Source organism: Streptomyces echinatus (assembly GCF_014203595.1).
Classification (GTDB): domain Bacteria; phylum Actinomycetota; class Actinomycetes; order Streptomycetales; family Streptomycetaceae; genus Streptomyces; species Streptomyces echinatus.
This window is the reverse complement of record NZ_JACHJK010000011.1, coordinates 230,687-288,226: the sequence shown is the minus strand read 5'-3', so window position 1 is coordinate 288,226 and position 57,540 is coordinate 230,687. Positions and strand designations below refer to the sequence as shown.

At 72.4% G+C, this 57,540-nt stretch carries 50 protein-coding genes (2 of these 50 only partly in view); 39 read left to right on the top strand and 11 right to left on the bottom strand.

Going from position 1 to position 57,540, the window contains the following annotated elements; all coding sequences use genetic code 11:
• The 5 genes from FHS34_RS28575 to FHS34_RS28555 form a co-directional block, all read left to right on the top strand.
• A protein-coding gene (locus FHS34_RS28575) for an LOG family protein (RefSeq protein ID WP_184970582.1) crosses the window boundary here: on the top strand, positions 1-420 show its 3' portion. 120 nt of this gene lie to the left of the window's left edge; 420 of the gene's 540 nt are visible here — the last part of the coding sequence; its start codon lies beyond the left edge, outside the window; the stop codon is at positions 418-420.
• Positions 421-427: 7 nt separating this feature from the next.
• On the top strand, positions 428-1,126 hold the full coding sequence (locus FHS34_RS28570) for an SDR family oxidoreductase (RefSeq protein WP_184970580.1): 699 nt from the start codon (positions 428-430) through the stop codon (positions 1,124-1,126).
• A 30-nt stretch (positions 1,127-1,156) separates the two neighbouring features.
• Positions 1,157-2,164, top strand: coding sequence for a methionine synthase (locus FHS34_RS28565; protein WP_184970578.1), 1,008 nt, complete (start codon positions 1,157-1,159; stop codon positions 2,162-2,164).
• 15 nt (positions 2,165-2,179) lie between these two features.
• Positions 2,180-4,378: an NAD-dependent DNA ligase LigA gene (ligA, locus tag FHS34_RS28560; RefSeq protein WP_184970575.1), complete on the top strand. Its 2,199-nt coding sequence runs from the start codon at positions 2,180-2,182 to the stop codon at positions 4,376-4,378.
• Positions 4,379-4,637: 259 nt separating this feature from the next.
• On the top strand, positions 4,638-6,878 hold the full coding sequence (locus FHS34_RS28555; protein ID WP_184970573.1) for a putative bifunctional diguanylate cyclase/phosphodiesterase: 2,241 nt from the start codon (positions 4,638-4,640) through the stop codon (positions 6,876-6,878).
• 132 nt (positions 6,879-7,010) lie between these two features.
• Here the strand turns inward: FHS34_RS28555 and FHS34_RS28550 are convergent, their stop codons facing one another.
• On the bottom strand, positions 7,011-7,589 hold the full coding sequence (locus tag FHS34_RS28550) for a TetR/AcrR family transcriptional regulator (RefSeq protein WP_184970571.1): 579 nt from the start codon (positions 7,587-7,589) through the stop codon (positions 7,011-7,013).
• 86 nt (positions 7,590-7,675) lie between these two features.
• On the opposite strand from FHS34_RS28550, the gene FHS34_RS28545 reads away from it, so the two are divergent.
• The 12 genes from FHS34_RS28545 to FHS34_RS28490 all read left to right on the top strand — a co-directional run bounded on the left by FHS34_RS28545 (position 7,676) and on the right by FHS34_RS28490 (position 18,185).
• Positions 7,676-8,047 (top strand): DUF4267 domain-containing protein, encoded by a 372-nt coding sequence (locus FHS34_RS28545; RefSeq protein WP_184970569.1) that lies wholly within the window; start codon positions 7,676-7,678, stop codon positions 8,045-8,047.
• Between the two features lie 25 nt (positions 8,048-8,072).
• Complete coding sequence (locus FHS34_RS28540; protein ID WP_184970567.1) at positions 8,073-8,567, top strand: cupin domain-containing protein; 495 nt, start codon at positions 8,073-8,075, stop codon at positions 8,565-8,567.
• A 115-nt stretch (positions 8,568-8,682) separates the two neighbouring features.
• Entirely contained in the window at positions 8,683-8,979 is a 297-nt protein-coding gene (gene gatC / locus FHS34_RS28535) for an Asp-tRNA(Asn)/Glu-tRNA(Gln) amidotransferase subunit GatC (protein WP_184970566.1), read from the top strand.
• A 5-nt stretch (positions 8,980-8,984) separates the two neighbouring features.
• Positions 8,985-10,484, top strand: a complete 1,500-nt coding sequence (gatA, locus tag FHS34_RS28530) for an Asp-tRNA(Asn)/Glu-tRNA(Gln) amidotransferase subunit GatA (protein ID WP_184970564.1) — start codon at positions 8,985-8,987, stop codon at positions 10,482-10,484.
• Positions 10,481-10,720: a hypothetical protein gene (locus tag FHS34_RS28525; RefSeq protein WP_184970562.1), complete on the top strand. Its 240-nt coding sequence runs from the start codon at positions 10,481-10,483 to the stop codon at positions 10,718-10,720. Before gatA ends, FHS34_RS28525 begins: the two co-directional genes overlap by 4 nt.
• Before the next feature lie 15 nt (positions 10,721-10,735).
• Positions 10,736-12,250, top strand: a complete 1,515-nt coding sequence (gene gatB / locus FHS34_RS28520; protein ID WP_184970560.1) for an Asp-tRNA(Asn)/Glu-tRNA(Gln) amidotransferase subunit GatB — start codon at positions 10,736-10,738, stop codon at positions 12,248-12,250.
• 119 nt (positions 12,251-12,369) lie between these two features.
• Positions 12,370-12,741 (top strand): hypothetical protein, encoded by a 372-nt coding sequence (locus tag FHS34_RS28515; protein WP_184970558.1) that lies wholly within the window; start codon positions 12,370-12,372, stop codon positions 12,739-12,741.
• Positions 12,742-12,895: 154 nt separating this feature from the next.
• On the top strand, positions 12,896-13,471 hold the full coding sequence (locus FHS34_RS28510) for a GNAT family N-acetyltransferase (RefSeq protein WP_184970557.1): 576 nt from the start codon (positions 12,896-12,898) through the stop codon (positions 13,469-13,471).
• 35 nt (positions 13,472-13,506) lie between these two features.
• Complete coding sequence (locus FHS34_RS28505) at positions 13,507-14,217, top strand: hypothetical protein (RefSeq protein WP_184970555.1); 711 nt, start codon at positions 13,507-13,509, stop codon at positions 14,215-14,217.
• A gap of 196 nt (positions 14,218-14,413) precedes the next feature.
• Positions 14,414-14,605: a hypothetical protein gene (locus tag FHS34_RS28500; protein ID WP_184970553.1), complete on the top strand. Its 192-nt coding sequence runs from the start codon at positions 14,414-14,416 to the stop codon at positions 14,603-14,605.
• 245 nt (positions 14,606-14,850) lie between these two features.
• Entirely contained in the window at positions 14,851-17,895 is a 3,045-nt protein-coding gene (locus FHS34_RS28495; protein ID WP_184970705.1) for a helix-turn-helix transcriptional regulator, read from the top strand.
• Positions 17,896-17,990: 95 nt separating this feature from the next.
• Positions 17,991-18,185 carry a DUF6191 domain-containing protein gene (locus FHS34_RS28490; protein WP_184970551.1) on the top strand — a complete coding sequence of 65 codons (195 nt, stop codon included), beginning with the start codon at positions 17,991-17,993 and terminating at the stop codon, positions 18,183-18,185.
• A 207-nt stretch (positions 18,186-18,392) separates the two neighbouring features.
• Here FHS34_RS28490 and FHS34_RS28485 read toward each other — a convergent pair whose 3' ends face one another.
• Together FHS34_RS28485 and FHS34_RS28480 are read right to left on the bottom strand one after the other, a co-directional pair.
• Positions 18,393-19,550 carry a PQQ-dependent sugar dehydrogenase gene (locus FHS34_RS28485; RefSeq protein WP_184970549.1) on the bottom strand — a complete coding sequence of 386 codons (1,158 nt, stop codon included), beginning with the start codon at positions 19,548-19,550 and terminating at the stop codon, positions 18,393-18,395.
• A 98-nt stretch (positions 19,551-19,648) separates the two neighbouring features.
• Positions 19,649-20,647 (bottom strand): aldo/keto reductase, encoded by a 999-nt coding sequence (locus FHS34_RS28480; RefSeq protein WP_184970548.1) that lies wholly within the window; start codon positions 20,645-20,647, stop codon positions 19,649-19,651.
• 75 nt (positions 20,648-20,722) lie between these two features.
• Between FHS34_RS28480 and FHS34_RS28475 the strand changes: the two genes are divergently transcribed.
• The 6 genes from FHS34_RS28475 (at position 20,723) to serA (ending at position 30,718) form a co-directional block, all read left to right on the top strand.
• Positions 20,723-21,700, top strand: a complete 978-nt coding sequence (locus FHS34_RS28475) for a 2-hydroxyacid dehydrogenase (protein WP_184970546.1) — start codon at positions 20,723-20,725, stop codon at positions 21,698-21,700.
• A gap of 418 nt (positions 21,701-22,118) precedes the next feature.
• Positions 22,119-25,139, top strand: a complete 3,021-nt coding sequence (locus tag FHS34_RS28470; protein ID WP_184970544.1) for an EAL domain-containing protein — start codon at positions 22,119-22,121, stop codon at positions 25,137-25,139.
• A gap of 243 nt (positions 25,140-25,382) precedes the next feature.
• The gene (locus FHS34_RS28465; RefSeq protein WP_184970541.1) at positions 25,383-27,236 is read left to right on the top strand and encodes an acetolactate synthase large subunit; all 1,854 of its coding nucleotides are present in this window, start codon (positions 25,383-25,385) and stop codon (positions 27,234-27,236) included.
• 20 nt (positions 27,237-27,256) lie between these two features.
• The gene (gene ilvN / locus FHS34_RS28460; protein WP_184970539.1) at positions 27,257-27,781 is read left to right on the top strand and encodes an acetolactate synthase small subunit; all 525 of its coding nucleotides are present in this window, start codon (positions 27,257-27,259) and stop codon (positions 27,779-27,781) included.
• Positions 27,782-27,901: 120 nt separating this feature from the next.
• Positions 27,902-28,900, top strand: coding sequence for a ketol-acid reductoisomerase (gene ilvC / locus FHS34_RS28455; protein WP_184970531.1), 999 nt, complete (start codon positions 27,902-27,904; stop codon positions 28,898-28,900).
• 228 nt (positions 28,901-29,128) lie between these two features.
• On the top strand, positions 29,129-30,718 hold the full coding sequence (serA, locus tag FHS34_RS28450) for a phosphoglycerate dehydrogenase (protein ID WP_184970529.1): 1,590 nt from the start codon (positions 29,129-29,131) through the stop codon (positions 30,716-30,718).
• A 156-nt stretch (positions 30,719-30,874) separates the two neighbouring features.
• Here serA and FHS34_RS28445 read toward each other — a convergent pair whose 3' ends face one another.
• The gene (locus FHS34_RS28445) at positions 30,875-32,416 is read right to left on the bottom strand and encodes an MFS transporter (RefSeq protein WP_184970527.1); all 1,542 of its coding nucleotides are present in this window, start codon (positions 32,414-32,416) and stop codon (positions 30,875-30,877) included.
• 96 nt (positions 32,417-32,512) lie between these two features.
• Here FHS34_RS28445 and FHS34_RS28440 point away from each other — a divergent pair, with 96 nt between their 5' ends.
• Both FHS34_RS28440 and FHS34_RS28435 read left to right on the top strand, forming a co-directional pair.
• Entirely contained in the window at positions 32,513-33,097 is a 585-nt protein-coding gene (locus FHS34_RS28440; protein ID WP_184970525.1) for a TetR/AcrR family transcriptional regulator, read from the top strand.
• A 104-nt stretch (positions 33,098-33,201) separates the two neighbouring features.
• Positions 33,202-34,959 carry an FAD-dependent monooxygenase gene (locus tag FHS34_RS28435; RefSeq protein ID WP_225817637.1) on the top strand — a complete coding sequence of 586 codons (1,758 nt, stop codon included), beginning with the start codon at positions 33,202-33,204 and terminating at the stop codon, positions 34,957-34,959.
• A 12-nt stretch (positions 34,960-34,971) separates the two neighbouring features.
• Here the strand turns inward: FHS34_RS28435 and FHS34_RS28430 are convergent, their stop codons facing one another.
• Positions 34,972-36,234 carry a PucR family transcriptional regulator gene (locus FHS34_RS28430; protein ID WP_184970523.1) on the bottom strand — a complete coding sequence of 421 codons (1,263 nt, stop codon included), beginning with the start codon at positions 36,232-36,234 and terminating at the stop codon, positions 34,972-34,974.
• Between the two features lie 182 nt (positions 36,235-36,416).
• Here FHS34_RS28430 and FHS34_RS28425 point away from each other — a divergent pair, with 182 nt between their 5' ends.
• A complete protein-coding gene (locus FHS34_RS28425) occupies positions 36,417-37,343 on the top strand; it encodes a proline dehydrogenase family protein (protein WP_184970521.1) in 927 nt (308 codons plus the stop codon).
• A 38-nt stretch (positions 37,344-37,381) separates the two neighbouring features.
• Positions 37,382-39,013, top strand: coding sequence for an L-glutamate gamma-semialdehyde dehydrogenase (gene pruA, locus FHS34_RS28420; RefSeq protein WP_184970519.1), 1,632 nt, complete (start codon positions 37,382-37,384; stop codon positions 39,011-39,013).
• A gap of 90 nt (positions 39,014-39,103) precedes the next feature.
• Here pruA and FHS34_RS28415 read toward each other — a convergent pair whose 3' ends face one another.
• Positions 39,104-39,973, bottom strand: a complete 870-nt coding sequence (locus FHS34_RS28415; RefSeq protein ID WP_184970518.1) for an alpha/beta fold hydrolase — start codon at positions 39,971-39,973, stop codon at positions 39,104-39,106.
• An 84-nt stretch (positions 39,974-40,057) separates the two neighbouring features.
• Between FHS34_RS28415 and FHS34_RS28410 the strand changes: the two genes are divergently transcribed.
• Positions 40,058-40,597: a GNAT family N-acetyltransferase gene (locus FHS34_RS28410; protein ID WP_184970516.1), complete on the top strand. Its 540-nt coding sequence runs from the start codon at positions 40,058-40,060 to the stop codon at positions 40,595-40,597.
• 7 nt (positions 40,598-40,604) lie between these two features.
• Here the strand turns inward: FHS34_RS28410 and FHS34_RS28405 are convergent, their stop codons facing one another.
• On the bottom strand, positions 40,605-41,600 hold the full coding sequence (locus FHS34_RS28405; RefSeq protein WP_184970514.1) for an NADP-dependent oxidoreductase: 996 nt from the start codon (positions 41,598-41,600) through the stop codon (positions 40,605-40,607).
• Between the two features lie 102 nt (positions 41,601-41,702).
• On the opposite strand from FHS34_RS28405, the gene FHS34_RS28400 reads away from it, so the two are divergent.
• The 4 genes from FHS34_RS28400 to FHS34_RS28390 all read left to right on the top strand — a co-directional run bounded on the left by FHS34_RS28400 (position 41,703) and on the right by FHS34_RS28390 (position 45,545).
• Positions 41,703-42,617: a LysR family transcriptional regulator gene (locus tag FHS34_RS28400; protein WP_225817638.1), complete on the top strand. Its 915-nt coding sequence runs from the start codon at positions 41,703-41,705 to the stop codon at positions 42,615-42,617.
• Positions 42,618-42,843: 226 nt separating this feature from the next.
• Complete coding sequence (locus tag FHS34_RS43530; protein ID WP_263978439.1) at positions 42,844-42,975, top strand: hypothetical protein; 132 nt, start codon at positions 42,844-42,846, stop codon at positions 42,973-42,975.
• A gap of 197 nt (positions 42,976-43,172) precedes the next feature.
• Complete coding sequence (locus tag FHS34_RS28395) at positions 43,173-44,216, top strand: 3-isopropylmalate dehydrogenase (RefSeq protein ID WP_184970510.1); 1,044 nt, start codon at positions 43,173-43,175, stop codon at positions 44,214-44,216.
• A gap of 240 nt (positions 44,217-44,456) precedes the next feature.
• Positions 44,457-45,545: a branched-chain amino acid aminotransferase gene (locus tag FHS34_RS28390; RefSeq protein ID WP_184970508.1), complete on the top strand. Its 1,089-nt coding sequence runs from the start codon at positions 44,457-44,459 to the stop codon at positions 45,543-45,545.
• Here the strand turns inward: FHS34_RS28390 and FHS34_RS28385 are convergent.
• Positions 45,542-47,014, bottom strand: a complete 1,473-nt coding sequence (locus FHS34_RS28385; protein WP_184970506.1) for a cytosine permease — start codon at positions 47,012-47,014, stop codon at positions 45,542-45,544. The genes FHS34_RS28390 and FHS34_RS28385 overlap by 4 nt on opposite strands.
• A gap of 144 nt (positions 47,015-47,158) precedes the next feature.
• Between FHS34_RS28385 and ureA the strand changes: the two genes are divergently transcribed.
• From ureA to FHS34_RS28350, 7 genes are all read left to right on the top strand, one after another.
• Positions 47,159-47,851: an urease subunit gamma gene (gene ureA / locus FHS34_RS28380; protein WP_184970505.1), complete on the top strand. Its 693-nt coding sequence runs from the start codon at positions 47,159-47,161 to the stop codon at positions 47,849-47,851.
• Positions 47,851-49,575, top strand: a complete 1,725-nt coding sequence (locus tag FHS34_RS28375) for an urease subunit alpha (protein ID WP_184970503.1) — start codon at positions 47,851-47,853, stop codon at positions 49,573-49,575. Before ureA ends, FHS34_RS28375 begins: the two co-directional genes overlap by 1 nt.
• A gap of 16 nt (positions 49,576-49,591) precedes the next feature.
• Positions 49,592-50,635, top strand: coding sequence for an agmatine deiminase family protein (locus FHS34_RS28370; protein WP_184970501.1), 1,044 nt, complete (start codon positions 49,592-49,594; stop codon positions 50,633-50,635).
• 256 nt (positions 50,636-50,891) lie between these two features.
• Positions 50,892-51,506 (top strand): TetR/AcrR family transcriptional regulator, encoded by a 615-nt coding sequence (locus FHS34_RS28365; protein ID WP_184970499.1) that lies wholly within the window; start codon positions 50,892-50,894, stop codon positions 51,504-51,506.
• A 136-nt stretch (positions 51,507-51,642) separates the two neighbouring features.
• The gene (locus FHS34_RS28360; protein WP_184970497.1) at positions 51,643-52,965 is read left to right on the top strand and encodes an MFS transporter; all 1,323 of its coding nucleotides are present in this window, start codon (positions 51,643-51,645) and stop codon (positions 52,963-52,965) included.
• A gap of 287 nt (positions 52,966-53,252) precedes the next feature.
• Entirely contained in the window at positions 53,253-54,863 is a 1,611-nt protein-coding gene (cimA, locus tag FHS34_RS28355) for a citramalate synthase (protein WP_184970495.1), read from the top strand.
• A gap of 13 nt (positions 54,864-54,876) precedes the next feature.
• Entirely contained in the window at positions 54,877-55,302 is a 426-nt protein-coding gene (locus FHS34_RS28350; RefSeq protein WP_184970493.1) for a VOC family protein, read from the top strand.
• 3 nt (positions 55,303-55,305) lie between these two features.
• Here FHS34_RS28350 and FHS34_RS28345 read toward each other — a convergent pair whose 3' ends face one another.
• From FHS34_RS28345 to FHS34_RS28335, 3 genes are all read right to left on the bottom strand, one after another.
• Positions 55,306-55,908 (bottom strand): GOLPH3/VPS74 family protein, encoded by a 603-nt coding sequence (locus FHS34_RS28345; protein ID WP_184970491.1) that lies wholly within the window; start codon positions 55,906-55,908, stop codon positions 55,306-55,308.
• A 75-nt stretch (positions 55,909-55,983) separates the two neighbouring features.
• The gene (locus FHS34_RS28340; protein ID WP_225817639.1) at positions 55,984-56,337 is read right to left on the bottom strand and encodes a hypothetical protein; all 354 of its coding nucleotides are present in this window, start codon (positions 56,335-56,337) and stop codon (positions 55,984-55,986) included.
• A gap of 150 nt (positions 56,338-56,487) precedes the next feature.
• Positions 56,488-57,540 carry the 3' portion of a ricin-type beta-trefoil lectin domain protein gene (locus FHS34_RS28335; RefSeq protein WP_184970489.1) on the bottom strand. Its footprint extends 813 nt past the window's final position, so the window shows 1,053 of its 1,866 coding nt (coding positions 814-1,866); its start codon lies beyond the right edge, outside the window; it ends in the stop codon at positions 56,488-56,490.

Sequence of the window (57,540 nt, the reverse complement as noted above, 5' to 3'; positions counted from 1 at the left end):
AGCGGTCTGATGAAGGTGGTCGCCGACGGTGTGCAGGAGGCGGGCGGCAGGCTGCTGGGCGTCTCCGTGGAGTTCCTCGCGAACAAGGCGCGGCCCGGCGCCGACGAGATGGTCATCGCGGCCGACCTCGCCGAACGCAAGAAGCTGCTGCTGGAGAAGGCGGACGCCGTGGTGATCATGGTCGGCGGCACCGGCACGCTGGACGAGGCCACCGAGATCCTGGAGCTGAAGAAGCACGGCCGCACCGAGAAGCCGGTCGTGCTGCTGAACACGGCGGGCTTCTACGACGGCCTGCGCGAGCAGTTCCGCCGCATGGAGGCCGAGGGCTTCCTGCCCCGCCCGCTGGCCGAGCTGGTCTTCTTCGCGGACGAGCCGGCCGGGGCGCTGGCCCACCTCGAGGAGCAGACCGCCGCGCATTGATGCGAGCATGGCGGTCATGGCTACTCATGTGATCACCGGGGCCGGTTCCGGCATCGGCGCGGCCGTGGCCCGCCGGCTGCACGCGCGCGGGGACGAACTCGTGCTGCACGCGCGCGACGCGGGCCGCGCGAAGGAGCTGGCCGCCGGGTTCCCCGGCGCGCGCACCCTGGTCGGCGACCTCGCCGACCCGGACAAGCTGTCCTGGGCGTTCTCCCACCAGAGCCTCCCGGACCGGGTGGACTCCCTGCTGCACATCGCCGGGGTCGTGGACCTCGGCGACGTCGGCGACCTGACCCCGAAGTCCTGGCGCCACCAGCTGAACGTCAACCTGATCGCCCCCGCCGAGCTGACCCGGCACTTCCTGCCGCAGCTCCGGGCGGCCCGTGGCCATGTGGTCTTCGTCAACTCCGGCTCCGGCCTCAACGCCCACGCCGGCTGGTCCGCGTACGCCGCCTCCAAGCACGGCCTGAAGGCCCTCGCCGACTCCCTGCGCCAGGAGGAGCACGCGGCCGGCATCCGCGTCACCTCGGTCTACCCCGGCCGCACCGCCAGCCCCATGCAGGCCAAGGTGCACCAGCAGGAGGGCAAGGAGTACGACGCGTCGAAGTGGATCGACCCCGAGTCGGTCGCCACGACGATCCTGATGGCCCTGGACCTGCCGGCGGACGCGGAGGTCAACGACCTGACGGTACGGCCGGGGCGCTGACCCGGCCGAGAGGTTCCGTAGGCTTCCCCGGTGAGCGAAAACAGCCAGTTCAGGTTCGCCGGGGCCACCGGGGTCGGGTCGCTGCCCGGCGGTGACGCCCGTGAGGCCGCCAAGACCGCCACCGGGTCCTTCGAGGACTTCCCCTTCCTCCCGGAGCTGCCCGCGCGCGGACCCGGCGCCGACATGATCGGCCGCACCGCCGGGATGCTGGTCGAGCTGTACGCGCGCGTGGAGCCCAGCGGATGGCGCATCGGGGACCGGCCGGGCCGGGACACCAAGCGGGCGCGGTCCTGGCTGGGCGAGGACCTGGACGCCCTGGAGGAGTTCACCCAGGGCTACGAGGGCGACCTGAAGGTGCAGGCCGTCGGGCCCTGGACGCTGGCCTCCGCCCTGGAGCTGCGCAACGGCGAGGCCGCCCTGTCGGACCCCGGCGCGTGCCGGGACCTCGCCGCCTCGCTCGTCGAGGGACTGCGGCTGCACCTGGCCGAGGTGCGGCGCCGCGTCCCGGGCGCCCGGCTCGTCCTGCAGCTCGACGAGCCCTCCCTCACCGCCGTCCTGCGCGGCCAGGTCCGCACCGCCAGCGGCTACCGCACACACCGCGCCGTGGACCGGCAGCTCGTGGAGTCGACGCTGCGGGACGTCGTCGCGGCCCACGGCGACGGACCCGTCGTCGTCCACTCCTGCGCCCCCGACGTGCCGTTCGCCCTGCTGCGGCGGGCCGGAGCGGCAGCCGTCTCCTTCGACTTCACGCTGCTCACCGAGCGTGACGACGACGCGATCGGCGAGGCCGTCGAGGCCGGCACGCGGCTGTTCACCGGTGTCGTGCCGGGCACGGACGGCCCATTGTCGGACCCTGCCGGTAGCGTCAGGGGTGTCAGGACGCTGTGGCGCAGGCTGGGGCTGCATCCGGGGCTGCTCGCGGACGCGGTCACGGTGACCCCGGCGTGCGGTCTGGCGGGCGCTTCCCCCGGCTACACACGCCAGGCGCTCGCCCACTGCGCCCGGGCGGCGAGATCTCTCGCGGACAACCCTGAGTAACGGGAGGACAACACGGTGGCCGGCGACAAGCAGCAGGCGGAGACGGCAGTGCCCGCCGAGGCACGTGACAGGCACGCGCAGCTCGCTGAGCAGATCGAGGAGCACCGCTTCCGGTACTACGTGAAGGACGCTCCGGTCATCAGCGACGCCGAGTTCGACAAGCTCCTGAAGACTCTGGAGGCCCTGGAGGAGGAGCATCCGGAGCTGCGCACCCCGGACTCGCCCACCCAGAAGGTCGCGGGGTCGTACGCGACGGAGTTCACGGCGGTCGAGCACCGCCAGCGCATGCTGTCGCTCGACAACACCTTCAACGACGACGACCTGGCCGCCTGGGCCGACCGCATCGCCAGGGAACTGGGCGACCAGAAGTACCACTTCCTGTGCGAGCTGAAGGTGGACGGCCTGGCGGTCAACCTCACCTACGAGCACGGCCGCCTCACCCGCGCGGCCACCCGCGGCGACGGCCGCACCGGCGAGGACATCACGCCGAACGTCCGCACGATCGCGGAGATCCCGGACCGCCTCCAGGGCGACGAGGTCCCGGACCTGGTGGAGATCCGCGGCGAGGTCTACTTCCCGATGGAGAGGTTCCTCGAACTGAACGAACGCCTGGTCGCGGCCGGCGACAAGCCCTTCGCCAACCCGCGCAACGCCGCCGCCGGTTCGCTGCGCCAGAAGGACCCGAGGGTCACCGCCACCCGTCCGCTGCACATGGTCGTCCACGGCATCGGCGCCCTGGAGGGCTACACGGGGATGACCCGCCTCTCCCAGGCGTACGACCTGCTCAAGACCTGGGGCCTGCCCACCTCCCGGCACAACCGCGTGGTCGACGACCTCGACGGCGTACGGAAGTTCATCGCGTACTACGGCGAGAACCGGCACTCGGTCGAGCACGAGATCGACGGTGTCGTGGTCAAGCTGGACGAGATCCGCCTCCAGGGGCGGCTCGGCTCCACCGCGCGGGCTCCCCGCTGGGCGATCGCCTACAAGTACGCGCCGGAGGAGGTCAACACCAAGCTCGTCGACATCAAGGTGGGCGTCGGCCGCACGGGCCGCGTCACTCCGTACGCCCAGGTCGAACCGGTCACGGTCGCGGGCAGCGAGGTGGAGTTCGCCACCCTGCACAACCAGGAGGTCGTCAAGGCCAAGGGCGTGCTCATCGGCGACACGGTGGTCATCCGCAAGGCCGGTGACGTCATCCCGGAGATCCTCGGCCCGGTGGTCGACCTGCGGGACGACGACGCCGTGCGGGAGTTCGTGATGCCGGGCGAGTGCCCCGAGTGCGGCACGGCGCTGCGGCCCATGAAGGAGGGCGACATCGACCTCCGCTGCCCCAACGCCCGCACGTGCCCGGCCCAGTTGCGGGAGCGTGTCTCGTACCTGGCGGGCCGCGAGTGCCTGGACATCGAGCACTTCGGCGCCGTGGCCGCCGCCGCGCTCACCCGTCCGCTGGAGCCGGCCGAGCCGCCGCTGGTGGACGAGGGCGACCTGTTCGACCTGACGGTGGAGAAGCTGCTGCCGATCAAGGCGTATGTCCTCGACCCCGACAGCGGCCTGCCCAAGCGCGACCCCAAGACCGGTGAGGAGAAGGTCGTCACGGTCTTCGCCAACCAGAAGGGTGAGCCGAAGAAGAACACCCTCGCCCTGCTGGCGAACATCGAGGAGGCCAAGACCCGTCCGCTCGCCCGCTTCCTGAACGGGCTGTCCATCCGCCACGTGGGACCGGTGGCCGCGCAGGCCCTCGCCCGCGAGTTCCGCTCCGTCGACCGCATCGAACAGGCCACCGAGGAGGAGCTGGCGGCCACCGGCGGCGTCGGCCCGATCATCGCCGCCGCGCTCAAGGAGTGGTTCGCCGAGGACTGGCACCGCGAGATCATCCGCAAGTGGAAGGCCGCGGGAGTCCCGCTGGAGGAGGAGGCGACCGGCGCGGACGAGGGGCCGCGTCCGCTGGAGGGGCTGACCGTCGTCGTCACCGGCACGCTGGAGAACTTCACCCGGGACGGCGCCAAGGAGGCACTGGAGGGACAGGGCGCGAAGGTGACCGGTTCGGTGTCGAAGAAGACCTCGTTCGTCGTCGTGGGTGACAACCCGGGATCGAAGTACGACAAGGCCATGCAGCTGAAGGTGCCCGTTCTGAACGAGGACGGTTTCGGCGTCCTTTTGGAGCAGGGCCCCGAAGCGGCGGCCGAAGTCGCGCTTCCGACCGGGGAGTAGCGGTTGAAGGCCACCCGATCGGCGCATATCAGTTGCATACGGGTGGCCCGGGCGCATTCGGGCAACCGTCGGAGACCGCTGCCCGTGGAAGCCTTCCGCGGCCTACTGTTGAGGTGTGCGCCTGCCGTGCCCAGCTGCGGCTGGGGCATCTCCGTGCCCTCCAGTGGCCCGGGGAGGGTTTCTTCGACGCGGAGCCACTGATGGTTGTCGGGCATCGGGCCGCGTGGCGTGGGCACCGCCGGCTGTGAGAGGGACGGGAATGGAACCGACCGAGAGCGTCGCCCCGGACTCACGGCTGCGCCTGCGCCGCCGCGCGGGCGCGTGGCGCGGGTACCGGTGGACCGGGCGGGCCGACGGGCGCCGGGGCGGGCAGACGCGCTCCGCCGGTCCGGGCGCCGCCGCCGAGACCCCGACCGCCCTGCCACCGGCCGTCGCGACCGGCCCCGGACTCACCGACGGCACCGACACCGACCGGCACCTGTCCTGGCCGGCGCCGCCCGCGGTCGTCGTCGCCGCGGCGGGATTCGTCCTGGGCGCCGGCTTCTACCGCGCCTACGCCGGCCACCACGCCCTCTTCCCCGGTGGCACGGTCGGCTGGGCGCTGGCCATGCTCACCGGCGTCATCGTCGGCCACCTCGTGATGCTGGGCCGCGCCCGCTGGTGGGGCGGCACCGGATCGGGCGCCGCCCTCACCCTCGCCGCCCTGCTGCTGTACGGCTGGGTGCCGGCCGGCCTGGTCAGCCTCACCGTCGTCGTCCTGGTCGGCATCGCCCGCCGGCACCACTGGCGCCAGGGCGTGCTGCACGGCGCGGTGGACATCCTCGGCATCGCCGTCGGGGCCCTGCTGCTCGGCGCGTTCGGCCGGGTCCCGAGCGTGGAGGAGCCCTGGCGGCCCGACAGCTGGACCGTCGCCACCGTCCCCGAGGTCGTCCTGGTCGCGGTCGCCTATCTCGCCGTCAGCCGCGGCCTGCTGTGGTATCTGCACGCCCCGCCCGGCGGCGTGCCCACCGTCGCTCGCACCGCCCTGGTCAGGCAGGGACTGGTCGCCGTCGCCCTGCTCGGTATCGCGCCCCTGCTGTGCGTCGTCGCCGACGCCCAGCCGGTGCTGCTCCCGCTGTTCGCGATCCCGCTCATCGCCCTGGACTCCACGCTGTGGATGGCCCGCGCCCGCGCCGAGGAACAGCTGCGCGACCCGCTGACCGGGCTGCCCAACCGGCAGTGGCTGCTGGAGCGGATCTGGACCGCCCTGGACGACGCCGAACGCATCGGAGCCCGCTCCGCGCTCATGCTGATCGACCTCGACCGTTTCCGGTCGGTGAACGACACGCTCGGCCATCTGGCCGGCGACCGGCTGCTGCTCCAGATAGCCGACCGGCTGCGGCTCGCCCTGCCGCGCGGCGCCGAGGCCGCCCGGCTCGGCGGTGACGAGTTCGCCGTCTTACTCCCCGTCGCCGACTCCACCACGTCGGCCACCCGTGTCGCCCGCGGCCTCGTCGCCGCCCTCAGCTCCCCGCTCGACCTGGACGGGCTCACCCTCGTCCTGGAGGCCAGCGCCGGCGTCGCCGTCTTCCCCGACCACGCGCTGGACGCCGAAGGGCTGCTGCGCCGCGCCGACGTCGCGATGTACCAGGCGAAGAGGGACCGCACGGGCGTCGAGGTGTACGAGTCCAAGCGGGACTCCAACACCCCGGACCGCCTCGGCCTGCTGGGCGACCTGCGCCGTGCCCTGGACGCGCACGAGGTGCAACTCCACTACCAGCCCAAGGTCCGCTTCGACGGTCAGGTCGCCGGCCTGGAGGCGCTGGTGCGCTGGGTGCATCCCGAGCGCGGGAAGGTTCCTCCTGACGAGTTCATAGCGATAGCCGAGTCCTCCGGGCTGATGCCCCACCTCACCGAGTACGTGCTGGAGACGGCCCTCGGCCAGGTCGCCCGGTGGCGCGCGCAGGGCCTGCGGGTGCCGGTCGCCGTCAACGTCTCCCCGCGTGACGTCCACACGCCCGGCTTCGCCGGCTCCGTCGCCGCGCGGCTGGCCCGGCACGGCGTTCCCGCCGGGGCGCTCCAGCTGGAGATAACGGAACACGTGCTGCTGGAGGATCCGCAGCGGGCCGCCGACACCCTCGCCGGGCTCACCGGGCACGGCGTGAAGATGTCCCTGGACGACTTCGGCACCGGGTACTCGTCCCTGGTGAATCTGCGGCGGCTGCCCGTCAGCGAGCTGAAGATCGACCGTTCCTTCGTGGCCCGGCTGGCCGTCGACGCCGAGGACGCCGAGATCGTGCGCTGCACCGTCGACCTGGCCCATTCGCTGGGCCTGCTCGTCGTGGCCGAGGGCGTGGAGGACGACGAGACCTGGGAGCGGCTGCGGGACCTGGGCTGTGACGCGGTCCAGGGGTGGCTGGTCGCCGCGGCGATGCCTCCCGAGGAGGCGACCGCATGGCTGCTGGCGCGAGGCTCCCGCGGGTGGCAGCGTCCGCCCGCCGCGCTGCCCGCCGCCGAGTAGCTCTCCCGGCCGCCCGGTCGTTCGCCCGCCCGCTGCCCGCTGCCCGCTGCCCGCTGCCCGCTGCCCGCTGCCCGCTGCCCGCCGCCCGCCGCCCGCCCCGCCCGATCGCCCGGGCGGTGTCCTCCGGGGTGCTCAGCCGCCCGTGAAGTGGCCGATCAGCAGAGCCAGACGTGTCTCGTGCGCAGACTCCGGCAGCCGTCCGCTCCGCATCAGCGTCGCCAGGCCGTGCAGCGCCGCCCAGAACGTCTCCGTGAGCAGGCCCGGGTCCTCGCCCCCGGACGCGATCGGCTCCACGACGGCCAGCAGCTGGCCGAACGCCTCGCGCAGCGGTGCCGGCGCCTCCTCCGTGGCGAACGGCAGGGGCACCAGATGCGTGAACATCGCGTCGTAGAGGGCGGGCCTGCGCCGAGCGAAGGACGTGTACGTCCCCGCCACCGCCGCCAGCTCCTCCCGTACACCCGGGGCCGCCGCGCGGGCCTGCCGCAGCTCCACCGCCAGGTCGGCGCAGCCCTGCACCGCGACCGCCGCCATGATCGCCTCCTTGCCCTTGAAGTGGCTGTAGAGGACCGGCTGGCTGTACTCGATCTCGGCGGCCAGTCTCCGCGTCGTCACCGCCGCCCAGCCCTCGGTCTCCGCCAGTTCCCGTGCGGCCGTGACGATCAGCCGCTCGCGTTTAGCTCGTTCGCGCTCCCGGCGCGTCTGGATCGACATGACAAAGATTCTAGCGTCGCTAGCCAATCTGTCGACGCTCTGCTAGCTTCGCTCCTGTCCCTAGCGTTGCTAGCGAGGAGAGAGACATGACCGTCACCGCGTACATCCTGGCCGTCCTGCTCGACCTGTTCTGCGTGTTCCTCGGCTACCGGTTCCGGTTCCAGCCCGGCCCCGCCGCGGCCGGCTACGGCGTCCCGGCCGACCCGCGCGGAGACGCCCGCGCCTACCTGTCGGTCAAGGGCCTCCGGGACGGCACCTTCGGTGTCATGGGGCTCGCCCTGCTCGCCTTCGCGGGAGCCCGGGCCGAGGCCTGGTTCATGGTCTGCGTGGCACTGGTGCCGCTCTTCGACACTCTGATAGTCCTGCGGAACGGCGGCGCGAAAGCCGTCGCCTTCGGGATCCACTTCGCCACCGCGATCGTTGTGCTGATCAGCGCCGGACTGCTCTTCGCGGTCTGACGACACCTGTTAGGGGGAATCCACCATGTCGCTGTTCGTGCCCCGGTTCGACGAGACCGTACTGGTCCGGGACGCCGAGGCCGAGGTCCTCGGCGGTGCTCCGGTCGGAGTCAGGCTGCTGGCCGACAGCAGCGCCAGCGGCGGCGCGCTGTCCACCGTGCGGGTCACCCTCGCCGAGGGTGCCGACGGCGCCCGCCCGCACGTCCACCACAACTCGGCCGAGATGTTCTTCCTGCTCGACGGCGAGGCCGAGGTCCTCTCCGGCGACGACATCGTCACCGCCGCGCGCGGCGACCTGATCATCGTCCCGCCGGACCGGCCGCACGCCTTCGCCGCCGCGCCCGGCAGCACCGCCGACCTGCTCATCGTCATCGCCCCGGGCGTCGAGCGCTTCGAGTACTTCCGCCACCTCCAGCGCATCCGCCTCGGCGAGGCCACCCCGGAGAGCCTGCTGGAGGTCCAGGAGCTGTACGACAACCACTTCCTGAAGAGCGAGACGTGGGACGGCCGCCACCGGTGAGCCGCCCGTGAACCACGGGTGAGGACGGTGCCCGGGGAAACCGTTTCACGGGCACCGGGCCCCGCCCCATAGGATTGGGCCCAAACCACACACACTCACCCCAGAGGATCGCTGCATGCCGAGCATCACGCGCGAGGAGGTCGCCCACCTCGCCCGGCTGGCGCGTCTGGAGCTGAAGCCCGAAGAACTCGATCACTTCGCAGGCCAGCTGGACGACATCATCGGCGCGGTCGCCCGCGTCAGCGAGGTCGCCGACCAAGACGTACCGCCGACCTCGCACCCGCTGCCCCTGACGAACGTCATGCGGCCGGACGAGGTCCGTCCCTCGCTCACCCCCGAGCAGGCGCTCTCCGGCGCCCCCGCCCAGGAGCAGCAGCGTTTCAAGGTGCCGCAGATCCTGGGGGAGGAGTGACCGCCATGACGGACAGCAACATCATCAAGCTCACGGCCGCACAGATCGCCGAGAGGATCGCCTCCGGCGAGCTCACCGCGGTCCAGGTCACCGAGGCCCACCTCGCCCGCATCGAGGCCGTCGACGAGAAGGTGCACGCCTTCCTGCACGTCGACCGCGAGGGCGCCCTCGCCCAGGCCCGTGCCGTGGACGAGAAGCGGGCCCGCGGCGAGAAGCTCGGCCCGCTGGCCGGCGTCCCGCTCGCGCTCAAGGACATCTTCACCACCGAGGGCGTGCCCACGACCGTCGGTTCGAAGATCCTCGAGGGCTGGATCCCGCCGTACGACGCGACGCTCACCAAGCGGCTGAAGGCCGCCGACGTCGTCATCCTCGGCAAGACCAACATGGACGAGTTCGCCATGGGGTCCTCCACCGAGAACAGCGCCTACGGCCCGACCGGAAACCCCTGGGACCTCACCAAGATCCCCGGCGGCTCCGGCGGCGGCTCCTCCGCCGCGCTCGCCTCCTACGAGGCCCCGCTCGCCATCGGCACCGACACCGGCGGCTCCATCCGCCAGCCGGCCTCCGTCACCGGCACGGTCGGCGTGAAGCCGACGTACGGCGCGGTGTCCCGCTACGGCATGGTCGCCTTCTCCTCCTCCCTCGACCAGGGCGGCCCCTGCGCCCGCACGGTCCTGGACGCGGCCCTGCTGCACGAGGTGATCGCCGGGCACGACCCGCTGGACTCCACCTCCATCGACGCCCCGGTCCCGCCGGTCGTCGAGGCCGCCCGCAACGGCTCCGTCGCCGGCATGCGGGTCGGCGTGGTCAAGCAGTTCCGCGGCGAGGGCTACCAGGCCGGTGTCATCCAGCGCTTCGACGAGTCGGTCGAGCTGCTCAAGGAGCTGGGCGCCGAGATCGTCGAACTGGACTGCCCGTCCTTCGACCTCGCCCTGTCGGCGTACTACCTGATCGCGCCGTCCGAGTGCTCCTCCAACCTCGCCCGCTTCGACGGCCTGCGCTACGGCCGCCGTACGGGTGACGACGGCGCCCACTCGGCCGAGGAGGTCACCTCCCTCACCCGTGAGGCGGGCTTCGGCCCCGAGGTGAAGCGCCGCATCATGCTCGGCACGTACGCCCTCAGCTCCGGCTACTACGACGCGTACTACGGCTCCGCGCAGAAGGTCCGCACGCTGATCAAGCAGGACTTCGACAAGGCGTTCGAGCAGGTCGACGTGATCGTCTCCCCGACGACCCCGACCACCGCCTTCGCGATCGGCGAGCGCGCCGACGACCCGATGGCGATGTACCTCGCGGACCTGTGCACCATCCCGACCAACCTGGCGGGCAACGCGGCCATGTCCCTCCCCTGCGGTCTCGCCCCGGAGGACAACCTCCCGGTCGGTCTGCAGATCATCGCCCCGGTGATGAAGGACGACCGGCTGTACAAGGTGGGCGCCGCCGTCGAGGCCGCCTTCGTGGAAAAGTGGGGCCACCCGCTGCTGGAGGAGGCACCGTCGCTGTGAGCGCACTGACCAAGGCCAAGGGCTTCAAGAAGTCCAAGTCCGGTACGTACCTGTCCATGGCCGCCACCGCGTTCGGCGCGTTCGGCGCCGTGAAGCAGATCAAGAAGGCCCGCGCCGATAACGACACGCTGCGGCTCGTCGACGCCGTCGTCACCGCCGCCGGCATCGCCACCGGCCTCGCCATCCTCTACCGCGAGCTGAAGCGGCTGGGCGACGACGACGTCCTGCTGGGCTGAGAGGGAAGTTTCACCGTGACCACCACGACCGACCTGGTGTCGTACGAGGACGCGCTGGCGTCGTACGACCCCGTCATGGGCCTTGAGGTCCATGTCGAACTCGGCACCAAGACCAAGATGTTCTGCGGCTGTTCGACCGCGCTCGGTGCCGACGCCAACTCGCAGACCTGCCCGGTCTGCCTCGGCCTGCCCGGCGCGCTCCCGGTCGTCAACGCGACCGGCGTCGAGTCCGCCATCAAGATCGGTCTCGCGCTGAACTGCGAGATCGCCGAGTGGTGCCGCTTCGCCCGGAAGAACTACTTCTATCCGGACATGCCGAAGAACTTCCAGACCTCCCAGTACGACGAGCCGATCGCCTTCAACGGCTACCTCGACGTACAGCTGGAGGACGGCGAGACCTTCCGCGTGGAGATCGAGCGCGCCCACATGGAGGAGGACACCGGCAAGTCGACGCACGTCGGCGGCGCGACGGGCCGTATCCACGGCGCCTCGCACTCCCTCCTCGACTACAACCGCGCGGGCATCCCGCTCATCGAGATCGTCACCAAGCCCATCGAGGGCGCCGGCGAGCGCGCCCCCGAGGTGGCGAAGGCGTACGTCCGCGAGCTGCGCGAGCTCATCCGGGCCCTCGGCGTGTCCGAGGCCCGCATGGAGATGGGCCAGATGCGCTGCGACGTGAACCTGTCGCTGCGCCCGAACGGCACCGAGAAGTTCGGCACCCGCTCGGAGACGAAGAACGTCAACTCGCTGCGGTCCGTGGAGCGTGCGGCCCGCTTCGAGATCCAGCGGCACGCGGCCGTGCTGTCCTCGGGCGGCACGATCATCCAGGAGACCCGCCACTTCCACGAGGACACCGGGTCCACGACCTCGGGCCGCGTGAAGGAGGAGGCCGAGGACTACCGGTACTTCCCGGAGCCCGACCTGGTCCCCGTCGCCCCCTCGCGCGAGTGGGTCGAGGAGATCCGCGGGGCCCTGCCGGAGCTGCCGCTGGCCCGCCGCACCCGGCTGCTCGCCGAGTGGGGCATCTCCGCCACCGACATGCAGGCGATCCTCAACGCCGGCGCGCTGGACCCGATCGTCGCCACGATCGACGCCGGTGCCGACGCGGCGTCCGCCCGCAAGTGGTGGATGGGCGAGCTGGCGCGCAGCGCCAACGAGTCCGGCACGTCCCTGGACGAGCTGGCCATCACGCCGCAGCAGGTGGCCCGGGTCACCGAGCTGGTCGCGAAGGGTGACCTGAACGACAAGCTGGCCCGTCAGGTCATCGAGGGCGTCCTCGCGGGCGAGGGCACCCCGGACGAGGTCGTCGACAAGCGCGGTCTGAAGGTCGTCTCCGACGACTCCGCGCTCGGTACGGCGGTCGACGAGGCCATCGCCGGCAACCCGGGCGTCGCGGACAAGATCCGCGGCGGCAAGGTGGCCGCGGCCGGCGCCCTGGTGGGCGCGGTCATGAAGGCCACCCGTGGCCAGGCCGACGCGGCCCGCGTCAAGGAGCTGATCCTGGAGAAGCTGGGCGTCAGCGAGGGCTGAGCCCGCACCGCGCCGTACGGCCCCGGAGGCACGCCCTCCGGGGCCGTACGTCTGCCCTGCCGGTCCCGGCGCCGCCCCGCACCCGGGTTCGCGTACCGGAGGCGGTACGCTCGCCCGCCATGAGTGGACGCACCGATTCCGATACCGAGCCCGTCATAGCCGCGGAGGCCGAAGCCGCCGGGGACAGCGGGGCCACGGGGGACACCGGGGACGCCGAAGTCCCCGAGGACGACGAGGAGTACGCCGGGGACGCCCGGCGGGCCCGCTGGACGGCCGTCGGCACCGGCGCGTTGCTGACGCTGGCCGGGCTGGCCGCCGCCCTGCTCCGGGCGGCCGGTTCCGCCCCGGCGCTGGTGCCCGCCGCCTACGCCCTGGGGGCCGCCGGGTGCGCGCTCGGGGCGGTGCTCGGATCCCGGGGCCGCACCCGCAGGGCCCTGTGGCTGCTGGTCGCCGGGACGATGGTCATGGCACTCGGCGACCAGTTCGACTGACGTCCCGTCGCCGCGCCCCGACGGCCGCCCACCCCGACGGTCGGCCGGGCCGTGCTCGTCGTGGTCACCACTGGCGCCGGCAGTGGGCCCCGCCGGGGGTGTCGTGCCGTGTGAGAGGCTCGGCCGGGACGTACTGCGGAAGGAAGACGGCACGATGTACGCGACACCGCTCGGTGACGACGGCGCCGAACTGCGGCCCCTCGAGGTGTGGCACGCCGAGGAGGTCCTCGCCAACATAGACCGGGGGCGGGAGTTCATCGGCCGGCACATCGGACTCGCGGACGCGGTGTCCGATCTCGACGGCGCCCATGCCTGGATCAAGTCGTACGCCGACAAGCGCGCCGCCGACGCCGGCAGCCTGCACGGGATCTGGCTGGACGGCAAGCTCGTCGGCGGGCTGCTGTTCCGCGTCTGGGACACCCCCGGCGGGGTCTGCGAGGCCGGCTGCTGGCTGGAGCCGGCGGCGGCCGGGCGCGGACTGGTCACGCGCGGCATGCGGGTGCTGTTCGACTGGGCCTTCGAGGAGCGCGGCATGCACCGGGTGGAGTGGCACGTGTCCTCGGCCAATGAGCCGAGCATCAACGTGGCCCGGCGCCTCGGCATGACCCGCGAGGGCGTGCTCCGCGAGAACTACCGGCACCGGGGCGTGCGCACCAGCACCGAGATCTGGGCGGTGCTCGCGCCCGAATGGCGTGCGGCACGCGCGCGTACCGGGCACAACGATCATTAAGAGACCTCTCAGACAGCGTCCGTACGGTGCCGGGCATGGCAACGAAGACAGCGGAAGGCGCCGCGGCCGGTACCGAGGCGCGCAAGGACGACGGGACGACGGCGGCCGGTGCCGCCGGGGAGGAACGGGCCACGGGAACCACGGAGACCGGGGCGCGCGACGCCGGGAGGACTCCGGACGCGGCACCCACCGGGCACACGGAGGACGCCGGGGAAGGCGGTGAGGGCGGGGCCGGCGCGGACGGCGCCCTCCGCGGGGCCGCCCCCGACGCCCACGACGCAGACGGCGCTCACGACACGGACGAGACGGGCGAGGCGGACGGCCCCGCGGAGGGCGCCGGTGCGAAGGTGCCCTCCGGGGTCGGCCAGGGCGCCGGGGCCGTCGTCTCGGCGGCGCTGGGCCTGGTCTCGCTCAGCGGCGGCTGGATCGGCACCGTCGCGTCCGCCCGCGAGCAACTCGTCGGCCAGCTGCGGACGTCCACCACGGCGAGCGTCGGCACGCAGATCAAGGAGGTCTACGGCGACTCCTGGCACACCACCGCCCTGTGGGCCGGCCTGTTCGCGGTGGCCGCTCTGATCACCGGCGTGGTCGTCCTGGCCCGGCCCGCGTTCGGTGTCCCCGGCCGTCCGCAGGCCGCCTGGATCAAGTCGGTCGCCTGGGCGGGCGTCTCGCTCGGCGTCGTCGGGCTGCTCCTCGCCGTCCTGAAGTACTCCGACGCACTGCTCGCACTGCCCTCGGCAGGCTGAGAGACCCGCAGCTCACAGGGGCCTTAGGGAATCCGCGACCACCTTATGGACGTCCTGAGGCCCCTTACGCGCGCGTGCGGCCCGCCGGCCGTCCGAAGATGCGGAACTCTCCCGATGTGGCGGACCCCCCTGGGAGACGAAGGTAGAGGCATCGCGGAAAGCGACGCACGACACCGAATCTCCCGAAGGACCCACCATGTACGCGTACGAACTGCACCTGATCCGTTCCGCCGAACTGCGCCGCACGGCCCAGCAGGAGCGCCTGGCCCGCGAGGCGGTACGGACCCGCCGCGCCGCCCGCCGCGCCCGGAACGCCGGCGAAGGCGCCCCGGCCGCCGAGTCGCATAGCGACCGCCCCCGCCGGCTCCGGCTTCAGCGCACCGCGTGACCGCGGGGGCGGAGAGCGGCCGCACGGGGGTCGGGCGCTCGGGGCCACAGGGTCGTACGGCTCTCCAGCGGAGCCGTACGGCCCTGTCGCCTTTGCCTGCCGCTGCCCCCGCCGCTCTCCCGACGCCGACGCCGACGCCGACGCCGACGCCGACTCGGCCGAATGCCGAGACGGCCGGGCCTGCCGGTATGACCATCACACGCGACCTGTGGAAAACCGGTGCCGGGCCGTCCCGGCATCATGCGATGCTCGGGCCCGTGGAGACCAGGTCCGTCAGTCCCGTGTTCGTCGGCCGCGCCGACGAGTTGGCCACGCTCAACGACGCGCTCGCCGGCGCCGCCGCGGCCGAGCCGCAGGCGCTGCTGCTCGGCGGTGAGGCGGGCGTGGGCAAGACCCGCCTCGTGGAGGAGTTCGCCACGGCCGCGGCCCGCCGGGGCGCCGTCGTCGCCGTCGGCGGCTGCGTGGAGATCGGCGCCGACGGGCTGCCCTTCGCCCCCTTCTCCACCGCGCTGCGCGCCCTGCGCGACGCCCTGCCCGAGGAGTTCGCCGCCGCGGCGGCCGGTCAGGAGGAGGAACTGGCCCGGCTGCTGCCCGACCTCGGCGAGGCCGCCGTCGGCCGCCACGGCGAACAGGGCCTGGCCCGCCTGTTCGAACTCACCGCCCGGCTGCTGGAGCGGGTCGCCGCAGGCCACACCGTCGTGCTCGTCCTGGAGGACCTGCACTGGGCCGACGCCTCCACCCGCCACCTGCTCGCCTATCTCTTCCGCACCCTGCGCGCCGGCCGCCTCCTCGTCCTCGCCACGTACCGCTCCGACGACATCCACCGCCGTCACCCGCTGCGCCCCCTGCTCGCCGAACTGGACCGGCTGCGCACCGTCCGCCGCATCGAACTGGCCCGCTTCACCCGCGAGGAGGCCGGCCGCCAGATCGCCGGCATCCTCGCCGCCGAACCCGACCCCGCCCAGGTGGACGAGATCTACGAACGCTCCGACGGCAACGCCTTCTTCATCGAGGAACTCGCCGTCGCCGCCTGCGAGGGCAACCGCACCGGACTCACCGACTCCCTGCGCGACCTGCTCCTGGTCCGGGTCGAGGCGCTGCCCGAGAGCGCCCAGCGAGTCGCCCGGATCGTCGCCGAGGGCGGCTCCACGGTGGAGTACCGGCTGATCGCCGCCGTGGCCCAGCTCACCGAGGACGACCTCATCGAGGCGCTGCGGGCCGCCGTCGGCGCCAACATCCTCACCGTCACCCGGGCCGGCGACGGCTACCGCTTCCGGCACTCCCTGGTCCGCGAGGCCGTGGCCGACGACCTGCTGCCCGGCGAACGCTCCCGGCTCAACCGCCGCTGCGCCGAGGCCCTGGAGGCCGAGCCCGGACTCGTCCCGGCCGACGCGCGCGTGATGCGTCTGGCCAGCTACTGGTACCACGCCCACGACGCCGCGAAGGCCCTGCCCGCCGTCCTGGCCGCCGCCGTCGTCGCCCGCCGCCGGCACGCCTACACCGAGCAACTCGGGCTGCTGGAACGGGCGATGGAACTGTGGGACGGCGCACCGGAGGAGGTGCGCTCCGCCCTGCGCCCGGCTGACTGCACCGAGGCCTACCCGCCCTGCGGCTGCGACCCGGCCACCACCCCGCTGCGCTATCTCGACCTCATGGCCGAGGCGGCCGTCGCCGGCCGCTTCGGTGGCGAACGCGAACGGGCACTGAAGATCACCAAGCGTGCGCTGCGTCTCCTGGACGACGAGCCGGACCCGCTGCGCGCCGCCTGGTTCTGGGCGCAGCGCTCGCGGCTGGTCCAGGCCCAGGCCCGCGGCGACGGCCGGCAAGAACTCGCCACCGCCCAGGACCTCGTGCGCGGCCTGCCGCCCTCCGAGGTGCACGCGGAGGTGCTGGCCCTCGCCGCCAACTGGTCCATGCTGCACCGGCCCGGCCCCGAGGCCGTCGCCGCCGCCGAGCGGGCCGTGGAATACGCGCGCATGGTCGGCGCCCGGGACATCGAACTGCACGCCCGCCTCACCCTGGGCGGCCTGAAGGTGGACTCCGGCGACACGGAGACCGGCCTCGCGGAGATGGGGCAGGTCCTGGCGGACACCCTCGCCGAGGGCGCGCACAACGTCGCGGGACGCGCCTATGTGAACCTGCCCTCCGAGATGCAGGCCGTCGGCCGCGACCGGGAGGCCGCCGCCATCCTGCGCGAGGGCATCGCCTTCACCCGTAAGTACGGACTGCTGGACTCCGAGGCCTGGGCCTGGGGCAACCTGTCCGACGCCCTGTACTCGACGGGCCAGTGGCAGGAGGCCGCGGAGGCCGCCGTGTACGCGGCCCGGGTCGGCCACAGCGCCAAGCCCCGCGGCGCGGGCGCGCTGAAGCTCGCCCATCTCGCCCTGGCCCGCGGTGACGTCGCCGAGGCCGGTCGGCAGCTCGCCACCGCCCGTGCGTGCTTCGGCACCCACGACCTCGTGGCCCAGAGCTCCCTGCCCCTGGCCCGCATCGCCCTCGGGATCGCCGCCGCCGAGGGCCGCATCGACGACGCCCGCGCCGAACTGCTCAAGGCGCTGGACGCCGGCTTCCCGCCCGGCTCCCACCGCTACGGCTGGCCGCTGCTGCTGGCCGCCGCCACCGCCGAGGCCGACGCCCGCACCCTGCCCGCCGCCGGACCCGAGCGCGCCGGGATCCTCGACCGCCTCGCCGGGGCCGTGCGCAAGCTGACCACCGGAGCCCCCCTCTGGGGGGCCTACGACCACTGGACCCGCGCCGAGCTGCTGCGTGCCGAGGGCACGGACACCGCCGACACCTGGTCGCCCGTGGTCACCGCCTTCGAGTGCCTGGACCGCCCGTACGACCTCGCCCGGGTCCGCCACCGGCTCGCCGCGGCGCTGCTGGCCGAGGGCGGTGACGACGAGCGCGACCGCGCGGTGGAGCTGCTCCGGCTGGCCGCGGCGGTCGCCGCCCACCTCGACGCCCGCCCCCTCGCCGACGCCGCCGCCCGGCTCGCCCAGCGCGCCCGCCTCACCCTGACCGGTGCCGCGGGGCGGGCGGCGGATCCCGCCGACCCGGCAGCGGCGCTCGGCCTCACCAACCGGGAGCGGGACGTCCTCGGCCTGGTCGCGGCGGGCCGCACCAACCGCCAGATAGCCGAGGAGCTGTTCATCTCCCCGAAGACCGCGAGCGTCCACGTCTCCAACATCCTGGGCAAGCTCGGCGTCTCGGGCCGGGGCGAGGCGGCGGCGGTGGCGCACCGGCTGGGCCTGTTCGTGGCCGGGACGCTCGCCGCCGGGACGCGGGGGTGACACCCCAGGTCTGCCGTTCGGATCAGGCCGGATCGGCCCGGCCCGATCCGGACGGCAGACCGTAGGCTGGAGAGAACCGGCAAGGAGGGGGAGCCGTGTTCAACGTCTTCGAGGAACTGTTCGCGCCCGGCCGCAAACACACCCGGGACGAGGAGAACCGGCTGGAACTGACTCGTGAGGACGTCGGCGACAACGATCCCGGCCGCGGCCCCATCGATCTGGCGTCGGGAAAGGCGGTGATACGCCTGCCGGAACGGCCGCGTGACGAGGACGACCCCGTGGCCGGGTGAGCCCGGCGCAGAACCCGCCGGGACGGCCCCCGGCCGACCACGGCACGCTGCCGCACCGGCACCCCGACGACGGCACGGCGGGACGAGACACCGGCACCCCGACGACGCCACGGCGTGACGAGACACCGGCACCGCGATGACGCGGCGGCGCACGATGCCGCGGCGACGGCGGGACGACGACGCACCGGCTACGCCCGGCCGGGTCGCTCATCTCACCCGCAGCTCCAGGATCCGGTCGTCGCCCTTCTTCGGTTCGCCCCGGCCGTCCGTGTTGCTCGTGACCAGCCACAGCTTGTCGCCGCCCGCCGGTGCCACCGTGCGCAGGCGGCCGTACGCGCCGGTGAGGAAGGCCTGCGGAGCCGCCGCGGCCTGCGTGCCGCGCAGCGGGACCCGCCACAGGCGCCGGCCCTTCAGACCCGCCATCCAGATCACGCCGTCCACATAGGCGATGCCGCTGGGGGAGGCCTCGTCGGTGTGCCACTGGGCCAGGGGATCGTGGAAGCCGCCGTCGGACGACCTGCCCTCGGCCTTCGGCCAGCCGTAGTCGTCGCCTGGCTTGATCGCGTTCAGCTCGTCCCAGGTGTCCTGCCCGAACTCCGAGGCGAACAGCCGCTGCCGGTCGTCCCAGGCCAGCCCCTGGACGTTCCGGTGGCCGTAGGAGTACACGGGGGAGCCGGGGAACGGGTTGCCCGGCGCCGGCTCGCCCTCCGGGGTCAGCCGCAGGATCTTGCCGCCCAGCGACTTCCGGTCCTGCGCCAGACCCCGCTGCCCGCTCTCGCCGGTGCCCGCGTAGAGCATGCCGTCCGGGCCGAACGCGATCCGGCCGCCGTTGTGGATGAACCCCTTCGGAATGCCCTTGAACACCGTGTCCGGGGCGCCCAGTTGCTCACCGGCTGGCTTCCGCTCGTCGTAGAGCATGCGCACGATGCGGTTGTCCGAGGCCGAGGTGAAGTAGGCGTAGATCATGTGGTCCGAGGCGTAGTCGGGGGAGAGGGCGATGCCCAGCAGACCGCCCTCGCCGGCCGGGGAGACCCCGGAGACCGTGCCCAGCACGGTCTTCGTCCCCGTCTTCTCGTCGATCCGGGTGATCGTCCCGTCGTCGCGGGAGGAGACCAGCAGTCCGCCGCCGGGCAGCGGAGCCAGTCCCCACGGTGACTTCAGGCCCTCGGCCACCGTGCGCGACACCGTCACCGACCCCTTGGCCGGGGCCGCCGACTCGGTGCTCCGCGCGGAACCGGCGGCGCCGGACGCCGTGGTGGCGGGCCGCCGGCCCGGAAAGTCCCCGCCGCCGGACGAGCAGCCGGCCGTCAGCAGCAGGGCGGTCGCGGCCAGCACGGCCGGTACGGCTCGACATCGCACGATCATGGTCCCTCCGAGGCAGCGGTGGAACGGCACCCTCTCCCTCTCATACACCGTCGGCGCCCGCCGGGTTCCCGCTCCCGGGAAACCGATGAGCGCGAACCTCAGTCCCACGACCCCTGGGCGGCCGGCAGCCGGGACACCTCCGCCAGGTCCTGCTCGGTCAGCCGCAGGCCGGCGGCGGCCGCGTTCTGCGCGGCCCAGTGCTCCCGCTTGGTGCCCGGCAGCGCGATCACCTGACGGCCCTGCGCCAGCACCCAGGCCAGGGCCACCTGGGCCGGGGTGACGTGCTCGCCGTGCCGGCGGGCGACCCGCCGCAGACCCGCGACGATCGGCTGGTTGGCCGCCATCATCTCGGCGGTGAACCGCGGGTGCCGGGCGCGTACGTCGTCGCGCTCGAAGCCCTCGCCCGGCGTCAGCGTGCCGGTCAGGAAGCCGTTGCCCAGCGGCATCGCCGCCAGGAAACCCACCCCGCGCGCCTCGCACCACGGCAGCAGCGCCCGGAGCGCCTCCGGGGACCACACCGACAGCTCCGCCTGTATCGCGCTCACCGGGAACACCTGCTGCACCCGCTGCAACTGGCGCAGCGTCGTGTCGTACAGCCCGGCGCCCGAGCGGCGCCCGCCGCGCGCCCCCACCGCGCACAGGCCCAGCGCCCGCACCTTCCCCGCCCGCACCAGGTCCGCCATCGCGCCCCACGTCTCCTCGACGGGCACCTCGGGATCGGCCCGGTGCAGCTGGTACAGGTCGATCACGTCGGTCTGCAGCCGGCGCAGCGAGGCGTCACAGGCCCGCCGCACATAACCGGGGCGCCCGTTGGCCACGACGTGCTGCTCGCCCACCAGCAGCCCCACCTTCGTGGACACGAAGGCGTCCCGGCGCCGCTCCCTGAGCACCCGGCCCAGCAGCAGCTCGTTGGTGAACGGGCCGTACATGTCAGCGGTGTCCAGGAGGTCGCAGCCCACGTCCAGCGCCCGGTGCACGGTTCTGACCGACTCGTCACCGCGCTGTCGTGATCCGCTGTACGCCCAGCTCATCGGCATGCATCCGAGTCCGACGGCCCCCACCGCGAGTCCCCCCGCGCCGATCGTCCTGCGCTCCACCTGCTCGTGAACCTCCCTCTGCCCGGCCACCAACCTAACCTCTGCACGCGCGCGTGCCTGACATAGCCTCCTCGCATGACTTCAGACGTCTGGCTGCCCATCCCGCCCGAGGAGATCGAGGGACTGCCCGAGGGACCCCGCTATCTGTTCTGGGACGGCGGTGACGACGGTGACCAGCCGTTTCCCGGTGACCCGGCGGAGTGCGCCGTGTACGTGGTGCCGTACATGAAGCGGCTGTCGGTCAGGGTGGGGCCGCTGGAGCACCTGACGAACGTCCGGGTCATCCAGACGCTCACCGCCGGCGTGGACGACATCACCGCGCGGCTGTCGGTGATCGCGCCCGGCGTCCGGCTGTGCAACGCGCGCGGGGTGCACGAGACCAGCACGGCCGAGCTGGCGCTCACGCTGACCCTCGCCGCGCTGCGTGGCGTCCCCGGGTTCGTCCGCGCCCAGCAACAGGAGCGCTGGGAGGGCGGATTCCGCCCGTCCCTGGCCGACCGGAACGTTCTGATCGTCGGTTACGGGGCCATCGGTGCCGCCATCGAGGACCGGCTCGCACCGTTCGAGGTGGCGCGGGTGGCGCGCATCGCGCGCTCCAGGCGCACCACGGCGCGCGGTCTGGTGCATCCGATCACCGATGTGCTCTCACTGCTCCCGGACGCGGACGTCGTGATCCTCTGCACGCCGCTCACGGAGGACACCCGGGGGCTCGTCGACGCCGACTTCCTCGGCCGGATGAAGGACGGCGCGCTGCTGGTGAACGTCGCGCGCGGGCCCGTGGTCGACACCAAGGCGCTCCTCGCCGAGCTGGAGCGGGGCCGGATCACCGCCGCCCTGGACGTCACGGATCCCGAGCCGCTGCCCCCGGGCCATCCCCTGTGGCAGGCGCCCGGCGTGCTGATCAGCCCTCATGTGGGCGGGCCGTCCTCGGCGTTCCTGCCGCGCGCCCAGCGGTTGCTCGTCGACCAGCTGACCCGGTTCGTGCACCGGGAACCGCTGCGGAACGTGGTCCTCACCACCGGCTCAGAGACGGTGGGAGCAAACGGGCGGTAAATCGCTCACACCCGGCTTCGCCCACGCGGTAGGGATCATCCGCCACCCTCCGCAATCTTTCGGACGCGGCCCGTACCCGCATAACCGCTGGTCGTCACGGAGCGTAGAGACGCTATGTCCCTGAGTGACGATCCTGGTGTATCGTCCCGGACAGGGGCTGCGCCGCTGACCGTTCGGCGCCGGGGATGGATATTTCAGATTTGTGAGGGGGGCGACGGGCGATGCACGGCCTATGGACGAACGATCCGACGCGGCGGAGCCGCCGACGGCGACCCTGGCGCACGACCGCGCGCCGACGCGACCGGCACACCAGCCACCACAGTCACCACCAGCGCAGGCACAGCGGCCGCCGCAGGCACACGCACCCAGCACACCGGGACCGTCGGGACCCGGGAGCGGCGCTCACCGGGAGGCCCCGGTGAGCGCGCCGCCCTCCGTGACGACCGCCCTCGACGACGCGGTGCGCGCACCGCACCCGCACGAGGCACCACCGCCCCGCCGGCCGGCCGTAGGCGACAGCACCCGGCTGATGGAGCAGCTCGTCCTCGCCCTGGTCTGCGCGGCCTACGCCGTCGGAGCCGCGTTCGACTGGGGCACGGACCAGGTGGCACTGGTCATGGGCGACTTCGGGCTGAGCGCGGCGGCGGGCACCGCCGCCGTCTCCTGCTTCCTGTACGCCCGCAACCGGCGTGTGCGCTTCCGGTCGGCCTGGCTGCTGTTCGCCCTCTCCTCGGCCATGGCGGCCCTGGGCAACGCGGTCTGGGGCTGGTACGAGGTCGTGCTGGGCCGGACCGTACCCAGCCCGAGCTACGCCGACCTGTTCTTCCTGTGCTTCGCACCGCCCGCCATCGTGGGCCTGCTGGTGCTCGCCAAGCGGCCGGTGACCAGGGCGGGCTGGATCTGCCTCGGGCTGGACGCCTGGCTGATCGGCGGCTCGCTGCTGACCCTCTCCTGGAGCCTCGCGCTCGCCCAGGCGGCCCGGTTCGACGGGTCCAGCGTGGCACACGCCGCGCTGTCCCTGGCGTACCCGCTGCTCGACATCGCCCTCGTCAGCATGGTCCTCGCGCTGCACTTCCGCCGCGCCCCGGGCAACCGCACGGCGGTGAACACCGCGATCGGCGCGCTCGCGCTGACCGTGATGTGCGACGCCCTGTTCACCTCGCCGCTGCTGCACAGCAGTTACCGCTCCGGGCAGCTCCTGGACGCGGGCTGGTTCGCCGGATCGCTGCTGCTCGCCTACGCCCCCTGGGCCGCACCCCGGCGCCGCGGCGCGCAGGAGCCACGGCCGGCCGGCGGACACACCCGCGTGGTCCACGAACACCTGCCGGGCCAGCGGAGCACGGGCCACCAGCACACGACCCCGCCCGCGCAGGGGGGCGAGCACAGCCGGTACCCGGCCGGCCGGCCGCTCAGCGGCTCCCTCGCCGCCCTCACCCCGTACCTCGCCGCGGCCGTGTGCACCCTGGGCATCCTGTACAACGTCCTCAACGGCCGCAGACCCGACCACGTCGTGCTGATCACCGCGGGCGCCGTGGTGCTGGCCCTCGTCATCCGGCAGGGCATCATGCTGCTGGACAACATCACCCTCACCCAGGAACTGGCCCAGAAGGAGAACCACTTCCGGTCCCTGGTGCAGGGCTCCAGCGACGTCATCATGATCGCCGCGCCGAACGGCATCCTCCGGTACGTCTCCCCGGCCGCCGCCGGGGTGTACGGCCGGCCCGCGGAGGAGCTGGTGGGCACCGAGCTGGCCGGCCTCATCCACCCGGAGGACCTGGGCTGTGTGGTGCACGAGGTGCGCCGCTTCCTCGCCGCCAGCCCGCTGGAGGAGGCCACCACGCGCATCGAGTGCCGGTTCCGCTCCGGTGAGGGCGGCTGGCTCAACGTCGAGTCGACCGTCAACCGCCACCACGGCGGGCTCATCTTCAACAGCCGGGACGTGACCGAAAGGGTGCGCCTGCAGGCGCAGTTGCAGCACAACGCCGAGCACGACCCGCTGACCGACCTGCCCAACCGCGCGCTGTTCACCCGGCGCGTGCAGCAGGCCCTGTCCGGCCGCCGGGCCACCGACCGGGGCGCCGCCCTGCGCGGCACGGCCGTGCTCTTCATCGACCTGGACGGCTTCAAGGCCGTCAACGACACGATCGGCCACCAGGCCGGGGACGAGCTGCTCATCCAGGCCGCGCGCAGACTCCAGGACGCCGTCCGGCACGGGGACACCGCCTCCCGGCTCGGCGGTGACGAGTTCGCGGCCCTGATCGCCGGGGACGGCACCCGGGACCGTGCCGCCCGGGAACGGAACATCCTGGAGCTCGCCGACCGCCTCAGGATGACCCTCTCCCAGCCGTACGCCATCGACGGGAACGACGTCCGGGTCAACGCCTCCATCGGCGTCGCCTTCGCCGAACCGGGCCTGGGCGCGGGGGAGCTGCTGCGCAACGCCGACCTGGCGATGTACCGCGCGAAATCGGCCGGAAAGGGCCGGGTAGAGCTGTACAAGCCGCAGATGCAGCAGGACGTCGTCCGCAAGGCGGAGCTGGCCACACGCCTGCGTGCCGCGCTGCACGACGGCGAGTTCGCGCTGCTGCACCAGCCCGTGGTGGGGCTGCAGAACGGCCGGATCACGGCGGTCTCCGCGCAGGCGCGCTGGCGCTCCTCCCAAGGGGTGCTGTTCACCCCGGCCGAGTTCCTGCGGGTGGCCGAGGACGGCGACAAGACCGCCGAGCTGGACCGCTGGATCCTGCAGGAGGCCGTGGAGCGGGCGGCCGAGCGGGCCACGACCGGGCTGGTCGTGCCGGTGGCGGTGCGGATGAGCGCCCGGCGGCTGCTGGACCGCTCGATGCCGCTGGGTTCGGTGGAGGCGCTGCTGACCCGGCACGGGCTGCCGCCCGGGGCGCTGGTCATCGAGCTGACCGAGACCGACCCCCGGGTCTCCCTGGACGAGCTGGAACGGCGGCTGACCGTGCTCAGCCGGCTCGGGGTGCGGATCGCGCTGGACGGCTTCGGCAGCGGCTACGCGGCCATCACGGCTCTGCGGCGGCTGCCCGTGGACATCCTCAAGCTCGACCGCGGTCTGGTCGACGGGCTGGTCGAGTCCGCACGGCTGCACAAGATCACCAGCGGTCTGCTGCGGATCGCCGGCGATCTCGGGCTCCAGTCGGTGGCGGAGGGCGTCGACCTGCCCGAGCAGGTGGTCGCGCTGCGTGCCATGGGCTGCACCCACGGGCAGGGCATGGCGTTCGCCGGGCCGCTGGACGAGTACCGGTTGCGCCGGGCGCTCGGATCCGGCCACTACCCGGTGCCGCACGCCCCGGCCGAACCGGTGTTCGCCGGCGGTGTGCGCGAGCCGAAGGGGGTGTACACAGGGGGTGTTCCCGCTGTCCTGGGAGGCGGCAGTGCCCTGCGTTCACATTCTGAGACTCCCGTCCCACCCACTTGACACGTGGTGCGTGCCGGGGGGAGGGTCAGTGCCATGCGCACCCGAATTCTCGTACTTGGACAGCGCGTCGGCTGAGCTGGGACCCACCGGAGGACGATCCGGAATCCCCAGCGACCATCCCGGCGCGCTCCCCTCGCTTGCCTTGCGGCACGAGGGGTTTTTTGTTGCACGAGTGCCTTTCGTGCAGCGCTCGAACTCCGCCCAAACCTCGCAAAAACCCTCAGCATCGAGAAGAGAATGCCGATGACCGAGCAGGCCACCGGGGCCCACCATCCGCAGCCGCGGCCCCGTTCCGGAGGACAGCAGTCCGCCCCCGTCGAGCACGTCACGGGCGCGCAGTCCCTGATCCGCTCCCTCGAGGAGGTCGGCGCGGACACGGTGTTCGGCATTCCCGGCGGCGCGATCCTGCCGGCGTACGACCCGCTGATGGACTCCACCCGGGTGCGCCACGTCCTGGTCCGCCACGAGCAGGGCGCCGGCCACGCGGCCACGGGTTACGCGCAGGCCACCGGCAAGGTCGGCGTCTGCATGGCGACGAGCGGCCCCGGCGCCACCAACCTGGTCACGCCGATCGCCGACGCGCACATGGACTCCGTGCCGCTGGTCGCCATCACCGGCCAGGTCGCCTCCAAGTCGATCGGCACGGACGCCTTCCAGGAGGCGGACATCGTCGGCATCACCATGCCGATCACGAAGCACAACTTCCTCGTCACCAAGGCCGAGGACATCCCGCGGGTCATCGCGCAGGCGTTCCACATCGCCTCCACCGGACGCCCGGGCCCGGTCCTGGTCGACATCGCCAAGGACGCCCTCCAGGCGAAGACCACCTTCACCTGGCCGCCCACCATGGACCTGCCCGGCTACCGCCCGGTGACCAAGCCGCACGCCAAGCAGATCCGCGAGGCGGCCAAGCTGATCACCTCCGCCCGGCGGCCGGTCCTCTACGTCGGCGGCGGCGTCATCAAGGCGCAGGCCACCGCCGAGCTCAAGGTCCTCGCCGAACTCACCGGAGCGCCCGTCACCACCACCCTGATGGCGCTCGGCGCGTTCCCCGACAGCCACCCGCTGCACGTGGGAATGCCGGGCATGCACGGTGCGGTCACCGCCGTCACCGCGCTGCAGAAGGCCGACCTGATCGTCGCCCTCGGAGCCCGCTTCGACGACCGTGTCACCGGCAAGCTGGACAGCTTCGCCCCGTACGCCAAGATCGTCCACGCCGACATCGACCCGGCCGAGATCGGCAAGAACCGCGCCGCCGACGTGCCGATCGTCGGCGACGCCCGCGAGGTCATCGCCGACCTGGTCCAGGCGGTGCAGAAGGAGCACAGCGAGGGCCACAAGGGCGACTACACCGCCTGGTGGAGCGATCTGAGCCGCTGGCGCGACACCTACCCGCTCGGCTACGACCAGCCCGAGGACGGCTCCCTGTCCCCGCAAGCGGTCATCGAGCGGATCGGGCAGCTCGCCCCCGAGGGCACGATCTTCGCGGCCGGTGTCGGCCAGCACCAGATGTGGTCCGCGCACTTCATCCAGTACGAGCAGCCCGCCACCTGGCTGAACTCCGGCGGCGCCGGAACGATGGGCTACGCGGTCCCGGCCGCCATGGGTGCCAAGGCGGGGCAGCCGGACCGCACCGTCTGGGCGGTCGACGGCGACGGCTGCTTCCAGATGACCAACCAGGAACTGACCACCTGCGCCCTGAACAACATCCCGATCAAGGTCGCCATCATCAACAACGGCGCCCTCGGGATGGTCCGCCAGTGGCAGACCCTCTTCTACAACCAGCGCTACTCCAACACCGTGCTGCACAGCGGTCCGGAGGCCGACGGCAAGCAGCCGAGCGCCGGCACCCGCGTCCCCGACTTCGTGAAGCTGTCGGAGGCCATGGGCTGCCACGCGATCCGCTGCGAGCGCCCGGAGGACCTGGACAAGGTCATCCAGGAGGCGAACTCCATCAACGACCGCCCGGTCGTCGTCGACTTCATCGTCCACGAGGACGCGATGGTGTGGCCGATGGTCGCCGCCGGCACCTCCAACGACGAGATCATGGCTGCCCGGGACGTCCGCCCCGACTTCGGCGACAACGAAGACGACTGAGCGAGAGAGACGAACGAGAAATGTCCAAGCACACGCTCTCCGTCCTGGTGGAGAACACGCCGGGCATCCTGGCCCGGATCGCCGCCCTCTTCTCCCGCCGCGGCTTCAACATCGACTCGCTCGCGGTCGGTGTCACCGAGCACCCCGACATCTCCCGCATCACCATCGTGGTGGGCGTGGAGGACCTGCCGCTGGAGCAGGTGACCAAGCAGCTCAACAAGCTCGTCAACGTGCTGAAGATCGTCGAGCTGGAGCCCGGTCAGGCCGTGCAGCGCGAACTCGTTCTGGTGAAGGTCCGCGCCGACAACGAGACCCGCTCCCAGATCGTGGAGATCGTCCAGCTGTTCCGCGCCAAGACCGTCGACGTCTCCCCGGAGGCCGTCACCATCGAGGCCACCGGGTCCAGCGACAAGCTGTCCGCCATGCTCAAGATGCTGGAGCCGTACGGCATCAAGGAGCTGGTGCAGTCCGGCACGATCGCGATCGGCCGCGGCGCCCGTTCCATCACGGACCGCTCGCTGCGCGCGCTCGACCGATCCGCGTAAGGCTGGATACGGGCGGTCGGTGAATCCCCGGCCGCCCGTATGCCGAGATCCTGAATCTTCCTTCCCCCTCACCGTCATACGGTGGGACGCACCATCTGCACACCAAGGAGAGAACCCAAAGTGGCCGAGCTGTTCTACGACGCCGACGCCGACCTGTCCATCATCCAGGGCCGCAAGGTCGCGGTCATCGGATACGGCAGCCAGGGCCACGCCCACGCGCTGTCGCTGCGCGACTCGGGTGTCGACGTGCGTGTCGGTCTGCACGAGGGCTCCAAGTCCAAGGCCAAGGCCGAGGAGCAGGGCCTGCGCGTGGTGACCCCGGCCGAGGCCGCCACCGAGGCCGACGTCATCATGATCCTCATCCCGGACCCGATCCAGGCCCAGGTCTACGAGGAGTCGATCGCCCCGAACCTGAACGACGGCGACGCGCTGTTCTTCGCGCACGGCTTCAACGTCCGCTTCGGCTTCATCAAGGCCCCGGCAGGCGTCGACGTCGCCCTGGTCGCCCCCAAGGGCCCCGGTCACCTGGTGCGCCGCCAGTACGAGGAGGGCCGTGGCGTCCCCGCGATCGCCGCGGTCGAGCAGGACGCCACCGGCAACGCCTTCCCGCTGGCCCTGTCGTACGCCAAGGCCATCGGCGGCACCCGCGCCGGCGTCATCAAGACGACCTTCACCGAGGAGACCGAGACCGACCTGTTCGGCGAGCAGGCCGTGCTGTGCGGCGGCACCTCCGCCCTGGTCAAGGCCGGCTTCGAGACCCTGGTCGAGGCCGGCTACCAGCCGGAGATCGCCTACTTCGAGTGCCTGCACGAGCTGAAGCTGATCGTCGACCTCATGTATGAGGGCGGCCTGGAGAAGATGCGCTGGTCCGTCTCCGAGACCGCCGAGTGGGGCGACTACGTCACCGGCCCGCGCATCATCACCGACGCCACCAAGGCCGAGATGAAGCAGGTCCTCGCCGAGATCCAGGACGGCACCTTCGCCCAGACCTGGATGGACGAGTACCACGGCGGTCTGAAGAAGTACAACGAGTACAAGCAGCAGGACTCCGAGCACCTGCTGGAGACCACCGGCAAGCAGCTGCGCAAGCTGATGAGCTGGGTCGACGAGGAGGCGTAAGCCTCGCGGACAGGGGCCGGGGCGGATCGCTCCGGCCCCTGTTGTCCACCCCGTCCAGCCCCGGACGGGTGATCCTTCCGCGGAGGCGCAATACGGCCCCCGCAACGCCACTAGACTGCTGCACAACACGCGTCAGGCCCACAGCGTCGTGCGTCTTCCGCGGCTAGCCCCCCTCCTCCGCCTGCGGCCGTCGGGACGGCCGTCCGCATCGCACCTGTGAGGACTCACGTGAGCTCGAAACCTGTCGTACTCATCGCTGAAGAGCTGTCGCCTGCCACCGTCGACGCACTTGGTCCGGACTTCGAGATCCGGCACTGCAACGGAGCGGACCGCTCCGAGCTGATCCCGGCCATCGCCGATGTGGACGCGATCCTGATCCGCTCGGCCACCAAGGTCGACGCCGAGGCCGTCGCCGCCGCGAACAAGCTCAAGGTCGTCGCCCGGGCCGGTGTCGGCCTGGACAACGTCGACGTCTCCGCCGCCACCAAGGCAGGCGTGATGGTCGTCAACGCCCCGACCTCCAACATCGTGACCGCCGCCGAGCTGGCCTGCGGTCTCCTGCTCGCCACCGCCCGCAACATCCCGCAGGCCAACGCCGCGCTGAAGAACGCCGAGTGGAAGCGCAGCAAGTACACCGGCGTCGAGCTGGCCGAGAAGACCCTCGGTGTCGTGGGCCTCGGCCGCATCGGCGCCCTGGTCGCGCAGCGCATGTCCGCCTTCGGCATGAAGGTCGTGGCCTACGACCCCTACGTGCAGCCCGCGCGGGCCGCGCAGATGGGCGTCAAGGTGCTGTCGCTGGACGAGCTGCTGGAGGTCTCCGACTTCATCACCGTCCATCTGCCCAAGACCCCCGAGACCCTCGGCCTGATCGGCGACGAGGCGCTGCGCAAGGTCAAGCCGAGCGTGCGCATCGTCAACGCGGCCCGCGGCGGAATCGTCGACGAGGCGGCGCTGTACGCGGCGCTGAAGGAGGGCCGGGTCGCCGGCGCCGGCCTCGACGTGTACGCCAAGGAGCCCTGCACCGACTCCCCGCTCTTCGAGCTGGACCAGGTCGTGTGCACCCCGCACCTGGGCGCGTCGACGGACGAGGCCCAGGAGAAGGCCGGCATCGCCGTCGCCCGCTCCGTCCGCCTCGCCCTCGCCGGCGAGCTGGTGCCGGACGCCGTCAACGTCCAGGGCGGTGTCATCGCCGAGGACGTCAAGCCGGGCCTGCCGCTCGCCGAGCGCCTCGGCCGCATCTTCACCGCGCTCGCCGGTGAGGTCGCGGTCCGCCTCGACGTCGAGGTCTACGGCGAGATCACCCAGCACGACGTGAAGGTGCTGGAGCTGTCCGCGCTCAAGGGTGTCTTCGAGGACGTCGTCGACGAGACGGTGTCGTACGTCAACGCCCCGCTGTTCGCGCAGGAGCGCGGCGTCGAGGTCCGGCTGACCACCAGCTCGGAGTCGGCCGACCACCGCAACGTGGTGACCGTGCGCGGCACGCTGGGCGACGGCGAGGAGGTGTCGGTCTCCGGCACGCTGGCCGGCCCGAAGCACGTGCAGAAGATCGTCGCGGTCGGCGACTACGACGTCGACCTCGCGCTCGCCGACCACATGGTCGTGCTGCGCTACGAGGACCGTCCGGGTGTCGTCGGCACCGTCGGCCGCATCCTCGGCGAGGCGGGTCTCAACATCGCCGGCATGCAGGTCGCCCGCGCGGCGGCGGGCGGCGAGGCGCTGGCGGTGCTGACCGTCGACGACACGGTGGCCGCCGGTGTACTGGCCGAGGTCGCCTCCGAGATCGGCGCGACGTCCGCCCGCTCGGTGAACCTGGTCTGACGACGCGGCTCCGGGGGCTGCCGCCGCCGGATCCGCTTCGGGCCCTCGCCCGGGCCCGTACGCACGAACGCCGGACAGGCTGAGAGATCTCAGCCTGTCCGGCGTTCTGCCGCTGTCCCGCTTCCCGGTCCCGCTTCCCGGTCCCGCTTCTCGGTCCTAGTTCTCGTCCTCCCGGATCTCGACCTTCCGCAGCGTCACCGCCGCGCCCACCGCCGCCAGCGCCGTCAGCACCGCTCCGGCGATCGCCGCGGCCTGGAAGCCGCTGGTGAACGCCTCCCGGGCGGAGGCGACCAGGGACTCACCGGCCCCGCCGGGCAGGTGCGCGGCCGTGAAGAGGGCGTCGCCCAGGGTCTCGCGGGCCTCGGCCGGAGCGGTGGACGGCATCTCGTGGCGGTAGACCGCCGTACCGATGGAGCCGAGGACGGCCATGCCGAGGGCGCCGCCGAACTCGGTGCTGGTCTCCAGCAGGGAGGAGGCCGTGCCCGCCCGCTCCACCGGTGCGCTGCTCATGGCCAGGTCGACCAGCTGGGACGTGATCGCGACCATGCCGCAGGCGAGGACGCCGGCCCCGGCCAGCACCAGCCACAGCGAGTCGGTGCCGATGAGGGTGAGCGTCGAGTAGCCGGCCGCCATGGCGACGAAGCCGCCGGCGACGACGTACCCGCGGTTGACGCCCCGCTGGACGAGCAGTGCGGTGACCGGACCGGCGAAACCGATGAACACGGAGGGCAGCAGGCTCCACAGGGCGGCCGCCAGCGGGGTCTTGCCGAGGACCGACTGCAGGTACTGCGTGGTGAAGATGGCCGAGCCCAGCATGGCGAGCGCGGCGACGAGGTTCAGGACCAGCGCCGGGGCGAAGCCGTGGCCCTTCAGCAGGGCCGGCGGGATCAGCGGCGAGGCGCTGGTGCGCTGCCGGCGGACGAACAGCGCCGCGAAGAGCAGACCGACGGCGACCGAGACGACGTACAGCGGGTGCCAGCCCTCGGTGGGGATCTCCTTCAGGCCGTAGATCACGGGGAGCACGGCGGCCAGCGACAGCGGGACGCTCAGCCAGTCGAAGCGGCCGGGCTCGGGGTTCCTCGACTCGGGCAGCAGCACCGGGCCGAGGACGAGCAGCAGCGCCATCGCGGGCAGGTTGACCAGGAAGACCGAGCCCCACCAGAAGTGCTCGACCAGGACGCCGCTCATCACCGAACCGAGGGCGATGCCGCCGGTCATCACGCCGGACCACAGGCCGATCGCCTTCGCCCGCTGGGCGGGGTCGGTGAACATCGTGCGCACCAGCGCCATCGTGGACGGCATCAGGGTCGCGCCGCCGATGCCGAGGATCGCGCGGGCCGCGATCAGGGTCTCGGCGCTATTGGCGTAGGCCGCGAGGAGCGAGGCGCCGCCGAAGGCGGCGGCGCCCATGAGCAGCAGCCTGCGGCGGCCGATGCGGTCGCCGAGCGAACCCATGGTCATCAGCAGGCCGGCCAGGACGAAGCCGTAGACATCGAAGATCCACAGCTGCTGGGTGCCGCTCGGGTGCAGGTCCGCGCTGATCGCGGGGGCCGCGAAGTACAGGACGGAGACGTCCATCGAGACCAGCAGCAGCGGCAGCATCAGCACGCCCATGGCGGTCCACTCGCGGCGTCCGGCGCGGCCGGGGGCGGCGCTGCCGGCGCCGACGGGGTTGGTGGTGCTCGTCGAGTTCTCCATGCCGAGAACTGTACGGACGTCTTAGACGCTTGTCTAGAACGAATGTATAAGTCATTCGTCTAGGACAGTTGTATGGACGCCGGGTAGGCTGACCGCATGGGACACCGTGAGGATCTGCTCGAAGGCGCCAAGCGCTGCCTGCTGGAGAAGGGGTTCCTGCGCACGACCGCGCGGGACATCGTCAAGGAGTCGGGCACCAACCTGGCGTCGATCGGCTACCACTACGGGTCGAAGGCCGAGCTCCTGGTGCAGGCGTACATCGCGTTGATCGAAGGCGTGGGGGAGCGGTTCGACCCGGGGCTCGGCGGGCAGGTCACGCAGCCTCCCGGGTCGCTGGAGCGCTTCGAGGAGGTGTGGGCCAGCATCATCCGCACGGTGCCCGAGTCGCGGGCGATCTGGCTGCTGAGCTTCGAGCTGATGTTCCAGGACGAGCGCCTGGAGGAGGTGCGCAAGCTGCTCGCCGAGGCGCAGCGGGACGGCCGCGCGGGGCTCACGGCCCTGTTCGGCGGCGTCCCGGAGGCCGACCTCGACCCGGAGGCGGTCGAGACCGAGGGCCGCCTCTACCAGACCCTGCTCAACGGCCTCATGGTCCAGTGGCTCTTCGACCCCGCCTCGGCGAGCACCGCCGAGCAGCTCACGGAGGGGCTGCGGCGGGTGATGCGGGGAGCCGCGAAGAGCTGACCCGGCCCTCCGCGCGGGCGCCGGAAGGCCCGTGTTGCGGCCGGTCCCCGGGCGCGGAAGAGTGAGCCCATGGGCCGGACCCCGCTCCCGGAACCCCGTTCGCGATGGCCGTGACCGAGACCTCGACCCCGGTGCTGATCGTCGGCGGCGGGCCGGTCGGGCTCACCGCCCGGGCCCTGCTGGCACGCTGGGGCGTACCGGCGCTGCTGGTCGAGAGGCACGCGGAGTTGTCGCCCTTCCCCCGCTCCCGGCTGGTCAACGTGCGGTCGATGGAGATCTACCGCCGGCTCGGACTCGCCGACCGGATCACCGCTCGCGCGTTCGCGCCGGAGTACGGCCGGGTCCGCTTCCGCGACACCCTGCACGGCCGTGACTTCGCCACGGCGGCGATGGCCGGGGTCCGTGCGCCGGTGCCCGAGAGCCCCGTGACCGGCGTGGTCACCTCGCAGGACCGGCTGGAGCCCACCCTGCTCGGCGCGGCGGACGCGCCGGTCCGGTTCGGGGCGGAAGTCGTCGGCCTCACCGAGGAGCCGGACGGCGTCGTGGCCCTGCTCGACGGGCGGGGGCAGGGCGCCGCGAGCCGCGTCCGCGCCCGTTACGTCCTCGCCGCCGACGGGGCGAACTCCACGGTCCGGCAGCTGCTGGGGATCGGCACCACCGGGCCGGGGGCGCTGGGCGGCTTCACCACCGTCGTCTTCGACGCCGACCTCGGCCGCTGGTGCGCCCGGCAGCCGGCCGGCGTCTACTTCACCGCGCACGGCTCCTTCGCCCCGCTCTACCCCGAGGGCGGCTGGGCCTGGTTCGGCCCCACGCCCGAAGACGCCGCGCACGCCGACTGGTCCGGCATCGTCACCCGCGCCCTCGGCCCGGACGCCGGCGTACGGGCGGAGGTGGTGCGCGTCCAGCACTGGGTGATGAACGCGTTCGTCGCCGACCGCTTCCGCCACGGGCGGACCCTGCTGGCCGGTGACGCCGCGCACGCGGTCCCGATCATCGGCGGGCTCGGCATGAACGCGGGGCTCGCCGATGTGCACAACCTCTGCTGGAAACTGGCGGGAGTGCTGCACGGCTGGGCCGGACCGGGCCTGCTGGAGACCTACGGAACGGAACGCCTGCCCGTCGCCCGGGCGACACTCCGTCAGGCGGTCGCCAACGCACGCCTCCTGGGACGCGTGCAGAGCCGCCGCCGGGAACAGCTCGGCAGCGGTGCGGCGGACTCGGACGCCGTGGAGACGCCCTGGTCGGAACGGTACTTCGCGCAACTCGGCCTCGTACTCGGCGTCACCTACCGCTCCACCGCCGTCCTCCCCGACCCCGACCCGGCCACGGCCCCGGAAACGGACACCGGCACGGACGACCCCACAAACCCGCGCCCGGACACCGGAAGGGGCGACACCGGAGCCCCGGAGGCCGGCACCCGCACGTACGCCGCCGCCGACCCGGAAACAGACAGCGGCACGGACGGCGCCGCCGACCCGGAGGCCGGCACCGGCACGGACGGCTCCGCGGAGGCCGGGGCAGGCAGCGGCACGGACTACGTCCCCACCGCCGAGCCGGGGCGGCGCATGCCGCACCTCTGGCTCGCGCCCGGCCGCTCGACCCTCGACACCTGCGGCGAGTGGTTCACCCTGCTCACCCCGGACCCGGCCGGCTGGACGCGACACCCCGGCGCCCCCTGGCCGCTGCGCGTCGAGCGGCTGCCCGGCGAGCACGCCCGCCGCTGGGGCCTCGGCCCGCGCGGCGCACTGCTCGTCCGCCCCGACGGCCACATCGGCGCCCGCTGGCCCGAGCGCCCGGCCGGCGCCGCCGGCCTCCGCCACGCCCTCGCCGCGATCACCGGTTCGCGGGCCGCCCGGCCGTGATCCGCGAGCCGCTCACAGCCGCGCCCGCTTCAACGCCATGTGCAGCAGCAGCCGGTCCTCCCCGTCGTCCAGGTCGAGGCCGGTCAGCTGCTCCACCCGGGACAGCCGGTAGTACAGGGTCTGGCGGTGGACGCCCAGCTCGGAGGCGGTGCGGCCGGCCTGGCCCGCGCAGTCGAGGTAGACCTCGGCCGTCCGGGCCAGCTCCCGGTGGGCGGGGGAGAGCAGCGGGCCGACCACGCGGTCGTGCGCGGCCTCCGGCGGAAGTGCGGTCAGCAGCCGGTACGGCCCGATCCGCGCCCACTGGGCGATCGGCCCGAACCGCGGCTCGGCCAGCGCGGCGCGCGCGGCGGCCGACGCCTCCAGCCAGACCGCGTCCAGCTCGGCGAGTCCCGTGCGGGGCTCGCCGACCCCCGCGGCGCAGGCGCCGGCCCGGACGTCGGAGGCGAATCCCGCGGCGACCGCCGCCGCCACCCGGGCCCCGGCCCCGCGCGCCGTTCCGGCCGCCGCCCCGCGGGCCGCCTCGGCCTCCTTCAGCAGCCGCGCGGCCGCCGCCAGTGCCGGCGTGCCGGTCTCCGTGGTCCGCAGCCGGACCAGCAGTGCCAGGCTCTGCCCCGTCGCGCCCCACGGCAGCGTGCACAGCGCCGCGGCGTGGGGGATCGTGCGGGCCGCGGGGGCGTCGTCCGGGTCGGCCGACGGCCAGGGGGCGACACAGACCAGCGTGAGGGGGCCGTCGGCGCGGGGGCCGAGGGCGGTGCGCAGGTCGGCCACCGCCATGTCCCGCTGCCAGCCCCGTTCCGCGGTGAGCACCGCCCGCAGCTCCCGGCTCAGCCCCGCCCCGGCCTCCGCCTCGTCCGCGAGCAGCGCCCCGATCCGGCCCGCCACCTCCATCGCGGCGGCCAGCTGCGCGTCCGTCGGCCCCGGATCGCCGTCCAGGAGCCAGACGTAGCCGAGAACGACACCCCGGTGCCGTACCGGCAGACAGATCCGGCCGCGGTAGACCCCGGCCTCCGTGCTCGGCGGGATCCGCACCGGGCCGGTCGCGCGCGTGATGCCGAAGCCCTCGAACCAGGACCGGACCGTCGCCGTGGAGCGCCGGGTCAGGATCGAGCGGGTGCGCACCGGGTCCAGCGCGGAGGCGTCCAGCTCGTCGTCGCTGTCGTACGCGCCGAAGGCGATCAGCTCGAAGTCGCGGTTCTCCAGGGTCGCCGGGACGCCCAGCAGCTCCGAGATCTCGTCCACCAGCTCCTGGTAGTCCGCCTTGTATTCCGCCGCCACTCGGGCATTCTCCCCCATTTCCCGGCGTCCTTCATACATCTGTCTGAGATCCCGGGCACGGATGCGTGACAGCTGTCGATGGCCCAGGATCGGAGAGATCCTTAGGTTTCACGGTGGTTCTCCGTGCCGTACCCGAATCGTCGGGTGGCGGCCGTTTTGGTCCTTGTCTGTGGAGGTGCCCCGTGCTGGGTCCCGTGATTCTCGCCGCGTCGCGCAGCGACCGGATGCGACGCCTGATCTCGGCGGCCCCGGTGACCAAGCAGGTCGTCGACCGCTTCATCCCCGGCGAGACCGTGGCCGACATCGTCCCGATCGTCAAGGATCTGACGGACAAGGGCCTGGAGCTGACGATGGACGTCGTCGGCGAGGACATCACCACCCCCGAGCAGGCCACCCACGCCCGCGACGCCTACCTGGCGCTGATCGACCACCTCAAGGAGCTGGAGCTCGGCGAGCGGGTCGAGATGTCGGTGAAGCTGTCCATGTTCGGGCAGGCGCTGGAGGGCGGCCACGAGCTGGCCCTCGCGAACGTCCGGCCGGTCGTCGAGGCCGCCGCCGCCATCGGTACGACGGTCACCCTGGACGCCGAGGACCACACCACCCTGGACTCGATGTTCGCCATCCACGAGGAGCTGCGGAAGGACTTCCCGGGGACCGGCTGCGTCATCCAGGCCTACCTGTTCCGCACCGAGGCCGACGCCCGCCGCCTGGCGGAGTCCGGCAGCCGCGTGCGTCTGGTCAAGGGCGCCTACAAGGAGCCCGCCGAGGTCGCCTACCAGCAGAAGCACGAGATCGACAAGGCCTATGTGCGTGTCCTGAGGACCCTGATGGAGGGCGAGGGCTACCCGATGATCGGGTCGCACGACCCGCGCCTGATCGCCATAGCCCAGGAGCTGGCCCACAAGGCCGGCCGCAAGCTCGACGAGTACGAGTTCCAGATGCTGTACGGCATCCGCGGCGACGAGCACCTGCGGCTGGCCGCCGAGGGCCACCGCATGCGCGTCTACACCGCGTACGGCACGGACTGGTACGGCTACTTCATGCGCCGTCTCGCGGAAAAGCCGGCCAACCTGCGGTTCTTCGTCCGCAGCATGATCACCAAGGGCTGACCCGAACACCCGCTCACGTACAAGGAGTCAAGGATCTCATGGACGCTGTGACCCAGGTCCCCACCCCCGTCAACGAGCCGGTGCACGGCTACGCCCCCGGCTCGCCCGAGCGCGCCCGCCTGGAGGTCAAGCTCAAGGAGCTGGCCGAGAACCCGATCGACCTGCCGATGACCATCGGCGGCGAGAAGCGGATGGGCGGCGGCGAGACCTTCCAGGTCGTCCAGCCGCACAACCACAAGGCCGTCATCGGCACCGGCCGCCACGCCACCCAGCAGGACGCGCAGGACGCCGTGGACGCGGCCCTCGCCGCCGCCCCGGCCTGGCGCGCCATGTCCTTCGACGACCGCGCGGCGATCATCCTGCGCGCCGCCGAGCTGCTGTCCGGCCCGTGGCGCGAGACCATCGCCGCCTCCACCATGCTCGGCCAGTCGAAGACCGCCCAGCAGGCGGAGATCGACAGCCCCTGTGAGCTGGTCGACTTCTGGCGCTTCAACGTCCACTACGCCCGCCAGATCCTGGCCGAGCAGCCCCCGGCGAACTCCCCGGGCGTGTGGAACCGCATGGACCACCGCCCGCTGGAGGGCTTCGTCTACGCGATCACGCCGTTCAACTTCTCGGCGATCGCGGCCAACCTGCCCACCGCCCCCGCCCTGATGGGCAACGTGGTGGTCTGGAAGCCGTCCCCGACCCAGACCCACGCGGCCGTCCTGCTCATGCAGCTGCTGGAGGAGGCGGGCCTGCCCAAGGGCGTCATCAACCTCGTCACCGGTGACGGCATCGAGGTCTCCAAGGTCGCCCTCGAGCACCGCGACCTCGCGGGCATCCACTTCACCGGCTCGACCAAGACCTTCCAGCACCTGTGGAAGACGGTCGGCAACAACATCGAGAAGTACCGCTCCTACCCGCGCCTGGTCGGCGAGACCGGCGGCAAGGACTTCCTGGTCGCCCACCCGAGCGCCGACCGCGCCGTGCTGAAGACCGCCCTGACCCGCGGTGCCTTCGAGTACCAGGGCCAGAAGTGCTCGGCCACCTCCCGCGCCTACATCCCGGCCTCCATCTGGAACTCGGGCTTCAAGGAGGAGTTCGCGGCCGAGGTCGACTACCTCACCATGGGTGACGTCACCGATCTGTCGAACTTCATCGGCGCCGTGATCGACGACCGCTCGTTCGCCAAGAACAAGGCCGCGATCGACCGCGCCAAGCAGGACCCGACCTGCACGATTGTGGCCGGCGGCACCTACGACGACTCGGTCGGCTACTTCGTCCGCCCGACCGTCGTCGAGTGCACCGACCCGGAGAACGAGGTCTTCACCACCGAGTACTTCGGCCCGTTCCTCGCCGTGTACGTCTACGAGGACGACCAGTACGACGAGATGCTGACCCAGATGGAGTCGGTCTCGGACTACGCGCTCACCGGTTCGGTCATCTCGAACGACCGCGCGGCCGCCGCGTACACGATGGAGAAGCTCCGCTACGCCGCGGGCAACTTCTACATCAACGACAAGTCGACCGGTGCCGTCGTCGGCCAGCAGCCCTTCGGCGGCGGCCGGGCCTCCGGCACCAACGACAAGGCCGGCGCCCCGCAGAACCTGATGCGCTGGACGCTGACCCGCGCCATCAAGGAGACCCTGGTCGCGCCGACCGACTACGGGTACCCGCACATGGGCTGACCAGCCCCGCGATCTCGGGCCGGGAGGACTGCCACGAGCAGGCTTCCCGGCCCGTTTCCATGCCCGGGGGCTTCCCCGCCCGCCGTCGGGTCAGAGGTTCCGGCCGAGGAACTCCCGCATCAGCCCGGCGATCTGGTCCGCGTGGGTCTCCAGGGCGAAGTGGCCGGTGGGCAGGAGGTGGATCTCGGCCTCCGGGAGGTCCCGCCGGAAGGCCAGCGCCCCCTCCGGCACGAAGATCTCGTCGTGCGCGCCCCACACCGCGAGCAGCGGGACCCGGCTCTCGCGGAAGTAGGCGTGGAAGGCCGGGTACAGCGCGAAGTTGGCGCCGTAGTCGGAGATCAGGTCGAGCTGGATCTCCGCCTGGCCGGGCCGCGCGATCCGGGCGGTGTCGTGCTCGTAGGCGTCCGGGCTGACCAGGGTCGGGTCCTGGACCCCGTGCAGGTACTGCCACTTGATGCCGTCAGGGGAGTAGATCTCCCGTACCGGCGCCTCGGTCTCGGGCGTCCGCTTCTCGATCAGTGCCAGCACCGGCGCCCAGGCCTCGGCGCCGAGCCCCTCCTCGTAGGCGTTGCCGTTCTGCGTGACGATCGCGGTCACGCGGCCGGGATGGGCTAGGGCGAGGCGCAGACCGATCGGGGCGCCGTAGTCCTGGATGTAGAGGGCGTACCGCTCCAGCCCCAGCAGCTGCGTGAACTCGTCGGTGACCGAGGCCAGTTCGTCGAAGGTGTACGGGAACGCGGAGGGGTCCGGCATCGCCGAGCGGCCGAAGCCGATGTGGTCCGGGGCGATCACCCGGTACCGGTCGGCGAGGAGCGGGATCAGGTCGCGGAACATGTGCGAGCTGCTCGGGAAGCCGTGCAGGAGCAGCAGGACCGGGGCGTCGGCGGGGCCGGCCTCGCGGTAGTGCACGTCGAGGCCGCGGACGGTCAGGTTGCGGTGGTGGACCTGGTGCGTGGGCATGACGGCAGTCCAGCACACCCACCCCTAACCGGTCAAGAGAGTTTTAACAGTTAGATGCGGCGGGTGGGTGCGACACTGGACGGCATGACCCCTCGCCTCCGGCTCGCCCACACCGCCGACCTCGAAGCATCCGAACTCCGCGCCGTCCGCGCCCTGTTGGACGCCGCTTTCGACGGGGACCTCTCCGACGAGGACTGGGAGCACGGGCTGGGCGGCCTGCACGCGCTCGTCCATGACGAGGCGGGCCTCGCCGCGCACGGTGCGGTCGTGATGCGCCGGCTGCGGCACCGGGGGCGCTGGCTGCGCACCGGGTACGTGGAGGCCGTCGCCGTCCGCGCCGACGTGCGGCGCACCGGACTCGGCGGGCGGGTGACGGCCGAGCTGGAGCGGGTGATCGGACGCGCCTACGACCTCGGCGCGCTGTCCGCCAGTGAGGACGGAGCCCTGCTGTACGAGGCCCGGGGGTGGCAGCGGTGGCCCGGACAGGTGCACGCCCTCTCGCCGGACGGGATCGTCCGGCTGCCGGACGAGGAGGGGGGCGTGTATCTGCGGCCCGGGCTCGCCGGACCGCTCGACCCGGCCGGCGAGCTGGTCTTCGACTGGCGGGACGGGGACGTCACCTGAGGACGGGTCAGGAACCGGCGCGGACCAGGATCTTGCCGGTGTTGCCGCCGCGCAGCATCAGCAGGAACGCCTCCACGATCCGCTCGAACCCGTCGATCACGGTCTCGTCGGCGGCCAGCGCCCCGCTGCGCAGGTGCGGCACCGCGAAGTCGTACAGCTCCTCCTGGGCGTCCTGGTAGTCGCTCACCAGGAAGCCCTCGATGCGCAGGCTCTTCTCCACCACGTCGGCGTGGTCGAACAGCACCGGGGGCGCCTCCGGGGTGTTGTACTGCCCGATCGTGCCGACCCGTACCACCCGGCCGCGCGTCCGCAGCGCGCCGATCGCCGCGCCGAGATGGTCGCCGCCGACGTTGTCGACGAAGACGTCCAGACCGGTGGGCGCGGCCTCGGCGAGGAGGTCCGCGACCGGACCGGTGCGGTAGTCGAAGGCGGCGTCGTAACCGACGTGGTCCCTTAGGTACGCCGCCTTCCCGGGCGTGCCGGTGCTGCCGATCAGCCGGCCCGCGCCGAGCAGCCGCGCGAACCGGCCGGTCGCCGTGCCGACCCCGCCCGCCGCGCCCGAGACGAACAGGTCCTCGCCCTCGCGCAGCCGGGCGATCCGGGTCAGGGCGACGTACGCGGTCAGGCCCGTGCCGCCGAGCACGCTCAGGTACGCCGAGAGCGGGACGCCCGGATGGGACGGGATCCGGCGGATCTCCTCCGGGCGTACCACCGCGTGGGTGCGCCAGCCCTGTCGGTGCAGGACGATCTGTCCCTCGGCCAGGGACGGGCTGCGGGAGTCCACCACCCGGCCCAGCGTGCGGCCCTCCAGCGGGGCGTCCAGCTCGAAGTCCCCGTCCATCATCTCCCGGTGGTACGGGTCCACCGACCAGTACAGGTTCTCCACCAGGACGGTGCCCGGGGCCGGCTCCGGGACCGGGGACTCGGCGAAGCGGAAGTGGCCGGCCGTCGGGAAGCCGGCGGGGCGGGCGGTCTGGTGCACGGTGAGCGCGGTCTCGGTCATGGCAGTGACCGTAGGCAGGAATGCGCGCGGCGGGCAGAGGGTTGGGTTCATGGAACGCGCCGGCCCATGAACCGGCCGCATAGATGCAGGTGGGAGACCCTCGTGGCAGCTGCCGACCTCGCCCCTCAGGAGCTGCGTGTCCTCGTCGCCGTGGCCGACGAGGGCGGTTTCTCCAGCGCCGCCGTACGGCTCGGGGCCACCCAGTCCGCGGTCTCCCACGCCGTCCGCGGCATCGAACGCAAGCTGGGCGCGGTGCTGTTCGAGCGCGGCCGGTTCGGTGCCCGGCCGACCCCCGCCGGGGAGCGCGCGGCGGCCCACGCCCGGCGCGTGCTGCGCATGCTGGAGGCGATGGCGGCCGACGTCCGGGGCGCGGACACCGGCGAGATCGCGGGCCGGCTGCGGATCGCCGCGTTCCGCAGCGCGGCCCTCCATCTGCTGCCGCCGGCCCTGGAGCGGCTGGCCGCCCTGCACCCGGGCGTCGAGGTGACCGTCGCCGTCGTACGGGAAGTCGGGCCCGGCACCGCGGGCGAGGTCGCCGCCGGACGGGCCGACCTCGGCATCGCCACCTTCGGCGACACCCCGGCCCTGCCCGCCGGACTGATCGGCGGGGTGCTGCTGGAGGAGCCGTACTCCCTGGTGCACCCGGCCGGGAACCCGGCCCCCCGGACGCTGCCGCTCGTCGACTGGACGGAGAACTGCGGCTCCTACACCCGCGACTGGTGGGCCGCCCAGGACTGGATCCCGGCGGCGACCGTCACCGCCGAGGACGACGGAGCCGTGCTGGCGATGGTGGGCAGCGGACTCGGCATGGCGATCATGCCCGCGCTCTCCCTCGCCGCAGCCCCGCCCGCGGTGGAGATCACCGACCTCGGGCCGGGACGGCCGTACCGGTCCATCGGGTACGCGACCACACCGGAACTGGCCGCCACCAGCGCCGTACGGGCCCTGATCCGCATCCTGCGGTCCCTCGGCCGGAGTACCCCCGAACGCGCGAAAGCCCAGCTCAGGGCGGTGTGATCCAGCCCGCCGTCTCAGATAGTAGGAAGTCCGAGTAATTGGGCAGACAGACGCGGGCCGCTCCCTTAGCTTGGGAGGAGCCGAACGTCTCGCTCGATCCAGCGAATGGCGGTCGTGAGCCGGGCCCTGTGCAGGTAACCCCTGCGCCCGACGCTCCCCGCCCCTCCGGCGTCTCGCACCCCTCAAACCGCCGCGCTCCGCGTTCATGCCGAAGGAGTCGATTCCCATGGCCGAGACGACCGTCCGCCGCCGAGTCCGCCACGCGACCCGCGCCGGCGAGTCCGACCGCAAGAACGCCGCCGCCGCCCTCCAGCGCGCCCTGGACCGCCGGGACAACGGCGGCGAGACCGGTCACTGAGCCGGACGGCCCGCCGGACGCCGCGCCGCACGGGATGCGGCGCGGCCCGCACCGCCGCACCGCTCCCGGGCCGAAGTCCGGCACCCCTCCCACGCACGGGTGAACATGAGCCGGCGGACGGACGCCCGCGACCCGTCCGGGTGTCCGCATGACGGACAGTGCGTGTCATCCCATGGGACGAGGAGTAGGGTGCCGACATGTCTCGCAGCATCAATCTCGCAGTGATCCCCGGTGACGGCATCGGCCAGGAGGTCGTGGCCGAGGGTCTCAAGGTCCTCTCCGCCGTCCTGCCGCAGGATGTGAAGCTGGAGACCAAGGAGTTCGACTTCGGCGCCCGGCGCTACCACGCCACCGGTGAGACCCTCACCGACGGCGACCTGGAGCAGCTCAAGCGGCACGACGCCATCCTGCTCGGCGCGATCGGCGACCCGTCGGTGCCCTCCGGCGTCCTGGAGCGCGGCTTCCTGCTCAAGCTCCGCTTCGCCTTCGACCACCACGTCAACCTGCGCCCGTCGAAGCTGCTCCCGGGTGTCGCCACCCCGCTCGCCGGCCAGCCGGAGATCGACTTCGTCGTCGTCCGCGAGGGCACCGAGGGCCCGTACACCGGCAACGGCGGCACGATCCGCAAGGGCACCGAGCACGAGGTCGCCACCGAGGTGTCCGTCAACACCGCCTTCGGTGTCGAGCGCGTGGTCCGCGACGCCTTCGCCCGCGCCCAGGCCCGCCCCCGCAAGAAGCTGACGCTGGTCCACAAGAACAACGTGCTGACCTTCGCCGGCCACCTGTGGACGAACATCTTCAACAAGGTGGCCGAGGAGTTCCCCGAGGTCACCACCGACTACATCCACGTCGACGCGGCGACGATCTACCTGGTCACCGACCCCGGCCGGTTCGACGTCATCGTCACCGACAACCTCTTCGGCGACATCATCACCGACCTCGCCGCGGCCGTCTCCGGCGGCATCGGGGTGGCCGCGTCCGGCAACATCAACCCCGGCCGCGAGTTCCCGTCCATGTTCGAGCCGGTCCATGGCTCGGCCCCGGACATCGCAGGCCAGGGCAAGGCCGACCCCACGGCCACCGTCCTGTCCGTCGCCCTGCTGCTGCGCCACCTCGGCTACGACAGCGAGGCCGACCGCATCGATGCGGCGGTCACCGCCGACCTCACCGAGCGTGCCGGCAAGCCCGCCCGCTCCACCTCCGAGATCGGCGACGCGCTCGCCGTACGCGTAGCCGGCTGACCCGCCGCGCTACCACCCAGCCGCCGGGTCGCAACCGCACCCGGCGGCTTTTCCTGTGCCTTGCCGGGTGCCACCATCAACCCTGGACCGCTTCACCCTGTTTCCGTCCGCTACCGCCGCCGCGCGATAATCGAACGCGGAGCCGCGATATGAGGGAATGCTCGGACGTCCTAGCACCGACGACCGGCAGTACAGGCGTGACCGCGGCCCGTCACTACAACCGGTGAAGGACAACCACTGATGACGACGCCCACGATCGAGCTCAAGCCCTCCGCCAGCCCGCTCGCCGCCGCCGAGCGCGAGGCGATTCTGGCTGACCCGGGGTTCGGCCGCCACTTCACCGACCACATGGTGACGATCAAGTGGACCGAGGGCCGCGGCTGGCACGACGCGCAGCTCGTTCCGTACGGCCCCATCTCCCTGGACCCCTCGACCCACGTCCTGCACTACGGCCAGGAGATCTTCGAGGGCCTGAAGGCCTACCGTCAGCCCGACGGTTCGATCGCGCTGTTCCGCCCCGAGGCCAACGCGCGTCGCTTCCGCAACTCCGCCCGCCGCATGGCCATGGCCGAGCTGCCCGAGGAGCTGTTCATCGACGCCCTGGACGCGCTGCTCACCCAGGACGCCGACTGGGTTCCGCCGCACGGCGGCGAGGCGTCCCTCTACCTGCGGCCGTTCATGTTCGCCACGGAGGCCGCGCTCGGCGTCCACCCGGCGAACGAGTACCTGTTCATGCTGATCGCCTCCCCGTCCGGCGCCTACTTCTCCGGCGGTGTGAAGCCGGTCACCATCTGGGTCTCCGAGGACCACGTCCGCGCGGTCCCGGGCGGCACCGGCGACGCCAAGACCGGCGGCAACTACGCCGCCTCCCTGCTGCCGCAGGCCGAGGCCGCCGCGCACGGCTGCGACCAGGTCGTCTACCTCGACGCGGTCACCCGCACCAAGGTGGAGGAGAGCGGCAGCATGAACGTCGCCTTCGTGTACGGCGACCGGATCGTCACCCCGTCGCTCACCGGCTCCATCCTGGAGGGCATCACCCGCGACTCCCTGCTCCAGGTCGCCCGCGACCTCGGCTACACCGCCGAGGAGGGCGTGGTCACGCTGGAGCAGTGGCGTGCGGACGCGGCGTCCGGTGCGCTGACCGAGGTCTTCGCCTGCGGTACGGCGGCCGTGGTCACCCCGATCGGCCACGCCAAGACCAAATCGGACCAGTGGACCCACGGCGACGGCACGCCCGGCCCGGTCACCCAGCGGCTGCGCGAGGCCCTGCTCGGCATCCAGCGCGGCATGACCGAGGACAAGCACGGCTGGATGCACAAGGTCGGCTAACCGCGCGGTTCGAACTGCCTGGAAGGGGCGTCGGGCGTCCGCGGGTCCGTGGAGAGCGGCCGCGCAGTTCCCGGCGCCCCTTCGGCGCGCTGTCCGGCCGGCGTCAGCAGCAGGTACACCAGCCCGCCGACCAGCCCCGACAGCAGGAAGCTGCAGTCCACCCCGCCGGTCAGGCGCAGCAGGGGGCCCTCGTACGACGGCAGGGAGACCGCCAGCAGGCCGACGAGCGCGCCGGCCGCCCAGGACGCGGTGGCCCGGACGTTCCAGCCGGACCGGTACCAGTAGATCCCGCCCCGCGAGCGGCGGTTGAAGACCTGCAGGGCGTCGGCGTCGTACGTGCCGCGACAGCGGACGAAGCCGATGAGGGTGACGACCGCCCACGGGGTGCCGATGGCGGTGAGCAGGAGCACGAAGGACGTCATCGCCGACTGCGCGTTCCAGGCGTAGTGGCCGGCGAAGACGCAGGCGGTGGCCACGACCGCGACCGTGCTGGTGGCTCGGGCGCGGGAGGCGCGGGGCAGGATCGCGTCCAGGTCCAGGCCCATCGAGTACAGCATCAGACCCGCGTTGCCGACCGAGCCGGCCGTGGCGGCCAGCAGCAGCGGCACCAGGTACCAGGCGGGCGAGGCCGCGACCAGCGGCCCCGCGTAGTCGACGGCCGCGTGGGCCGCGTACGCCGTGAAGGTGCCGAACAGCTGCGGCACCAGCAGCCCCAGGACCAGGCCGAGCCAGGTGGCGTGCAGGACGCGGCGGCCGGAGTGCCGGGCGGGGGAGATGTAGCGGGTGTAGTCGCCGAGCAGGGTGATGAAGGCGATGGGCCCGGACAGTCCCGCCGCCACCGCCGCCAGGAACCAGGTGGGCCAGAAGGAGCCCAGCAGATAGCCGCCCGCGTCCGGCAGCGCGGCGGTGGTGAAGTGCGGGGCGTAGGCGAGGACGCCGAGCAGCAGCAGGGCCGTCATGCCGACGGCCAGCACCCGGGACATCGCGAGCAGGACGCGGTAGCCGTAGACCGCGCCCGTGACGGTCGCCGCGGCGAGCACCCCGTAGACGAGGGCGTACGACAGCCCGTTCGCCGGCACCCCGAAGAGCCGGCCGAGGACCATCAGCATCACGTCCCCGCCGATCCACACGGTCAGCGCGGTGTAGCCGAGGGCGAGCAGCAGCCCGACGACCGAGCCGACCAGCCGCCCGCGCACCCCGAACTGGGCGCCGGAGGAGGTGGACAGGTTGGTCGCGGTGCGCAGGGAGACCAGCGCGAGCGGGGCCGTGAACAGCGTGCCGATCACCGTGCCCGCCACGACGGCGCTCACCGACGCCCACCAGCCGAGCCCGAAGGACGGCGGCAGCCAGCCGAAGATGATCACGCCTAGGCAGAGGTTGGAGCCGAGGAGGATCGACACGAGATCACGCGGACCGCTGGTCCGCTCCTCGTCCGGGATGGTGTCGACTCCGCGCTGTTCGATCGGCATGGCTGGTCTCCTTCGACGGCCGCCACTGGTTTAGAGCGACGTTCAATGTGACGTGAACCGTCGGCCCCGGTCAATGCTTCTGTTTCATGAATTCTGTGTTTAGAGTGATGCTCTAACCCGTGGAGGACAAGGAGGTGCCGCGTCGTGAGACTGACCCCAACGGAACGTGACCGGCTGCTGCTCTTCGGAGCCGCCGAGCTGGCCCGGGCCCGCCGGGCGCGCGGCCTCCGGCTCAACGTGCCGGAGGCCACCGCGCTGATCGCGGACACCGTCTGTGAGGCCGCCCGGGACGGCAGGCGGCTCGCCGAGGCCATCGAGGCCGCCCGCTCCGTGCTCGGACCCGAGGACGTGCTGCCGGGCGTCGCCGACGTCGTCAGCGAGGTGATGGTCGAGGCCGTCTTCGACGACGGCTCCCGGCTCGCGGTCGTCTCCGACCCCATCGGCGGCAGCCTCGGCGAGCGGGCGCCGGGCGCGCTCCTCCCCGGCCCCGGGCACGCCGACCCCGAGCCGGCCGTCCGGCTCCGCGTCACCAACACCGCGGCCGTGCCGGTCTCCGTCACCTCCCACTTCCACTTCTTCGAGGCCAACCCGCGCCTCGACTTCGACCGCGCGGCCGCCTACGGCATGCGGCTCGCCGTACCCGCCGGCTCCTCGGTCCGCTTCGGGCCGGGCGAGAGCGAGGAGGTCGGGCTCGTCCCCGTGGGCGGCGAGCGGATCGCGATCGGCTTCGCCGGACTGGTCGACGGGCCGCTGGACGCGCCCGGAGCGCGGGAGGAGGCCCTGCGCAGGGCCGCCGCCTGCGGATATCTCGGTGTCACGACGGAAGGAGGCCGGTGATGAGCCGCTCGAAGGGACGAGAGGTGAGCCGGGCGATCCATGTCGACCCGCACGCCTACGCGGCCACCCACGGCCCCCGCGCCGGCGACCGCGTCCGCCTCGGCGACTCCGGACTGACCATCCGCGTCGAGTCCGACGCCCAGAGGTACGGCGACGAGTTCCTGGCCGGCTTCGGCAAGACCGCCCGTGACGGACTGCACCTGAAGGCCGCCGCCGTCCGCGACACCTGTGACGTCGTGATCAGCAACGTCGTCGTGATCGACGCGGTGCAGGGCATCCGCAAGGTGTCCATCGGCATCCGCGAGGGCCGCATCTGTGCGATCGGGCGGGCCGGCAACCCGGACACCCTCGACGGCGTCGACGTGGTCGTCGGCACGGGTACGTCCATCGTGTCCGGCGAGGGGCTCATCGCCACCGCCGGTGCCGTGGACACGCACGTCCACCTGCTGTCGCCGCGCATCATGGAGGCGTCCCTCGCCTCCGGCGTCACCACGATCATCGGGCAGGAGTTCGGCCCGGTGTGGGGCGTCGGCGTCAACTCGCCCTGGGCGCTGCGCCACGCCTTCAACGCCTTCGACGCCTGGCCGGTCAACATCGGCTTCCTGGGCCGGGGTTCGTCCTCCCACGACGCACCGCTGATCGAGGCGCTCGCCGAGGGCGGCGCCAGCGGCTTCAAGGTGCACGAGGACATGGGCGCCCACACCCGCGCCCTGGACACCGCGCTGCGGGTCGCCGAGGAGCACGACGTCCAGGTGGCCCTGCACAGCGACGGCCTGAACGAGTGCCTGTCGGTCGAGGACACCCTGAGGGTGCTTCAGGGCCGCACCATCCACGCCTTCCACATCGAGGGCTGCGGCGGCGGACACGTGCCCAATGTGCTGAAGATGGCCGGCGTACCGAACGTCATCGGCTCCTCCACCAACCCCACCCTGCCCTTCGGCCGGGACGCGGTCGCCGAGCACTACGGCATGATCGTCTCCGTCCACGACCTCAAGCCCGACCTGCCCGGCGACGCGGCCATGGCCCGCGACCGGATCCGGGCCGGCACGATGGGCGCCGAGGACGTGCTGCACGACCTGGGCGCGATCGGCATCACCTCCTCCGACGCCCAGGGCATGGGCCGCGCCGGGGAGACCGTGCGCCGCACCTTCGCCATGGCCGGCAAGATGAAGGCCGAGCTGGGCCCGATGGAGGGCGACGGCGAGGGCGACGACAACGCCCGCGTCCTGCGCTACATGGCCAAGCTGACCATCAACCCGGCCCTCGCGCACGGCCTCGCCCACGAGGTCGGCTCGATCGAGGCCGGCAAGCTCGCCGACATCGTGCTGTGGCGCCCCGAGTACTTCGGCGCCAAACCGCAGCTCGTCCTCAAGGCCGGTTTCCCGGCGTACGGCGTGGTCGGCGACCCCAACGCGGCCACCGACGCCTGCGAACCGCTCGTCCTCGGCCCGCAGTTCGGCTCCTACGGCGCCACGGCCGCGGACATCTCCGTCGCCTTCGTCGCCCGGGCCGCCGTCGACCAGGGCAACGACACCATGCCCACCCGCCGGCGCCGGGTCGCCGTGCGCGGCACCCGCGGGATCGGGCCCGCCGACCTGCGGCTGAACGCCCGTGTCGGAGCCGTCGACGTCGACCAGCGCACCGGTCTGGTCACCCTCGACGGCGACCCGCTGCGCTCCGAGCCGGCCGACTCCGTCTCCCTCAACCGCCTCTACTTCCTCTGAAGACTTGGGAACGCACATGACCACGCCTGCCGCCGACGGCTTCCGCATGCCTGCCGAGTGGACCCCGCACGAGCGCACCTGGATGGCCTGGCCCAGCCCCAACCCCACCTTCGACGACCCGGACGACCTCCGCCTCTCCCGCATGGCCTGGGCCTCGGTGGCCCGCGCCGTCCTCCGCTTCGAGCCCGTGACCGTCGTGTGCGGCCCCGGCCAGTCGGCCGAGGCGCAGGCCCTGCTCGGCCCGGGAGCCGAGACGGTCGAGCGCGAGCTGGACGACGCCTGGATGCGGGACATCGGCCCCACCTTCCTCACCGGCGACAAGGGCGAACTGGCCGCCGTCGACTGGACCTTCAACGGCTGGGGCGCCCAGGACTGGGCCCGCTGGGAGCACGACTCGAAGATCGGCGCGTACGTCTCCGACCTCGCGGGCGCGAAGACGTACGCCTCGAAGCTGGTCAACGAGGGCGGCGCGATCCACGTCGACGGCGAGGGCACCGTCCTGCTCACCGAGACCGTGCAGCTGGGCCCCGAGCGCAACCCGCACTGGTCCCGCGAGGAGGTCGAGGCCGAGATACACGCCCACCTCGGCACCAGCAAGGCGATCTGGCTGCCGCGCGGCCTCACCGGCGACTACCCGCCCTACGGCTTCGGCACCCTCGGCCATGTCGACATCGTGGCCGCCTTCGCCCGCCCGGGCGTCGTGGTCGCCCACCACCAGCCGGACCCGGCGCACCCCGACCACGAGGTCACCAAGGAGGTCATCGGCCTGCTGAAGTCGGCGACCGACGCCCGGGGCCGCAAGCTGGAGGTCGTCGAGGTACCCGCCCCGACCGTCCTGGAGGCCGACGGCCACTGGGCCGACTACTCCTACATCAACCACTACATCTGCAACGGCGGCGTCGTGCTCTGCGGCTTCGACGACCCGCGCGACGAGATCGCCGCCGGCATCTTCCGCCGCCTGTTCCCCGAGCGGACGGTGACCCTGGTGGACGCGCGGACGATCTTCGCGGGCGGCGGCGGCATCCACTGCATCACGCAGCAGCAGCCGAAGACCCGGTGACGAGGGCGGTCAGGTAGAACATACGCGTGGATGTACTGCTCTGCGCCGCGCGCGCCCACCGGCTCACCGGGCCGGTCCGGCGTCCCGACGAGATGCCCGGGGCCCCCGGCCGGCACGGGCGGCCCGGCCCGCACGGACGGCGGCGCCCCCCGGCACCGCTGCCGCGCGGCGCCCGCGCGGCAGCGGTGCCGCACGGCGGCCGCGCGCCGCACCGGCCGGACGCCGTCGTGGCGGATCCTCCGCGGAGGGTGCGGGCATGACCGAGACACCGTCCCCCCGTCGCCGCACCCCGGCCCCGCCCCGCGAGGACGTCCTCGCCGCGGCCATGGACATGATCGCCGAGCGGGGGCTGGAGAAGCTCACCATGGCGGGGCTGGGCCGTGAGGTCGGCATGAGCAGCGGCCACCTGCTGTACTACTTCCGCTCCAAGGACGAGCTGCTGCTGCGGACCCTGGAGTGGAGCGAGGGCCGCCTCGGCGCGGAGCGGGGCCGGCTCCTCACCGGCCCCGGAACCGCCCGCGAGCGCCTGTCCGCCTATGTCGACCTGTACGTGCCCGACGGCCACCGCGACCCGCACTGGACGCTGTGGCTGGAGGTCTGGAACCGCTCGCAGAACGCCGACGACGACGCCCGCGCCCGGCAGGCCGCGATCGAGGGGGCCTGGCACCGCGACCTGGTCGCGCTGATCGCCGAGGGCGTGTCCCGCGGCGAGTTCCGCAGCGTGGACGCGGACCGCTTCGCGGCGCGGCTGCGGGCACTGCTGGACGGGTTCTCCATCCACGTCGCCATCGGGCTGCGCGGTACCGACCGTGAGCAAGTCATAGAGCACGTGAGGGAGTTCATCGAGCAAGGGCTCACTGTGACTCCGTAGGGACGCGGGCCGGCATCGATGTGCGGCTCCGCCACGTAAGCGCGACCGGCCGGGACGCTCCCGCGCTCCGCGTCCGGCGGCAAGCCCGACGGCGGCATCGGAATCGTTTCCTCCGCCACCGGGCATGTACCGGCCCATGGGACGACATCACTGGAAGAAGATCTGGGTCGGCTCGGCGGGCAACATGGTCGAGTGGTTCGACTGGTTCGTGTACGCGAGCTTCGCCACCTACTTCGCCGGCGCCTTCTTCCCGAGCGGCAACCCCACCGCCCAGCTGATGAACACCGCCGGCATCTTCGCCGTCGGATTCTTCATGCGGCCGGTGGGCGGCTGGCTGCTGGGCAGGGTCGGCGACCGCAAGGGCCGCAAGGCGGCGCTCACCCTGACCGTCACACTCATGTCGGCGTCGGCGGTCCTCATCGCCGTCGCCCCCACCTACTCGGTGGCCGGCTACGGCGGCGCGCTCGTCCTGCTCGTCGCCCGCCTGCTCCAGGGCCTGTCGGTCGGCGGCGAGTACGCGGCCAGCGCCACCTATCTCACCGAGGCCTCGGACCCGGCCAGGCGCGGCTTCGCCTCCAGCTTCCAGTACGTGTCCATGACGGCCGGCCAGATCGTCGGGCTGGGCCTGCAGATCGTCCTCCAGCGCACCATGTCCGACGACGCGCTGCACAGCTACGGCTGGCGCATCCCGTTCGTCGTGGGAGCGCTCGGCGCGGCGGTCGTCTTCTATCTGCGCCGCAGCATGCTGGAGACCGAGGTGTACGCGCAGGACGCCTCGCACGACGAGGAGCGCGGCACCCTGCGCGCCCTGTGGCGGTACCGGCGGGAGGCGTTCCTGGTCGTCGCCCTCACCATGGGCGGCACGGTGGCCTACTACACGTACACCACCTATCTCACGAAGTACCTCTCCAACTCCGCCGGCCTGTCCAAGGAGACGGCCACCCTGGTCTCCTTCACCGCGCTGACCGTCTTCGCCGCGCTGCAGCCGCTCGCGGGCGCCCTCTCCGACCGGATCGGCCGCCGCCCGCTGCTCATCACCTTCGCGGTCGGCTCCACCTTCCTCACCGTCCCGGTCATGACCCTGCTCAAGCACGTCGACGGCTACTGGCCCGCCCTCGGTCTCGCCCTGCTCGCGCTGGTCGTGGTCACCGGCTACACCTCCATCAACGCCTGCGTGAAGGCCGAGCTGTTCCCGACCGGCGTGCGCGCCCTCGGTGTGGCCCTGCCGTACGCCATCGCCAACGCCCTCTTCGGCGGCACCGCCGAATACGTCGCCCTGTGGTTCAAGAAGGCCGGCATCGAGTCCGGCTTCTACTGGTACGTGGCCGGCTGTGCCGCCGTGTCCCTGGTGGTGTACGTCACCATGCGTGAGACGAAGGACCTGGACCTGTCCCGGGTGAAGCCGGGCCGGGGAGCCGGAGAGGAATCGGGGGAGTCCAGCCTGACGACCGCATCCTGAGACGGGCGGTGAGCCGGGGGCCGTGCTGTGCCAGACTGCCCCCGTGCTCTCGTTCCCCATGATTATGGGCAGCAGGCGCGCCGGTCCGCAGTGACCACCTCGTACGACCAGGTGCGGGTGGCCACCGTCGTCTTCGACCCGCGCGCAGACCTCTCGCACCCGCGAGGGGTTTTTTCGTTTTCCGGCCCACCTTCAGCCGGGAACGGAGCGCGAGGGAGTATTGGGGGGACGGTGGAGCCGGTCATTCCGGTAAGACCGAAGATTCACAATCAGGAGCCTTGAGACCAATGACCGAGACGGAAACCAGCGAGCTCGACGACTCGTTCCACGTCTTCGACACCACGCTGCGCGACGGCGCGCAGCGCGAGGGAATCAACCTCACCGTCGCGGACAAGCTCGCCATCGCACGGCACCTGGACGACTTCGGCGTGGGCTTCATCGAGGGCGGCTGGCCCGGCGCGAACCCCCGGGACACCGAGTTCTTCGCCCGCGCGCGGGCCGAGATCGACTTCCGGCACGCCCAGCTGGTCGCCTTCGGCGCCACCCGCCGCGCCGGCGCGAAGGCCGCCGACGACCCGCAGGTCAACGCCCTGCTGGAGTCCGGCGCCCCGGTGATCACCCTGGTCGCCAAGTCGCACGACCGGCACGTGGAGCTGGCGCTGCGCACCACCCTGGACGAGAACCTGGAGATGGTCCGCGACACCGTGTCGTACCTGAGGGACCAGGGCCGCCGGGTCTTCGTCGACTGCGAGCACTTCTTCGACGGCTACCGCGCCAACCCCGAGTACGCCAAGGCGGTCGTCCGCACGGCCGCCGAGGCCGGCGCCGACGTCGTCATCCTCTGCGACACCAACGGCGGCATGCTCCCCGCCCAGGTCAACGCGGTCGTCTCCACCGTCCTCGCCGACACCGGCGCCCGGCTCGGCATCCACGCCCAGGACGACACCGGCTGCGCGGTCGCCAACACCCTGGCCGCCGTGGACGCGGGCGCGACCCACGTGCAGTGCACGGCCAACGGGTACGGCGAGCGCGTCGGCAACGCCAACCTGTTCCCGGTGGTCGCGGCCCTGGAGCTGAAGTACGGCAAGAAGGTGCTGCCCGACGGCAAGCTCCGCGAGACGACCCGCGTCTCCCACGCCATCGCCGAGGTCGTCAACCTGACGCCGTCCACGCACCAGCCGTACGTGGGCGTGTCGGCCTTCGCGCACAAGGCCGGCCTGCACGCCTCCGCCATCAAGGTCGACCCCGACCTGTACCAGCACATCGCCCCCGAACTGGTCGGCAACACCATGCGGATGCTGGTCTCCGACATGGCGGGCCGCGCCTCCATCGAGCTGAAGGGCAAGGAGCTCGGCATCGACGTCGGCGATGACCGCGAGCTGGTCGGCCGGGTGGTCGAACGCGTGAAGGAGCGCGAGCTCAGGGGATACACCTACGAGGCCGCCGACGCCTCCTTCGAGCTGCTGCTGCGCGCCGAGGTCGAGGGCCGGCCGCTGAAGTACTTCGACGTCGAGTCCTGGCGGGCCATCGTGGAGGACCGGCCCGACGGCACCCACGCCAACGAGGCCACGGTCAAACTGTGGGCCAAGAGCGAGCGGATCGTCGCCACCGCGGAGGGCAACGGCCCGGTCAACGCGCTGGACCGTGCCCTGCGGGTGGCGCTGGAGAAGATCTACCCGCAGCTCGCCAAGCTGGAGCTGGTCGACTACCGGGTCCGCATCCTGGAGGGCAAGCACGGTACGTCGTCCACCACCCGCGTGCTGATCTCCACCTCGGACGGCACCGGCGAGTGGGCCACGGTCGGCGTGGCCGAGAACGTCATCGCCGCCTCCTGGCAGGCGCTGGAGGACGCGTACACGTACGGCCTCCTCCGGGCGGGCGTGGAGCCGGCCCGGTAGCCACAGTGGAGGCATGACCCCAGACACGAGTGACGTGCTGTCCCGGGCCCGCGTCGCGACCCGGCTGCCCGCCCGGGACCTGGACCGGGCCCGGCGCTTCTACGCCGAGAAGCTCGGCCTGTACCCGGTGGACGAGCGGCCCGGCGGGCTGCTGTACCGGTGCGCGGGCGTGGACTTCGTCGTGTTCCGCTCGACGGGGGCCTCGCCCGGCACCTTCACCCAGATGGCCTTCGAGGTGGACGACATCGCGGCGGCCGTGACGGAGCTGCGCGGCCGGGGCGTGGTCTTCGAGGAGGTCGACGTGCCCGGCTTCCGCACCCGGGACGGCATCGCCGAGATCGAGGGCAACTACCCGAGCAAGGGCGCGCGCGCCGAGCGGGGCGCCTGGTTCCGGGACAGCGAGGGGAACCTGCTGGGGATCGGCGAGCTGATCCTGTGAGGCTCAGGGCGCCCGCCAGATGTTGTCGAAGGCCACGTTCTCGATGCGGCGCCGCTCGCGCACGGCCTCCAGCTCCGTCACCGCGTCGCCGACCGCCACCAGCACCGTGACGACCGCCTCGTCCTCGGGCTCGGGTGCGGCCGGGCGGTCGTCCGGGATGCGCAGGGTGGACGCGAGACCCGCCAGGACGGGCTCGTGGGCCCACCAGCGGTCCGCCGCGTGCCGTCGGGCGGGGGTGTCGGCCTCCGGGTCGTCCCGGTCACGCAGCGCGAACCGGCGCCGGCGCCTCCCGGTGAGCTGCCCCTCGGCCTCCAGCACGTCCCGGTACGCCGTGGCCAGCCCCTGCCCGCGCCGCCACAGCCAGTCCTCGACCGTCTCGTACGGCTCCGTCCGGACCAGCGCGGCTCCCGCCTCGTCCAGGAGCCGGTCACCCGTGGTCAGCACCGGCCCCGGCACGATCCGCCCGTCGTGCAGGGTGAGCGCCCGGGCGCCGAGGAGGTCGACCAGTTCCGCCCCGGCCAGCGCGAGCGACAGATCCCCCTGCTCGACGGGCTGCTCGCGGGGGATGTCCAGGCTGACGAGGAACAGGTCCTGCGGTGTCGTCATGGAGACTCCCAGGTCGCCGGGTGCCGGGAACGGGCGGTCCTCCCCATCGTCCCCCAGCCGCCGGGCGGACGCCGCTCAGCACGCGTCGCGGGCGAGCCGCTCGAACGCGCCGGGGCTCATCGCCCGGCCGTCCGCCGAGACCTGGCCGGGCCTCAGCCGGGCGACCTGCTCGGTGGTGAACTCCACGATCCCGTGGCAGGAGTCACCGCTGACGTAGTGGCGGAACGTGAGGACGTACGAGTGCCGGGGCAGCGGCCGCCGGGCACCCCGGTGCCGGGCCTCCCACCGGGCGGGCGGGGCGAACAGGGGGAAGCCGGTGTCACCGCGCGGCTCCTCGTCCCCCGCGTCCCAGCCGGTGGTGGCGGGCCCTCCCCGGCCCGGCGCGGCCGCCCGTCCAGGCGCGGGCGCGTGCAGGCGTCGTCGCCGCACGGCCGGAACACCGCGTAGGCCTTCCCGTCCGCCCCGGCCCGCACCCCCGCGAGCGGCAGGCCGACGGCGCCGCAGCCGCTCAGCGGCAGCACCCCGCCGAGGACCCCCGCGACCACGGCCCCCGTGCGCCTCATGATCCGCCCCACCGCCCTACCGCAAGGTCCACTTCTGGTTGGCGGCCCCGGTGCACGACCAGATCTGCGTCCGGGCCCCGTTGGCCGACGAGTTGTCGCTGACGTCGAGGCACTTGTCCGCCGCCGTGTTCACCACATCACCCGTGGCCGCGTCGTACGACCACCGTTGGGCACCGGTCCCGTTGCAGTCGTACAACTGCACCTTGGCCCCGTTCGCCGTCGACGCGGAGGTCACGTCGAGGCACTTGCCGAGCGCCCGGACCGAGCCGTCGGCCTGGACGGTCCACTGCTGGGCGGCGCTGCCGTTGCAGTCGTAGAGCTGCACCGCCGTGCCGTCGGCGCTCGAACCGCCCGCCACGTCCAGGCACTTGCCGGCGAGCCCCACGAAGGCGCCGGTGCCGCCGCCACCGCCGGACTGGGTGCCGGACCAGGTGAAGGTGGCCGACGTCTTGCCGGGCAGCGAGTAAGTGGCGTGCTGCGAACCCCAGTTGATGGTGACCGTCTTCGCCGAGGTCGCGTCGTTGTAGGCGATCAGCGCTTTGCTGCCGTCCGGGTTGCGCCAGGCCACGTTCGGCACCGCGCCGGACGCCGTGGAGGCGATGCGCTGGGCGCCGGGGCGGACGAACTTGGTCAGGTGGCCCATGGTGTAGTACTCGACCGTGTAGTCGACCGTCCCGCTCGCGCCGTCCCCGTCGTGCACGGTGATCAGGCCGGTGCAGGTGCCGCAACCGCCGTTGTGCGGGCCCATGTTCTGGTCCACGGCCAGCGACCACTTGGTCACCGACTTCGCCCAGTTGCGGGTGTAGTCGATGATGTTGGACATGTCCTCGCGCTGCTGGTTGGCGATCCAGGTGCCGCCGGAGTGCTCGGTGCCGAAGGCGTCCAGCGCCGGGTACCGGTTGTGCACGGTCGTCTGCTCGGCGATGTCACCGCCGTAGCCGTGCCAGGCGATGCCGCCGAAGTTGGGGTGGCTGCGCACGGCCGCGTCGTCCACGGTCTGGGCGGCGTAGGAGTCGTAGACGTCCCAGTTCCAGTCGTGCGCCAGCACCTTGGTGGTCAGGCCCGCCGC

What these genes read in the sequence shown, in the direction of transcription:
- FHS34_RS28390 (WP_184970508.1), top strand. Translation starts at nt 44,457, where the DNA reads ATGACGACGCCCACGATCGAGCTCAAGCCCTCCGCCAGCCCGCTCGCC.
- FHS34_RS28415 (WP_184970518.1), bottom strand. Translation starts at nt 39,973, where the DNA reads ATGCCCACGCACCAGGTCCACCACCGCAACCTGACCGTCCGCGGCCTC.
- FHS34_RS43530 (WP_263978439.1), top strand. Translation starts at nt 42,844, where the DNA reads ATGGCCGAGACGACCGTCCGCCGCCGAGTCCGCCACGCGACCCGCGCC.
- FHS34_RS28485 (WP_184970549.1), bottom strand. Translation starts at nt 19,550, where the DNA reads ATGATCGTGCGATGTCGAGCCGTACCGGCCGTGCTGGCCGCGACCGCC.
- FHS34_RS28545 (WP_184970569.1), top strand. Translation starts at nt 7,676, where the DNA reads ATGACCGTCACCGCGTACATCCTGGCCGTCCTGCTCGACCTGTTCTGC.
- gatC (WP_184970566.1), top strand. Translation starts at nt 8,683, where the DNA reads ATGCCGAGCATCACGCGCGAGGAGGTCGCCCACCTCGCCCGGCTGGCG.
- FHS34_RS28405 (WP_184970514.1), bottom strand. Translation starts at nt 41,600, where the DNA reads ATGACCGAGACCGCGCTCACCGTGCACCAGACCGCCCGCCCCGCCGGC.
- FHS34_RS28505 (WP_184970555.1), top strand. Translation starts at nt 13,507, where the DNA reads ATGGCAACGAAGACAGCGGAAGGCGCCGCGGCCGGTACCGAGGCGCGC.
- FHS34_RS28550 (WP_184970571.1), bottom strand. Translation starts at nt 7,589, where the DNA reads ATGTCGATCCAGACGCGCCGGGAGCGCGAACGAGCTAAACGCGAGCGG.
- FHS34_RS28555 (WP_184970573.1), top strand. Translation starts at nt 4,638, where the DNA reads ATGGAACCGACCGAGAGCGTCGCCCCGGACTCACGGCTGCGCCTGCGC.
- ilvN (WP_184970539.1), top strand. Translation starts at nt 27,257, where the DNA reads ATGTCCAAGCACACGCTCTCCGTCCTGGTGGAGAACACGCCGGGCATC.
- FHS34_RS28495 (WP_184970705.1), top strand. Translation starts at nt 14,851, where the DNA reads ATGCTCGGGCCCGTGGAGACCAGGTCCGTCAGTCCCGTGTTCGTCGGC.
- FHS34_RS28365 (WP_184970499.1), top strand. Translation starts at nt 50,892, where the DNA reads ATGACCGAGACACCGTCCCCCCGTCGCCGCACCCCGGCCCCGCCCCGC.
- pruA (WP_184970519.1), top strand. Translation starts at nt 37,382, where the DNA reads ATGGACGCTGTGACCCAGGTCCCCACCCCCGTCAACGAGCCGGTGCAC.
- FHS34_RS28435 (WP_225817637.1), top strand. Translation starts at nt 33,202, where the DNA reads ATGGCCGTGACCGAGACCTCGACCCCGGTGCTGATCGTCGGCGGCGGG.
- FHS34_RS28370 (WP_184970501.1), top strand. Translation starts at nt 49,592, where the DNA reads ATGACCACGCCTGCCGCCGACGGCTTCCGCATGCCTGCCGAGTGGACC.
- FHS34_RS28445 (WP_184970527.1), bottom strand. Translation starts at nt 32,416, where the DNA reads ATGGAGAACTCGACGAGCACCACCAACCCCGTCGGCGCCGGCAGCGCC.
- gatA (WP_184970564.1), top strand. Translation starts at nt 8,985, where the DNA reads ATGACGGACAGCAACATCATCAAGCTCACGGCCGCACAGATCGCCGAG.
- FHS34_RS28385 (WP_184970506.1), bottom strand. Translation starts at nt 47,014, where the DNA reads ATGCCGATCGAACAGCGCGGAGTCGACACCATCCCGGACGAGGAGCGG.
- FHS34_RS28500 (WP_184970553.1), top strand. Translation starts at nt 14,414, where the DNA reads ATGTACGCGTACGAACTGCACCTGATCCGTTCCGCCGAACTGCGCCGC.
- FHS34_RS28395 (WP_184970510.1), top strand. Translation starts at nt 43,173, where the DNA reads ATGTCTCGCAGCATCAATCTCGCAGTGATCCCCGGTGACGGCATCGGC.
- FHS34_RS28360 (WP_184970497.1), top strand. Translation starts at nt 51,643, where the DNA reads ATGGGACGACATCACTGGAAGAAGATCTGGGTCGGCTCGGCGGGCAAC.
- FHS34_RS28475 (WP_184970546.1), top strand. Translation starts at nt 20,723, where the DNA reads ATGACTTCAGACGTCTGGCTGCCCATCCCGCCCGAGGAGATCGAGGGA.
- FHS34_RS28540 (WP_184970567.1), top strand. Translation starts at nt 8,073, where the DNA reads ATGTCGCTGTTCGTGCCCCGGTTCGACGAGACCGTACTGGTCCGGGAC.
- FHS34_RS28350 (WP_184970493.1), top strand. Translation starts at nt 54,877, where the DNA reads ATGACCCCAGACACGAGTGACGTGCTGTCCCGGGCCCGCGTCGCGACC.
- FHS34_RS28510 (WP_184970557.1), top strand. Translation starts at nt 12,896, where the DNA reads ATGTACGCGACACCGCTCGGTGACGACGGCGCCGAACTGCGGCCCCTC.
- FHS34_RS28570 (WP_184970580.1), top strand. Translation starts at nt 428, where the DNA reads ATGGCGGTCATGGCTACTCATGTGATCACCGGGGCCGGTTCCGGCATC.
- FHS34_RS28345 (WP_184970491.1), bottom strand. Translation starts at nt 55,908, where the DNA reads ATGACGACACCGCAGGACCTGTTCCTCGTCAGCCTGGACATCCCCCGC.
- FHS34_RS28375 (WP_184970503.1), top strand. Translation starts at nt 47,851, where the DNA reads ATGAGCCGCTCGAAGGGACGAGAGGTGAGCCGGGCGATCCATGTCGAC.
- FHS34_RS28440 (WP_184970525.1), top strand. Translation starts at nt 32,513, where the DNA reads ATGGGACACCGTGAGGATCTGCTCGAAGGCGCCAAGCGCTGCCTGCTG.
- FHS34_RS28515 (WP_184970558.1), top strand. Translation starts at nt 12,370, where the DNA reads ATGAGTGGACGCACCGATTCCGATACCGAGCCCGTCATAGCCGCGGAG.
- FHS34_RS28410 (WP_184970516.1), top strand. Translation starts at nt 40,058, where the DNA reads ATGACCCCTCGCCTCCGGCTCGCCCACACCGCCGACCTCGAAGCATCC.
- FHS34_RS28465 (WP_184970541.1), top strand. Translation starts at nt 25,383, where the DNA reads ATGACCGAGCAGGCCACCGGGGCCCACCATCCGCAGCCGCGGCCCCGT.
- cimA (WP_184970495.1), top strand. Translation starts at nt 53,253, where the DNA reads ATGACCGAGACGGAAACCAGCGAGCTCGACGACTCGTTCCACGTCTTC.